A 56,248-nucleotide genomic window follows, 5' to 3' on the forward strand; every position below is an offset into this window, starting at 1 on the left:
TGCAGACATTCGTTCCAAACAAGAGCGGATTCACGGTTACAGGCAAAGAGGCGATTCACATCGGATAGGGAGGCAACAAAATGTACTTTCTTCGCTCGAAGCATATTTCACCTCATAGCGTGATATTGTATTTGGATGCGATGTACTCAAAGATTTCCTTTGCACGACGAGAGATAGGATCATCCAGTACTTTCTTTCGATATTTGATCACGAGGACTAAGTGGTAGTACATCAAGAATACTGAATGGTTGTTGCTATCCAATTTCCTATTTATATCAACCATTTCATCACCTAATACTGATGATAGATCCGGTGAATCATAAAGGCAACCATGATTCTACTAAGTGGTCAAACTAGCGAGAGGGGTAAAAAGCACCCCTCCCTCGTCTGACGCGCCATTCATCTCACCGCTTGTAGAAGTGGGAGACTTCTGGCGCAGGTTTGTTAAATCCAATCGAGTGAAAAACGAGGGAAGCTCCTTCAGAAGCGCGTTTGGCAAACTGCGGATCCCTCGCATCGCCAGTAAAAATCTCCACATCGATATCTTGTAGCCGTTTTTTGATTTTCTCCTCGCTTCTAGCAACCACTCGTGCCCGATACCCGTTCTTATGCAATTCGCGTACCACGTACTGGCCCATTCCTCCAGACCCTCCGAAAACCGTCGCTATCGGTTGGCTCATCCACTCGTTTCCCCCTTAAAAAATCTCCACGGTCGGAACCGTATATTATGGAATAGTTAAACCAACAATGATCAAAAGACCTGTACGCAAAGGATGATGTGTGTGAGACATTTACTCGCTTTGCTGATCAAGTTTGCAGCGACGACTGTGGTATTGTTTATCATCTTGAGTGGTTTTTACGATGTGTCGTTTACCGATGTCTTCTTGACAAGCGTCGTGTTGACAGCCATCGGTTATTTGGGGGATCTCTTGATCTTACCTCGAACCGGGAATTTCATCGCATCCATGGGCGATTTTGGGCTTGCCCTCATAGTAGTCTGGTTCATGGGTACATACCGATTCGATGAAGAGGTTCCTCTGTTTGGTCCCGCATTCCTGAGTGCCGTCGTTATAGCCTTCAGTGAATGGTTTTTCCATAAGTATATGAAGAATGCTTTCATGGAAAAGGAAGCGATTGGGTAAGGTCATTGACCATTTTCCGGGTTTAAAAAAAGCCGGTGATATACCGGCGGTGATCCCCCATACTCGGTGCGTTCCACCCCTTCGGCCCGATTGGCGGGCAAAGGGACAAATGGTCCGCGAAGCCTTCTTTATCCAGCACCCTTTGTCAGCATTCTTGGGAGTCCGATCATACGGGCTCCTTTTGACTTTCGAGCTTGAAGGCATAGCGTCCATGACTCACCTTCTGTATGGCTGGCGCAATCTTCATGATCGATTTCATGGTAATCGTCGGATTGGAACCGAAATCACCGCCTCGCTGTTCCACTTCATGCGCGATCTCGGATAGACGCATACTGCCCCGTTCCTGAAGAATTTGCGAAACTAATTCCGCAGCTCGGATCGTCTTCCTATGGATCCCTTTAGTGTTCACCAATTGGATGGGCTCTGGTTTCACTTCCTCGGCGATAGCAGGGGAAGCAACCCTTTCACCTTCTCTCCTTACCATCTTATTTAAAGCCTGACCCAACCCATCACTCAATGCCAAGATAAACCGCGTGTTTTCTTCCCGCATAGCCCGCAAAGCCACAAGAAGCTTTTGATTCTCTCCCTGTACCAAAGCGCGTACCTCTTCTTCCAGTTGATTATCCAATTTCTTATCCACCAAATCATCTCCTTTTTAACAAATATGCTTCGCTATATACTATCATCTTAACCGATTTCAGGTTGTTTATAAACCACCTGGGAGCTGAAAGACAGTTTTATTATGAATTGCGTAAAACAAATGTACTACGCGATTCAAGTATATGGATTATTCCCAGTAGCCCAAATGCTATTTACGTCATTGATTTGCTTGCTTCCCTTTCCTTATCAAATGAAAAATCATCTAATCTTCTGTGATGGAATTTTGTATGTAAAATCCATCCAGGATCACCCCTATACCAGATAAGGTATAAAATGGAACCCAACCGGAAACATTCACCCTATGACGGAAAATCGATCAACAGCCACACGAAAAAGGACAGGTTTACAAAGGAAACCTGTCCGGCTGGGTGGAGACGAAATCGATATTCAAAAAATATTGAGATCCCAATGTTCAGCCATGTCTTTTAATACCATCAGTCCCGAAACGCTGTTGCCAACTTGATCGATGGCCGGACCGTAAATTCCGATACCGCCTCCCTCTTGAAAAGGTGCCCCTCGTCGGCCTCTCGGAGGAATCGCCGCCATGATACCGCCAGATACACCGCTCTTCGCAGGGACCCCCACAAATGCCGCCAATTTCCCCGAGGCATTATACATACCACAGGTAAGCATCAAAGCTTTGGTAACTTTCGTGATCCTCCGGGGAATCATCTGTTTCCCTTGGAAAGGATCAAACCCGTCATCGGCGATCACCAGACTGATCTTTGCCAGATCTTCGGCAGTTACTTGAATTGAACACTGTCTGGAATACACTTCAAGGGCTTCTTCCACACCGGCAGCCAAAAATCCGTTTTGCTTTAAATAATAAGCCAAAGACCGGTTCAGATAAGCGGTTTCCCATTCGGATTTGAATACGTTTTCATTCACGAGCGGTCGTTTACCCAGGATTTTTTCCAATAGGGACAGGATAGGTTCCAATTTGTCCGCAGGTTCTTTTCCCGGAAGAAGGGAAGAAACGGTGATGGCACCTGCGTTGATCATGGGATTAAAGGGCTTTCCCGGCTTGTGAGCCTCTAGACGAATAATGGAATTAAAGGCATCCCCAGTAGGCTCAACATCCACACGATTTAGCACTTCTTCCATTCCACAGACGGAACAAGCAGCCATGAAACCAATTACTTTCGAGATGCTTTGCATGGTAAAGGGAATATCCCATTCTCCAGCCTTCATCACTTGTCCATTCGGATGAGCAATACACACCCCCAGATGCTCGGGGTTTGCCTCAGCAAGGGCCGGAATATAAGCTGCACACTTTCCCTGAGCGGAATAAGGCCGAAATTGTTCGGTCCATTGGTGCAATTGTTGGGTAAAGGAGCACTCGATCTCCCCTAAAGTCCGTTCCATCGTTCATACCCTCAATCTTTTATTAAAATAAGTGCATCAGTCCATACCGCCTGTCCCTATTATAGAGGGAAAGATGAACACGCTTCTACGGTGTTTTTCGCTTTTTCCATGAGGAAATTACTTACAGAAATCAACACCGTAAAGGTTTATCTTGAGCGAAAAGAAAAAGCGGCTCCGTGGCCACAGCGCTCTTCTGATGGAAAGATGATCACCTAGAATGGGGTAGCTCTTTCCAGATAAACAAATAACAGCCTGCCGTGTGGCGGGCTGTTATTTATAAAGTTATAAAAATCGAATGAGCAACCCGACACCAGTAATGACTAAGCCAACCCCAGTCAGGATCACTCGCCATGTCTGAGACTTCACATATTCTTTGGTGGCCAATTCCCCCATGCGCTTCTCGTCGTGCTCTCTATGGGTCTTCAGCTCTGTCACCGAGGTATGAACTTTACCCATGGTTTCACGCATTTTCTGCAATTCATTCCTATGCGCCCGAATCTCCTCCAAGACAGTGTCTATTTTCGACTCGATATGGATCACCCTCTTTGTTTAGGAGAGGTTTCTCTTGAAATACATTATAGATAGAAGGTAAGCACTGCGTGTTTCAATTGGGTCGTGACCCAAGCCCACTTCGGCAACCCACTCTTGATGGGAGGTATGTCTGTGAACCGGCGAAACGGAACAACATACGAAAAACCCCCTGTTCTGTATAGCAACACGCCCTTTGTCTTTATCCCTATAGTAATTATAAATTACCAATATACCATTACACTATCATTACAAAAAGATTCGATTTATTCATTGTAAATAATTTCAACTTGATTATAAACAAACTACATGATATATTTCTGCTACAATCACAACCTATTTTAGGAGGCGTCCGCCCTTTTAAACATAATCATTGGACCTATCTGTAATAAAAGTGTAATGGTTTTAAAAACGCTTTTACCATCACTCTTATGAGATAAGCGAGGAGAAAATGAAGATGATAAAAACCCTTAAAAGAAAGATATTAATACCTGTGGTTGCTGCTACGATGTTATCAAGTTCTTTTTTGCCTGCTACACCAGCCTCTGCGAAGGTTGATTCAAATGATATAACAAATGCTTTAAAAGGAACCTATCAAAATGTGCCCACTGTTAACGATTTACCATCCACTTTTAATTTTGGTCCAAACGATCCACAGCATCAAACAGGCCATGCACACGGAAAATTTGAGAATTTCGGGCTAAACTCCTATATCACACTAACCTATACAGGCAGAAGTCCGAGGTCGATTTATCTGGCCATGGATCAACAGGGTAACACACATGTTCCTCACTTTTTACGTCACAATTACGCAATTAATAGAAATGGAGGTCCTCACTCACTATTTCTAAATTTAGAGAATGAAGATTTCATAGGTTTGATAGCCGATGCTCTTGATTATGTTGATATTGATCGATATGCGCAAAATCCTTCGGGTTTCACCCCGCCAAGTGGTGTGAGATTTCAAAATACTGGACGGGGACGAAATGGAGCTCAAAGGAGTGAATTTGTAATCGAAAATGCACATAATGTAAGTGTATTCAATCGAGTCAATCAATCTGCTCATATGTTGAGTATGACTTATAATGGTCCGAGTGATAGATATTTAGGAAATTTTGATTTGACTATCGTGGTTGATAGGTATATGACTGGGCGTGTCGAGTTATTAACTGTCTATCCCACTCGACAAAATCTATCTAACACTGGAACTAACGCTGGAAAACGTCCTGCCCCCTCGTCTAACAATCAAGGAGCAAAACGCTTTTGCTACCAAGTACCAGGCCCTTCTGGCCCTTCCGGTCCAGTCGGTCGGAAGAAACGAAGCGAAGAACCGAGCGTAGAACCGTGCGTAATTGGTAATAGCGAAGGAGAACCTTTGCAGTATAACAAAACATACCTGTTTTCTACTTCCGAAACTAAACCAATAGCAGTAGAAGAGAAGGTAACCAAGGAAAGTAGTTTTTGGCGAACATTATTCTTACATGGACCTCTTGGGTTTATTATACCAGAAGAGTATAATCCCATTGGATGGGGTGGTAGTAAAATTTGGCCTGAAAGCAAAAAAGTTAGCGACAAAGTTGAAGAGGTATCCAAGGATTTAGCATCAGTGAAAATCGAATCTACTACCGACAAGAATGGAAATGTTGAATTAGGAGATAAAGTTCGTATTCGATTTGAAGCTCCTAAGTACAAAGACAAGCCCTATTTGAATACAGATGACGTAGCTAAAGAGGGCTCCGAAATTAGAAGGGTTGGAGAAGACCAAAAGGACAAACCTGGTAGTCTATGGACGTTGGAACAGGGGGAGGATGGGACAAGTCTAGTTCATCAAGAGAATGGGAAAAAACCCCTGTATTTTTCCATGAATGGATTGAGTAAAGATAAATATTTCATCTCACTTGTGCCAAACGGAGATGACAAGAAAAAGAAGGAAGAGCTGAAATAAGATGCGGGCATTCCAGCTACGAGTGAAAAACATATAGGGTTTATTAAAGGACCTGTAATACATTGGTATTATCCCCTTTAGGTAAACAGTGTAAAGAAGTTACACTCTCCTTGAAGGGGATTTCTTATGCCCTTTGAATTGGAGCTATCCTTGTTTTTCCTTCCATCTAAAGCTGCCTTCAACCCGCATTTTCAATTCAAACGCCTTCATTATGATTCCCATGCAGAACCAGACAACGCCTCCCGACTTGGTACAGCATGTCCTTGATTGCGATTGGGGGGGCGTTGCCTTCGGGGTGATCGGCCCATGGGTATTAGTGCTCGGCTTTACTGAAGTATGATCACCTACGCTGCTACCCCTGGTTCGTGGATCTTTTTCATTCGAGGACAGCACTGCGCGTTAACCTGTTACCCCCGACGTAAAACCGTCCCGATACGTTAAAACCCCGTTCAGAGAACGGGGTAGGAGAAGAGCATGGGAAGCAAAATCATTTAGTGAGAATTCGCTTCCCGGTAGGCGGGTATGCCCAGCATTTCATCCACGGTAACCAAGCGGTATCCTTTCTTTTTCAAATACCGGATTTCCTTTTTCACCGCCTTCACTGTAGCGGAACGATCCCCGCCACCGGAATGGTGAAGGATAATGGCTCCAGGGCGAACGGCATTCGTCACGTGCTGCTCGATCACGGTGGCTCCGCGCCCCTTACGCCAATCAAGGGAATCAACGCTCCAATTGATAATCCGATAGGACCGGGACAGAATCGCCTTCTCCACTCCTTGATAGGCCCCGTAGGGTGGACGCATCAGGGTCATCCGTCGACCGGTGAGGCGAGCCACTTCCCGATCCGTCTTATCTAATTCCTCCTGCACCTTTGTATCGGTTAGTTTCGGGAGGAATGGATGGCTCCAGGTATGATTGCCAATCTTGTGCCCTTCCCGATCGATTCTGCGTAAAACGTCGGGATGCTGGCGTACTTCTTGACCCACAACAAAAAAGGTCGCCTTCACACCCTCTTCTCGCAATAGATCTAGCACCTCTCCCGTATAGCGGGCATCGGGTCCGTCATCGAAGGTGAGAGCCGCGGTTTTTGATCCGCCCTGACCCTGAAGAACAATTTGATCAGCGGGGATCGACTTGGGTTTTTTTTCTTCCCTCCTCGCATCGACGGAAGAATCGCCCTGCTTCCTGGTCTTTATATCAGACGAGACAGTAGAATCCTTATCTTTCCCCTCTCTATCGGAAGGGACGGAACGAGGCTTTTTCTGGGAAGGTTCTTCAAGGGAAGCATTCGGAGAATCCGGACTGGATTTGGGATTGGCGTCCTCTCGAAGGGATGACACCTGTTGAGCCGACTTCTCAGCCTCCGTGGGCTTCTCATTTCCCGGGGAAATCGCCAGCAACCCCTCCTCCTTTTCTTGCCAAAAAGGGAGCGTTAGAGTAGTTGCAGCTAAAATCACCGATAACCAAATGTGTTTCAAGGTCTCTCCTCTTTCTCTTTTTTCTCTCCCCTTTTCTTTCGACATGAAAGCCTAATATTCTTGCCGTGACTCGACATTTTTTAACGAAAAAAATAGCCCCTTCCGGAGCATGGGTTTCCATGGACGATCTAACGCGGTGACGCCTTTCGTCCCTCCAAATTCTTCACTGTCGTGCTTCGTTCCGCTTCTTTTTCATCGAGATAGGTCCCCAACGCTTTATCCAGCAGGGGGTTGGTTACGCCGTACCAATAGTTTTCATTTTTGTAGTGATGCCAAAGGTGAACCCGTTTCATATACCGCCCCCAAGGAGTGATCGGCTTGACGGGTCGATGGGCAACCAAGTGCATCCATTCATAACCTAATAGATAGATGATCACACCTACGGTGAAAGCGAGCGTCAACACCCATTGGCCGGTCACTCCGAAGGCGATGCCTCCCACGACTGCAATGAGGGGCAAACTGTACCAAACCGGGAGGAACAAAAGCTCTCCGTTGTCCGGCTCTGCATGGTGATCATAATGAAGGCGCTTTAGTAAGCGATGAAAATGCGGGTTGGAAGGCGGCTTCAGATGGAAGAAAAAACGATGAATCATGTATTCACTAACGGCATAACCCAGCATTCCCCCTCCAATCGCCACCCAGACGGCCCAACTCGCCAAATGAGGCGATATCGCTGCCAGACCTGCGATCAAGAGGAACAGCATCACGATAACATCACGCTGCTTAAAAAACTCTTTCAAAACCTGCCGGTTCATCCCCGTCCCCTCCTGTCTATCCGTCTATTCAGAAAGTTTACATCCCTTACTCTTTCGATATTCCGGACAAATCTCCCTTTTATTCGTCACCCTCTGACCATCGGAACTTCCTATCCGAGAATGACAACCGGTGATCCAAGCAAAAGAGGAGAATCCCATTTGCGTGATTGGACGCCGGATTCTCCTCTTCTAAGTTTATAGCTAAAAGGCGACTACTAGGACGGAGACCGTTGTTGGAACTTCCGCACTTCCTCTTCTTGATGGTTCTTATCGAGAATAACGAGTTTGCTAGGTGCATGGGTTTTCGCTAGATCGATCCCGGCCTCAATCGCCGCATCCTTTTGGGTATACAGCTCGGCGGGTGCCGTATTCTCGATTTTTACAAACCAACCAGTAGCATCTTTGTTAGGTGTAATCGTATAGCAATTCATCCCAGACCCTCCTCCACGTTTTCTCTATAAAAAGATTTTCCCTCTTGCCACTGAAGGGTAAACACCTTTCCCTCTGCCTGCACCTGCCGACCACCATTAAAAATCGACACTTTCAACTCGTATCTGGGTTTGAGAGAGGATCTTTCCGGGAAACCTTCTTTTTCAGATGCCCTTGTTCAAGTATAATTATGGATAGAAGGAGAAGGCCTTTAAGGGGGAAGTTCGGATGTGGTCAAAAATCAAACGCTTTTTCGATGCAACGACAGAACCCATGGATCCGGATGATGCGGAAAGTTTACATAAAGAAATCGACCGGCTGAAGAGGGAAAACAACGAGCTTCGCCTGAAACAAAAAATCCAGAACACTCATGCAGAGTCGGCACCATGCAAAATACATATTGAATTTTTCCTTTATGATGCTGGTAACCAGGGGAAAACCTCTTATACCGAAGCAGACATCCACCGTTATCCGATGATGGGTTTTACGATTCACTTTCTAGACGAAAAAGCGAAACGACCGGAATGGCTCTCCTATATTCTCAATGGATTAGAAGAGACCTTCGACACAATGAAAGTGAATTCCCACCAGGTTGTCAAGCCCAATCTCTACAGCCTGTTCGTCGATCTAAAACTGTATCCCCATATTGAGGTGAAAAAAAGCATCTACCTCGTCTTTCAGCAATTACACCAATGGCAGATCAAGGGCACAGAACAGGTTTCCTTCCGGGTTCATATCGGCGGGGAGGAGCTTTATCAGGAGTTATTGAATACCCATCTAGAAGCTGTGTGATAAAAAAAGGACGTTCCGTAGAACGTCCTTTTTTCTTTTCTCCCGCAAAAAAACACGCCTGACGGCGTGTCGACTCAAAATGCACCTTCCAGATGATCGAGGCGCTCCACCTCTCCGGAAGGGGCAAGTAGGACGGAAATGACATCGATCCGGAGGGGACGATTCTCCAGGCGGTGGCTCTTTACATATTGCAACGCCAGGCGGCGCACCTTTTGCTGCTTCTTCCCATCGACGGACTGAAAGCCATAACCAAAGCGGGTCCCCCGGGTGGTTCGCACCTCGACGATCACGATACTCCCCTTCTGGTCGGCGATAATGTCCAGCTCGCCAAGACGGGTCCGCCAGTTGGTCTCTCGGATCAGCCAGCCCTTCTCCTCCAGATAGCGCCGAGCCGCAGCCTCCCCGAGAGTGCCCGTTTTCCTCCGCCCATCCATTCCGCACCTCCCCCTTTATCCGATCATTCCACGCCGGTGCGCCCGTTCCTCAACAGGCGCGAAGCTCCTCCGATGCAGTGGACAAAGCCCCCATTTGTCCAGGGCTTCCAGGTGTTCTGGCGTTCCGTAGCCCAAGTGGCGGTCAAACCCGTATTGCGGATATTCCTCCGCTGCCTGGCGCATCCACTCATCCCGAACCGTTTTGGCGATAATGGAAGCCGCCGCGATGGAATGACTGAGGGCATCTCCCTTCACGATACCGTGTTGGGGCAGTTTTACTCCTGGTAGTTTCACCGCATCCAGGAGAAGCATATCCGGCTTTGGCACCAGTTCATCAAGGGCTCGACGCATCGCTTCGAAGGTTGCCTGGAGGATATTAATCTCATCGATGGTTTGGTTATCCACGATCCCGATGCCAACGGCCAAGGCTCCTCCCTCAATCCGGGTTCGAAGTGCCTGTCGTTCCTCACGGGTCAGTTTTTTTGAGTCGTTAAGGCCGATTGCGTCAAAATCTTCAGGAAGGATGACCGCCGCAGCTGTAACCGGACCGGCCAGAGGGCCTCTACCCGCTTCATCCAGCCCGGCGATCAGCCGGTATCCCTGTTGTCGATATGTATGTTCAAACTGCCACATCCGCTCGACCCGTTCCTGTTCAGAGCGAATTTTTTCCTGTCTGCGTAAAAAAGAGCGGGCCAGCTTCTGTACGCCGGCCCGCGGATCAGCGAGCAACTGATCGATCCAACCCGGATCGATTTCGCTATCGCTGTTGAGGCGGGCCTCAATTTCGCGGACCGTCCCCTGTACTTTCATTCGCTTCTTCTCCCTTCTCCCAATCAGACGGGAATTCGAGGGAAATCCGTCCCAAGCGTCCGGAACGAAGATCCTTCACCACGATGTCCGCCGCCTTCTCGTAATCGACTTCGCCGCCCTTGCGCATACAACCGCGCCGCCTTCCCACCTCTTCCAACAGAGTGAGACCATCTGCTCCATCCGATAGCTCCATGTTATAACGGTCGATGAGGGAGGCAGGGTAGCGATCCCCCAGATAGCCGAGCAGATATAAACCGATTTCGTCTACGGGGAGGATCTCCTCCCGGATGGCCCCGCTGGCTGCAAGACGCAAGCCGACAGTCTTATCTTCAAATTTCGGCCATAGAATACCGGGAGTATCCAATAACTCGGTGCCGTCGCCTACCTTGATCCACTGCTGAGCACGGGTCACGCCCGGGCGATCTCCCGTCTTGGCGATGCTGCGACCGGCGAGCCGATTGATAAGGGCCGATTTGCCTACGTTAGGCACCCCAAGCACCATCGCACGGATTCGTTGGCGCTTGATCCCCTTTTTCTCCAGGGCAGCCAATTTATCTTTCATCAGATCCCGGCTGATCGAGGAAATCTTTTGGATGCCAGTCCCCGACAGGGTGTCAATCGGCAGCACCTTTACCTGGGCCGAACGGAAATAGTCGCTCCAAAGACGCGTCGCCTCGGGATCTGCGAGGTCGCTCTTGGTAAGCAAAATCACCCGGGCCTTCTCCCCGACTAGTTCATCGATCATCGGGTTACGGCTGGACAACGGAAGCCGGGCATCCAGCAATTCATAGACCAGATCCACTTGCTTGATTTTCTCTTCCACCTGACGGCGGGCTTTGGCCATATGGCCGGGAAACCACTGGATTGTCATGTCATCACCTTTTCACCACAAAAAAGAAAAATCGTTCATAGGCCAGAAGATCACATCCGCACGTCCCACCAACCGGTCGAGGGGAATCGGCCCCAGTTCACGGCTGTCGCTGGAGTTCATACGGTTGTCGCCCAGGACGAAGACATGGTCTTTGGGTACTTTTACCGGGCCAAAATCGGCTGTCCGGTTTCTTTCGTCTATGTAAGGCTCCTCGATACTACGACCGTCTACCCGCACCACATTGTTTTGTGCAGATACCGTTTGACCCGGCAACGCGATGACCCGCTTGATGTAGTCCTTATCTTCCGAGGCATGAAAAACAATGACTTCACCAGGCTCAGGATCACGGATCAAGTAAATCATTTTATTGACGATTACCTTGTCTCCGTTGTGCAAGGTAGATAACATCGACGGGCCCGCGACGCTGAAAGGCGACAAGACGAAATAGCGGATGATCAAAGCGAGCACTACAGCAATGGCAAGCGCCTGTACCCATTCCCACGCTTCATCGTTTCCCCGGCTCTGTCTTCCGTGCCTGGCGGAACGGGGGGTGAACTCACTCATGAAGCTCCTCCTGACTGTCGCGATCGCACCAAGAATACGGGGAATTCGGTGTACGGCCCCAGCGGCCGCCCATTCCTCCAGACCACCCTAACCGGCGGCACAGAGCCCGTCCGGGTCGGGACCATGAGGCATACAGCCCTGGTACATCCAGTATACATGCTTCCGTCTATCGATACCAGATACGGGGAAAAGTTCTGACCTCATCCTCCCAACGCTACCGATCAGGTCAAAACTCCCTCCTACCTACCCGATACGGAAGATCTCCAAAAACTCATAAAAGGGCTTGAGAATTCAAGCCCTTTTAGGAAGTTAATGGATTTCTTTGATCCGGGCTGCCTTACCGCGGCGGTTGCGGAGGTAGAACAGCTTCGCGCGGCGAACTTTACCGCGGCGAGCCACCTCGATTTTTTCGAGCCGAGGAGAATGCAGCGGGAAAGTCCGTTCCACGCCCACTCCATAGGAGATCTTCCGTACCGTGAAGGTTTCGGAGATTCCGCCTCCGCGACGTTGGATAACCACACCTTCAAAGACCTGGATCCGTTCGCGGGTGCCTTCCACAACCTTTACGTGTACCTTCACCGTATCACCGGCGCGGAAGCGCGGGATATCCTTGCGCTGCTGTTGTTCGCCCAATTCACGTACTACCGGGTTCATAGCAATTTCCCTCCTTTCCGGATAGGATTGTATTGTTCATTTCAGGATCCGTTAGCTCATGAAGCACAAGATCCATTTTAACATACGGCGGAAAGCAAAACAATTGACTGCTATACTTGCCGTCCCTTTCGCCGTCAGTCCTCAGAGGAATCCTCCGCTTTCAGCTCGGCGAGGTAGGCACGATCTTCTTCGGTTAAGTCAGCGGACTCTAAGAGATCCCGTCTACGGAGGAATGTCCGACGCAAGGCCTGTTTGCGACGCCAATCCTCGATCATCCGATGGTGGCCGGAGAGCAAGATGTCCGGAACCTTCCAGCCCCGGAAGTCGGCGGGACGGGTATATTGGGGATATTCCAAAAGGCCTGTCGAAAAGGAATCCGCCTCCGCCGATGATTCGTTTCCGAGTACCCCAGGAACCAGGCGGCTCAAGCTATCCATCACCACCATCGCAGGCAGCTCGCCCCCCGTGAGCACATAGTCACCGATGGAAATCTCCTCGTCCACCAAATGCTCACGGACCCGCTCATCAAAGCCTTCATAATGGCCGCAGAGAAGGACGATATGGGAGTGACGGGCCAGTTCTTCCGCTTTCCGCTGGGTGAAAGGGATTCCCTGGGGGCTCATCATCAGTACCGGGGGTTTAGTGGTCTCTCCATGTGTCAGTTCCTCCACCGCCCGGAACAAGGGCTCCGGTTTTAGAACCATCCCCCCACCGCCGCCGTACGGCGTATCGTCGACCGTTCGGTGTTTATCGGTACTGTATTCCCGGAAATTGATAAATGATGGTGCGATCAATCCCTGGTCAACAGCCCGCTTCATGATACTGGAGGAGAGAAACCCCTCAAACATCTCCGGGAAGAGTGTCAAGACATCAAAACGCAATCCGGTCTCACCTCGATCAATCGAGCCCTTCCATCCACTGGATCACCACGCGCTTCCCTTCTACATCCACATCTTTCACGACATCATCGATGTAGGGGAGCAGGAGATCCTTGCCTCCCGGTCGGCGAACCACCCAGACATCATTCGCCCCGGGTTGCAGGATGTCAACAATGGCACCCAGTTTCTCACCCTCCGTCGTCACGGCTTCACAGCCGATGATTTCAAAGAGATAGTAGGCTTCGTCCTCGTCCACTGCTTTGGATCGTTCCACCATTAACGTACCGCTCTTGTACCCCTCTGCTTCGTTGATATCCGCCCATTCCCGGAATTTGACCAGGAATCCTTGCTTATGGGGACGGAAGCTTTCCACCGTCAGAGGGACCATCCCCTCCAAACGGGGATGGCTGAGCATGAGTTCAGTTCCGGGAGCGAAGCGGACTTCAGGAAAATCGGTACGGGATACGACCCGGACCTCGCCTCGGATCCCGTGAGTGCCGGCGATGTGGCCGACGGTCAACCAGTCCGGTTCAGCCATGGACCGGCCTCCTTTCGTCCAGCGTCGCGGCTCAGACGATCTCCACCATGACGCGCTTATCTTCCCGAACTGCGGCAGCTCCGACCACCGTTCGTAACGCTTTAGCGATGCGTCCCTGCTTCCCGATCACTTTTCCCATATCCTCCGGCGCGACAGAGAGGACGAATACAATCCGTCCTTCCTCTTCCCGCTCCCGGATACGGACCTGATCGGGATGTTCAACCAGGGATTTCGCGATACACTCAATCAGTTCCTTCAAAGGGATTCCCCCCCAAGCCCGCCAGGCGGGCAGGGAACTTATTTCTGATGCTTGGCTTCATGGATCTTCTTCAGAATGCCTTCTTTACGGAACAGGTTCTTTACCGTATCGGAAGGCTGGGCGCCGTCGGAGAGCCATTTCATCGCTTTCTCCTCATCGATTTTCACCTGGGCCGGTTGGGTCAGCGGGTTGTAATACCCGATTTCCTCGATAAAACGACCGTCCCGGGGTGCGCGAGCGTCTGCTACCACCACGCGGTAGAAGGGAGCTTTCTTGGCACCCATGCGCTTCAGGCGGATTTTCACTGCCATCGTAAACTTCACCTCCTCTACAGGATAAACCGAATCCTCAGGGCATAAACGGGAATTTAAACCGTCCCATGCCCTTTTTCTTCTTGCCCTTGGTCATGGACGAGAACTGTTTCATCATCTTCTTCATGTCCATAAACTGCTTGATCAACCGGTTGACGTCCTGAACCGTGGTGCCGCTTCCCGCAGCCAGTCGTCTGCGTCGACTGGCATTAATGATATCGGGATGCTGTTTTTCCTCTGGGGTCATCGAGCGGATGATGGCCTCTACTTTGGTCAGTTGCTTCTCATCCACCTGCAGATTTTTCAGGCCCTTCATCTGCCCCGCCCCCGGCATCATGCCGAGGATTTCATCCAGCGGACCCATGTTTCGGACCTGGTCCATCTGGTCGAGGAAATCGTCGAAGGTGAACTGCTGGGTACGCATCTTACGCTCCAGGTCCTTCGCCTTCTCCTGGTCGACATTGGCTTGCGCCTTCTCGATCAGGGTGAGTACATCCCCCATCCCAAGGATTCGAGAAGCCATCCGTTCAGGGTGGAAAGGTTCCAGGGCGTCCACTTTTTCGCCCATCCCAGCAAATTTTACGGGACAGTCCGTTACCGCTCTGACAGAGAGGGCCGCACCGCCGCGGGTATCCCCATCCAACTTAGTGAGGACGACCCCGGTCAGAGCCATCTCCCGGTTGAAGTTTTCCGCTACGTTGACAGCGTCCTGACCCGTCATCGCATCGACGACGAGGAGCACTTCGTCTGGGGAAACTTCCTGTCGGATCGCCTTTAGCTCATCCATCATCGTCTCATCGATGTGAAGGCGGCCAGCGGTATCGACAATCACCACATCATGGCCCTCTTCTTTGCCGTGGGCGATCCCTTTTTCCGCGATGGTAACAGGGTTTTCTTGATCCCCCATAGAGAAGACAGGGATGTCGATCTGTTCCCCCAGCACCTCCAGTTGTCGGATGGCTGCCGGTCGATAGACATCGCCAGCAACGAGGAGTGGCTGCTTGTTCTGCTTCCTCAGGTAGTGGGCCAATTTGCCGGCAGTGGTCGTCTTCCCCGCCCCCTGCAAACCTACCATCATGATGACAGAGGGTTTGGAGGTCAGAGAAAGTTTTGCCTGGGAACCACCCATCAGCTGGGTAAGCTCCTCATTAACCACCTTGATCACCTGCTGACCGGGAGTGAGGCTCTTTAGAACTTCTTGGCCGACGGCTCGTTCGCTCACTTTGGAAACGAACTCCTTGACCACCTTGAAGTTGACATCTGCTTCCAGGAGAGCGAGACGTACCTCCCGCATCGCGGCTTTCACGTCGGCCTCGTTCACTTTCCCTTTGCCGCGCAGTTTCTGCAGCGCGGATTGCAGGCGTTCGGACAATCCTTCAAATGCCATGGTGCCAGCCTCCCCGCATCCCAGGATCAAATCACAAGCACATCACGTCTCATGTTCATCGTCAATCCAGCTCCAACAACTCCTGAACCAGCGCTTTCACCGTGTCTCCTTGCGGGCCGCCTTCCGTTTCAGCGATGATCTTCTCTGCAATCTTCCGCCGCCTCAGGTGGCGGTCGAGAAGCCCGAGCTCTCCCTCTCGTTCTTCCAAGGCCGACTGCGCCCGTTTCAGGCCTTCAAAAACAGCCTGGCGTGAAATCCCGATATGCTCGGCAATTTCCCCCAGAGACCAGTCATCATGGAAATAGAATTCCAGGAGCGCTCGTTGTTTATCGGTCAACAGTGGTGCATAGAAATCATATAGAAGGTTGACACGAGTCGTTTTATCCAACAACCGGGGTCACCTCGAATCACCTGTCAGGGTGGTGCCCTTTACACGAGGATCATCATATCAATCCCAGAGTTTCGTGTCAAGGTTTTTGCGTTGTCATTCACCCTTTGAATAACTCCACACCGACAACAGCCCGTCTTTCACAAAGAAAGACGGGCTGTTGGGCTGTTTTTCCGTATCTACTCTGCCGCCTCTTCCCTTTCGATCATTTCGGCAAAGAGGGCGTGAACGTATTGGTCCCCGTTGAAGGGTTGGAGGTCATCCATCTTCTCTCCAAGGCCGATCCACTTGACCGGGGTAGCCAACTCCCGGCGAATCGCAATGGCGATGCCTCCTTTGGCGGTCCCGTCCATCTTGGTCAGGACAATACCGGTGAGACGGGTGGCATCGTTGAAAATCTTAGCCTGCTGCAGAGCATTCTGACCGGTGGTGGCATCCAAAACCAGCAGGGTGTCGTGGGGAGCGTCCGGGATTTCCCGTTGGATTACCCGGTGCACCTTTTTCAGTTCCTGCATCAGATTCACTTTGTTCTGCAAGCGACCAGCCGTATCACAAAAAAGGACATCGGCCCCCCGTGCTCTGGCGGCCTGAATGCCGTCAAAGATAACGGCAGCGGGGTCGGAACCTGCCTGATGCCGAATCACATCGGCCCCGACCCGGTCCCCCCATACCTGGAGTTGCTCGATAGCCCCGGCACGGAAGGTATCTCCGGCAGCCAGGATCACCTTTTTACCTTGTTCCTTATAATGGTGAGCTAGCTTGCCGATGGTGGTCGTTTTACCCACCCCGTTCACTCCGACGATAAGAACGACGGTCAATTCATTTTCCTGCAGATTCATCGCTGCATCGGAACTGTCTCCCTCCCCTTTCAGGATGTCGGCAAGGATCTCCGACATCAGGGGCTGTAGCTCCGCCGGATCCTTGATGCGGCGTTCCTTCACTTCCCCCCGCAGGCGGTCCACAATCTCCAGCGTCGTATTGACTCCGACATCAGCTCCGATCAGGACATCCTCCAATTCCTCATACATCTCTTCGTCGATCTTGCTGCGAGAAAAGACGCTGTCCATCGCCCCAGCCAGGGAACTGCTGGTCTTCTCCAGCCCCGATTTGAACTTCTGCGTGACGGATTCCGTCGTTTTGGATACACTCTCTTTCAACCGTTTGAAAAAATTCATCCGCTCTCCTCCTTATTCCATGGCAGCCGCTACTTCTTTATCCCCGTCGAACTCTTCCAACTTGACGGAAACGATCTTGGAGACACCGGCTTCTTCCATCGTCACCCCGTACATCACATCCGCCCCTTCCATCGTTCGTTTGCGGTGGGTGATAATGATGAATTGCGTTTTTTGGGAGAACTCCCGGAGATACCGGGTAAACCGGGAGAGGTTGGCCTCGTCCAGGGCAGCATCCACTTCATCCAACACGCAGAAGGGAACCGGCTTGTACCGAAGAACGGCAAATAGGAGCGCAATAGCGGCCAATGCCCGTTCTCCTCCTGAGAGAAGGCCGAGACTTTGGGGTTTTTTCCCTGGCGGCTGGGCGATGATTTCAATCCCTGTTTCCAGTAGGTTCTCCGGTTCGGTCAGACGAAGATCCGCTCGTCCGCCGCCGAACATTTTGGCGAACACATCGGTAAATTCCACCCGGATTGCCTCAAAGGTCTGGGAAAAACGGGTGGACATCTCCCCTTCGATATCCCGGATCACTTGAAATAGCGTCTCCTTTGCCTCCAGAAGATCATCCCGTTGTCCCGCCAGAAAATTAAACCGGGTGGAAAGCCGACCATGCTCCTCGATCGCTCCCAGGTTAACCTCGCCGAGAGCTGCGATCTTGCCACGCAAAGAACGGACTTCTCTCTCCGCCTGCTTGGGATCCTCCGGCTGGGGGTAACGATCTTTCGCCAGTTCGTAAGAAATCTCGTATTCCTCGGCCAACTTTTCCAGTTGGTGATTGAGTTCCACATCCAACCGGTTCGCCCGAACCTCTTGCTGATGAAGTTCCTCTTCATGTTTGCGCATTCCCTGTTGGGATTTTTTCAGTTCGGATTCCTTTTCTCCCCGGTCACTGTGGAGGCGATCCCGTTCCTCTTTGGCGGCAGTGAGGGCTTCAAAGGTCGATTCTTTCTGCTCCCGGAGGTCCTCCGCCTTTCCTTCCAGCGTTCGCGCTTCCTCGGATTGATCCTCTTCACCGGCCTCTAGGCGGGCAAGACGGTCTCTGGATTCTTCGGCTTCCTTTTCCGCCTTCTCCTTTTCCCGGCCCAGGCGTTCACAATCGGCGGCCAGATACTCTCGTTCCTGATGAAGACGGGCAGCGCTGATCCGCCAGTCGGTGATCTCCTTATTAGCGGCATCTTTCTCCGAAGCGTGCTGGGCCACCCGTTCCTGGGAAGCGTGGATCGCTTTTTTAAGACGGGCCTCTTCTTCCTCCGACGCCGTGATTTTACGTTCCAATTCTTCCCTTTGGATGCGGATCCGATCCACTTCCTTGTCAAGTCGGGCTCGCTCTGCGGCAGTCTTTTTCTTTTGACCGTCGTGGTTGCGGCTCTCTACGGTCCACTCCCGTTCGCTTCCTTTCAACTCCTGCTGGGTAAGACGCAATTCCTCTCCTTCCTCACGCAGATCTTCCAGGCTCTCTTCCAGTTCTTTTCGCCGGGTGAGAAGTTCATCGTGCTCTTCCTTCGCAGCCTGCCATTCCGCTTTTGCGGCTTCGATCTGCTTCTCCAGTTCCTCCACCTGGCGAGACCGACCGAGAAGGTTAGCCTTCGATTTCTGCTGACTTCCCCCGGACATGGAACCGCCGGGGTTCACCACATCCCCGTCCAGGGTTACAATTCGGTATCGGTACCCGATCCGGCGGGCGATGAGATTGGCGTCTTCCAAGGTACGGGCGACCACTACCTGTCCGAGGAGATTCAGCACTACCTTGCGGTAAGGTTGTTCACATTTGACCAGATCGGCAGCCATACCGACAAACCCGGGGACCTCCTCCAGGTTGCCCTTCTCATGGGAGGGGAAGAAGCGTCCCTGAATCACATTCAGAGGAAGGAAGGTAGCCCGTCCGGCCCGGCGTTCTTTGAGGAAACGGATGCCAGCGCGGCCCGTCTCCTCATCCTCCACCACCAAATGTTGCATGGCACCTCCCAGGGCGGTCTCAATCGCCGCTTCATATTCAGCGGGGACCTGGATCAACTGGGCAACAGCGCCAAAGATGCCGGAAAGCTCCTTGGCCCCGCGGTCCCGAGCTTTTAGAATTTCCTTCACTCCCTGGAAAAAGCCAGCGTGTTCGGCCTCCATATCTTTGACGATCTCCCGGCGAGAGTGGAAACCATCCAGCTTTTGCTCCGCCTGCCGTAAGATCTTGGCGGCCTCCTGGATGGCTGGATCCAGCTGTTGCCGTTCCTTGCCCAACTCCCGAAACTGCTCGGCGCAAGACTCCAGGGCAGCATCTACCTCGGCCAGCTCCCTGTCCAGCCATTCTTTCCGATCTGCGAGTTCCTTGTCCGCCTGCTTTTCCAACGCTTCCTGGGCGACAACCTTTTCCCTGGCTTCTTTTGTCTGAGCTCCCTGCTCTTCTAGGTAACCCTGCTCACTTTCCAGCCGGGTACGTTCTTGGAGCAAGGCGGAGAGACGCTGTTTTAACTCATCCAGATCGAGGACGGCGGTATTCCCAGAAGCGGCCAGCTTCTCCTGGGCCTCTTTTAGCTTGGCCTCTACCTCAACCAGCTGTGCTTCCTTTTTCGCCAGGCGCTCTTTCTGGTGTAGCCATTCGGCTTCCCGCTCCTCGATTTCCCCGGTTAAGGCCTGGATACGCTCTTTCAGCTCTTCAATGGAGACGGCCCGGTTGCGTGAGCGCTCCAGAAGCACTTCCCGCTGCCCCTCGACCTTCTCCAATTCTTCACTCACCTGAAGGAGTTCTCCCTGCAGGGTTTCCACCTGTTTTTCTTTCTGGCCGATCTCCCAGCGCAGTTTTTCCAATTCTGCTTCCCGACCGGAGACGTCAGCCGTCCATTCCGCTTGCTTTTCGTTCAAAGAACCTAGCTTTTGATTGGCTTCTTGCCAATTTTGGTGCAGGGTTTCAATCTTATGTACGTACAAGCCAATCTCCGCCTGGGTAAGCTCCGCCTTTAGCTCTTTGTACCGTTTGGCTTTCTCCGCCTGTTCGGCGAGAGGTTCCACTTGGCTTTCCAGCTCGCTCACCAGGTCCTGAATACGGGAGAGATTCTGCTCGGTGGTCTCCAACTTTTTCTCCGCTTCCCGTTTGCGGGATTTATACTTGACGATCCCAGCCGCTTCCTCGAAAATAGCCCGTCGGTCCTCCGATTTCGTAGAGAGGATCTCATCGATGCGTCCCTGTCCGATCATCGAGTAGGCTTCCTTGCCGATCCCGGTGTCCATGAACAGTTCGGTGATGTCCCGTAGACGGCAGCCCTGCTTGTTGATGAAGTATTCACTGTCACCGGAACGGTAGACCCTGCGGGTGACGGTCACTTCAGAATAATCCAAGTTCAGTTTTTGGTCGGTATTATCGAAGGTGATGGCGACTTCGCAATACCCGACAGGTTTCCGGGTGTCACTTCCGGAGAAAATCACATCCTGCATGGACGCCCCCCGCAAGGACTTGGCACTTTGTTCCCCCAGTACCCAGCGCATTCCATCGGTAACGTTGGACTTGCCGCTCCCGTTGGGGCCGACCACTGCTGTCACTCCGGGGACAAACTCCAGTTCCGTCCGGTTGGCAAAGGATTTAAACCCGATCATATCCAGTCTTTTCAGATGCAATGCGTCCCCCTCCTTTCCTATAAAATTCATCTTGTTTTCGGCTCATAGCCGTTTTTCATTGTCTGACAAGCTCCTGAAGCCGGTTCCTGCGGCTTCAGGTACTTATTCTACCATGAGAAACGGCACCGGATTAAGGCTTTCTCCGGTGCCGGGATGATAAATTTCGTCACCATACCCGGGTGCCCAAAGGCACCTCGTGATCCGGGCGAAGCAGGGAAACGGAACCGTCTTCCAGCACATTCCCCAGGACCAAGACCTCCGACATAAAATCGGCCACTTGACGCGGCGGAAAGTTGGTCACCGCTAACACCTGACGGCCTTCTAATTCTTCCGGCGTATAGCGGTCGGTGATCTGGGCGCTGGACTTTTTCATGCCCCCTTCCTTCCCGAAATCGATCCACAGCTTGTAGGCGGGCTTTCGTGCTTTGGGAAAGGGCTCCACCCTTACCACCTTTCCGGTACGAATCTCGATTTTTGCAAAATCGTCAAAGGTGACGGTAACCATGGGTTCACTCTCCTCCATGAGCTGGATACCGGGTTCGATGCTGGGGGCTCTATTGTTTTTCCTCTTTCTTCACGGACTCCCTGTTTCCCTCCCCACTGCCAGCTCTTTGACCTGCCAACACCTCCATGGACCGAGACAACTTTTCATGGGCTTTCATCAGCCGCCAAAAAACCACCCCGACAAAAATAGCGGCTGTCAAGGGCACTAGAAATGTGACAAATTGGAAAATCATCGTAAGCCAATTGAACTGTACCATATAAAATAGCCAACCTCCCTCACATGTCTTTTTTCTGCTCCAACCCCAAGCGCTCGGACAAATCGCTTACCGACTGGGCCAGCTTTTCGTGAGCCTTCATCAATCGCCAGCTAACGATCACACCGAAGAGAAACAGGCCACCATAAAAGAGGCCCATCACCATAAGCGGTAGAAATTGCAAGGCATTCATGGACATCCCCCTTTCCATCAACTGTCCTTCCCAACCCTTCTTTTACCTTTTACGTTTCAAGACCCTTCCAGTTTCACTCTCCGCACAAAAAAACAACGAACCACCGGTCATCGTAGCCGGTGGTTCGTTGTCAACCTTTGATCCGGAACCGCTTCAAGCCTTCCGCAGCCGCCCGCTGTTCCGCTTCTTTTTTGGAGCGCCCCATCCCCGAACCGAGCCTTTTGCCCGCCAGCCAGACCTCGGCGACGAACTGCCGGTCGTGTGCCGGGCCCTGGACATCGACGATTTGGTATTCCAGGGAGCCGAGATGTTCTTGTTGAACCGCTTCCTGCAACTGACTCTTCGCATCGGTTGCCTGTGTAAGCCATTGATCATCAATGCGGGGAAAGATAGCGGACTTCATAAAGGCCTTGACGCCGTTCAGGCCTTTCTCCAGGTAAAGGGCACCGATAAAGGCCTCGAAGACATCCGCGAGAAGGGCTGGTCGATTGCGGCCCCCGGTCATCTCCTCTCCCTTGCCCAACCGGACATGGTTGCCGAAACCCAGATCTCGGGCAAAGGAAGCCAGGGAAGGCTCGCAGACAACCCGAGCGCGCATCCGGGTCAAATCCCCCTCATGTAAAGCGGGAAACCGGTGGTACAGGTGTTCCGACACTGTCAATTCCAGCACCGCATCACCCAGGAACTCCAGCCGTTCATTATCTTGTTGGAGTTTTTCCCCTTTCCGCTCATGGGCAAAAGAGGTATGGGTGAACGCCTGCAAAAACAGCTCTTCGTCCTGGAGAGACAGGCCGATGGTCTGTCCCAGTTCGGCCAGGTTCATCTCCTGATCACCACCTGCAATAATTACGCTTCGTCGTAGGCTTTCAGTACGATCGTCGCGTTGTGCCCCCCGAAGCCGAGGGAGTTGGACAGCGCTGCCCGCACGTTGGCTTTCCGTGCCTCATTAGGAACGTAGTCCAAGTCACACTCGGGATCCGGGTGCTCATAATTGATCGTCGGGGGCAGGATGCCTTCTTTCAGAGCGAGGGCGGTGACGATCGCTTCCACCCCGCCAGCGGCACCCAACATGTGGCCAAACATCGACTTACTGGAACTGACCGCCAGCTTGTATGCATGGTCACCAAAGGTTGCCTTGATAGCCATCGTTTCAAACTTGTCGTTCAGATCCGTGGAGGTTCCATGGGCATTAATATACCCGATATCTTCCGGCTGCAAGCCCGCGCTCGCTAGGGCTCGTTTCATCGAACGGGCGGCACCTTCTCCTTCAGGGGCCGGAGCCGTCAGATGGTGAGCATCGCCAGTCATACCGTACCCTACCACTTCGGCGATGATGTTAGCCCCTCGCTCCAGAGCATGGTCCAGAGTTTCCAAGACGAGGATGCCGGATCCCTCTCCCATGACGAACCCGTCCCGTTCCTTGTCAAAGGGACGGCTCGCCTTCTCTGGCTCTTCGTTGCGGGTGGACATCGCTTTCGCTGAACAGAAACCGGCAAAAGCCATCGGTGTAATCGTCGCCTCGGTACCCCCGGCGATCATCACATCAGCTTCGCCCCGCTCGAGAATTTTGGTCGCATCCCCGATCGAGTGAGTACCGGTAGCGCATGCGGAGATAGCTGCACTGCTGGGCCCTTTGGCCCCAAGGGAGATGGAGACTTGGCCCGCCGCCATGTTGGCGATCATCATCGGGATGAAGAAGGGGCTGACACGCCGCGGACCCTTCTCAATCAGTTTCCGGTGTTCTTCTTCCCAGGTGGTTAAGCCACCAATACCGGAACCGATATAGACGCCGATTCGATCCGGATCCATACCGTTAAGGTCAATACCAGCATGATCGATGGCTTTTTTCGATGCAGCTACGGCAAATTGGACAAAGCGGTCCATGCGCCGAGCTTCTTTTTTATCCATATAATCCTGCGGGTCGAAATCATTCACTTCCGCAGCGATCTTTGTCGGGTAGTCGCTGGTGTCGAACCGGGTGACAGGGCCAATCCCGGATTGACCGGAGACCAGGTTGTCCCAAAACGTGGGGATATCGCTGCCGATAGGAGAAATCAACCCCATACCGGTAATCACAACCCGTTTCGCCATTTGCTTCACCGCCTTTATTCAAAACAAGATGGGAGGAATATTCCTTGAAAGAGAAGACAAGTCCCGTTCATCAAACGGGACTTCGCTTCCTCTCTCAGGAGCGGGAATCGATATAAGAAACGATATCCCCTACCGTATTAATTTTTTCGGCTTGTTCATCGGAGATCTCCAGGTTAAACTCGTCTTCCAGCTCGAGGATGAGATCCATCACGTCCAGGGAATCCGCTCCCAGGTCGTCTTTAATTGCGGCTTCAGGAGTCACCTCGGCGGCATCCACACCCAGACGATCCACGACAATGCGTTGCACGCGGTTTAGCGTATCGGCCATTTCCTTCACCTCCCTTTCGTATTATACGGGATGTATGTTGAAAAATCGAGCAAGCATATCCCATCAAATCAGGTAGTTATGCGGTTACCATGCCGCCGTCTACGTTGAGGGTTTGACCCGTGATGTAACCCGCCTGATCGGAAGCGAGGAAGACAACCACATGAGCGATATCTTCGGGCTTTCCAAGCCGGGCGAGGGGGATTTGGCTCGTCATACCTTCCCTTACGTCCTCACCCAACTCTGCCGTCATATCCGTTTCGATAAAGCCAGGGGCCACGGCATTGACGGTAATTCCGCGGCTGGCCAATTCCTTAGCCGTCGTTTTGGTAAGACCCAGCACCCCGGCTTTCGCCGCCGTATAGTTGGCTTGTCCCGGATTGCCGACGAGGCCGACCACAGAACTGACGTTAATGATGCGACCGCCCCGTTGCTTCATCATCGGGCGGGTGACCGCCTTCGTACAGAAGAAGACGCCTTTCAAGTTGGTATTTAGGACCTGGTCCCAATCCTCTTCCTTCATTCGGAGTATCAGATTGTCCCGGGTAATACCGGCATTGTTGACCAGGATGTCGACCCGACCGAACTCGGATACCACTTCTTTAACCGCAGCATCGACATCCGCCGCCTGAGAGATGTCCGCCCGGATCACCAAGGCCTTCTGCCCTTCATCCCGGACGGCAGAGGCGGTATCCTCGGCTGCCTCCTTGTTACCCGCATAAATAATCGCTACATCCGCTCCCGCTTTCGCAAGGGCAAGGGAGACCGCCCGTCCGATGCCACGGGAACCGCCGGTTACGATCGCGACCTTTCCGTTCAGCATGAAAGATCCTCCTCTGTTAGGCCAGTTTATCCAACACTTTTTGGAACGAGTCCTTATCTTGGACAGAAAGAGCCGTCACTCTCCGCTCGACTTTGCGGACCAGGCCGGTCAGAACATTGCCGGAGCCGATTTCGATGAAGGTGTCGACCCCCTCGTTCACCATCCAGCGCATGCTGTCTTCCCATAGAACTGGGGAAGACACCTGCTCCACCAGGGAACGACGGATTTTTTCCGCTTCCTGCTGAGGCGTAGCCGAGACATTTGCCACCACCGGAATTTGGGCATCACTCACCTCAAACTCCTTCAAAACCTCTTCCATACGGTCTGCCGCCGGTTTCATCAGGCTGGAGTGGAAGGGACCACTCACCGGCAGGGAAACCACACGCCGGGCACCTGCTTCCTTACATTTCTCACCGGCAGCTTCCACTGCTCTTTTCTCCCCGGATATGACCAATTGGCCCGGGCAATTGTAGTTGGCCGGTTCCACGGCACCCCCGCCAGCGCCGGAAACCTCCCGGCAGGCCGTCTCGACGGCTTCCCTGCCCAACCCGAGGACGGCAGACATCGCCCCTTGGCCTGCGGGCACCGCCTCTTCCATCAGTAACCCACGCTGACGCACGGTGCGAAGGGCGTCGGAAAAGCTCATCGCCCCTGCCGCCACCAAAGCTGAGTATTCACCCAGGCTGTGACCAGCGACAAAATCCGGCCGGATACCCGCTTCTTCAAAGAGAGGCAGCAGCGCAACACTAGCCGTCAGCAAAGCAGGTTGGGCATTGGCTGTCAGGCGCAGTTCATCTTCGGGTCCTTCGAAGCACAGCTTCGATAGGGAGTAGCCGAGAATCCTATCCGCTTCTGCAAAGCATTCCCGGGAACGTGAGTCAGCATCGCACAGGGAACTCCCCATCCCAACCGCTTGCGACCCCTGTCCTGGAAATAGAAACGCAATCTTGCCCAAGTCTCTTCCCCCCTCTATGTAACCCGGTCAAGCGACCGGAACCTTACGTGTCCATCGTCCACTTGAGGACGGTTGCTCCCCAGGTCATCCCTCCACCGAAACCGACGAGAACCAGCGTATCTCCTTTGTGGATCCGGCCTTCCCGAACAGCTTCATCTAGGGCGACCGGGACCGAAGCCGAGGACATATTGCCATAGCGGTCCAGATTCACCACTACTTTATCCTGGGAAATGCCCAATCGTTCCACCGCCGCTTCGATAATGCGAACGTTGGCCTGATGGGGGATGAGGTAGTCGATATCCTCCTTGGAAAGCCCCGCTTTGCGGAGTGCTTCCTCCGCCGAAACCCCTAGGACACGGACAGCGAACTTAAACACTTCCCGGCCATTCATCGTCATAGTGTGAAGTTTTTGCTCCACGGTCTCTTTTGTCGCCGGCAGCCGAGAGCCTCCGGCAGGCTGTTTTAACAGATGTCCACCGGACCCATCCCCACCCAGTTCAAAAGAGAGGAATCCTTCTCCCTCATCCACCGGCCCGAGGACCGCTGCCCCCGCTCCGTCCCCGAAGAGTACGCAGGTGTTACGGTCCGTGAAATCAGTGATCCGGGATAGACAGTCTACCCCGACTACAAGGGCGTGCCGATAGATTCCGTTCTGGATGAACTGGGAGGCAACACTCACCCCGTAAATGAAGCCGGTGCAGGCGGCTGAAAGATCGAACGTAGCTGCCTTTTTTGCCCCCAGCGCGTCCTGCACCAGGCAGGCCGTCGCAGGAAAGGACATGTCCGGCGTAACGGTTGCCACAATGATTAAATCCAACTGATCGGCTGATAGATTCGCAGCCTCCAACGCCCTGCGGGCGGATTCCACAGCCAGGTCCGAGGAGGCCTGCTCCTCGGAGGCGATTCTCCGTTCCCGAATCCCTGTGCGGGTGACGATCCATTCATCATTGGTATCTACTATTTTCTCCAAATCCGCGTTGGTTAGAACTTTCTCAGGCAGGTAGGCGCCCGTTCCGATGATGCCAACCGATCCCATCGGTCCTCATCCCCTCTCTAATTCCTCGGAAATCCGTTTGATAACGCCCCGATCCACGAAGAGGCGCGCCTGCCGGACGGCATTGAAAACCGCTCGTGCATCGGAGGACCCATGGGCTTTGATCACCGGTCTGACCAAGCCTAAAAGCGGAGCGCCTCCGTGTTCCTTATAATCCATGCTGGAAGCGAAACGTTTCAAGCCGGGCTTCAAGACCGCCGCGGCCAATTTATTGATGAACGTCCGGGTAAACTCTTGTTTCAAACGGTCAAAGAAGGTTTTGGCCACGCCTTCGGTGTTCTTTAGCAAGATATTGCCGGAGAAACCGTCGCAAACGAGCACGTCGCATACCCCGTTTAGAACATCCCGCGCTTCCACGTTTCCGGAAAAATGGACGGGTAGTTCTTGGATCATCCTATAAGCTTCTTTTGTTAAAGAAGTCCCTTTTCCCTCTTCTGTCCCGATATTGAGAAGACCTACCCGTGGTGTGTCGTATTCCAAGACCTTCTCTGCGAAAATACTGCCCATCAGGGCGTACTGTTTCAGGTGTTCGGCCTTGGCGTCGGGATTGGCCCCTACATCTAAGACCAACATCCCTTTCCCTGTCACGGTTGGAAAAACCGGGGCAAGAGCAGGACGATCAATCCCCTGAATGCGCCCGGTGATCAAGAGACCAGCCGCCATGAGAGCGCCTGTGTTCCCAGCACTGATAAAGGCATCCGCTGCCCCTTCTTTCACCATCTGGCATCCGACCACGAGGGAAGAATCCTTTTTCCGCCGGACAGCCCGAACGGGCTCTTCCGCGGCCTCGATCCATTCCGTCACCGGATGGATGGACACGTTATCCATCCCCGTTGCTTCCAGAACCGGACGGACAGACTCTTCGGTCCCGAGGAGGACAAATTCCGTGTCCGGCCATGTTTTGGCTGCCTGAAGGACCCCGTCGATCACGGCCTGGGGGGCATGATCGCCCCCCATGGCATCAAAAGCGATACGCATTATTGGTCCTCCTTTGTGCGGTGAACATCGAAAACTCCTTGAAATACAACCTCATCCCCGACACTCGTTCGAACATCCAACTGGGTGCGATTACCTTTTTTTTGCGTGACACGGGCTCGTGCCACACATTTTTCTCCCAACCGCACCGGGCGGACGAAGCGGAGGCCTGCTGTGGCGGTCAGTGCTGTTTCGGCGTCAACGACGGCGATCGCTAGGGAATTCGCTTGTGCAAACAGATGGTGTCCCCGGGCGATTCCGTTTCGGGCGAATACGTGCTCTTCCCTGATCTTTAAGACGGACACGCCGCTGTCGTCCAGTGTCAGCTCCGTCACTTCCCCGATCACTTCTTCAGGGTGAAGGGATCGGACCCGATCGAAATTGTTTTCGGCCATATCCTTGATTCGATCTCTTAGTTCCGGGATGCCCAGTTCCATCCGGTCGAGACGAATGGTTTGGATACTGACATGTAAGCGGCGTGCCATCTCTTCGTCCGTCAAAAAGGGCTCCGCTTCCCATGCAAGGCTCAATTTTTTCTGCCGTTCTTTTTTTGACAGACGCACAACCGGGGCTCACCACCTTTTATAACCACATGCTAATACCAAGTACTAAATCAGTATAGCGGAAACCCCATCCTGATGACAACCTCTTATTGAATATCAAGTTTCTACCGACGCCAAAAGCCCGCTATTCGTAACCTCACTCATTATGTGGAAAAATATTCCCTATCTAGCGACGAAAAAAGGACCTGCTATCGAGGTCCTTTCGCTCCCTAACGGGAAAATCAGTCGTTAACCACTTCGGATCCCTTGTAGTAGCCGCATTCCTTGCAAATGCGATGGGACAGTTTTTGTTCACCACATTGCGGGCATTTCACCATACCCGGAACAGACAATTTAAAGTGGGTCCGACGTTTGCGCTTACGGGTTTTGGATGTCCGTCGAAAAGGCACTGCCATGTTCTCACCCCCCTTATCTGGCAACCATTCCATGGATAGAGGATTAATCATCCCGCTTCAAGAGTTCTTCCAGTTTGGCCAAACGCGGGTCGACAACCCGATTGTCACACTGGCAAGTCTCATAGTTCCAATTGGTTCCGCATGTTGGACACAGCCCCTTGCAATCTTCCTGACAGACCGGAGCAAAGGGCAGATTCAGGAGCAAGGACTCCCTGATGTACGGGGTCAAATCCGTCGGCCGATCCACAGCGGCCAAACGGATCTCCTGATCTTCCTCTTCACTCTCGCGAGCACGATCTTCATCCGTGGTGAAGAGTTCGAACCAGTCCATCGTCAGAGGCCGTTCAAAAGAAGTTAGGCAGCGAGAACAACGAAACTGCCCCTTCGACTCCTGCCTGCCTTGCACCTGATAAAGCCCCTGGTCTTTCCAGGCCGTCACATGAACCCTCAGAGGGTCCAGGTGGAGGAGATCCGGGTGTTCCTTCTCCAGCCCCTCCAGTGTGACAAGCCCTTCTTCTTCCATGGGACCGGGTTTTTTGTTCAATTCCCGGAAGGATATCAGCATCGTACCGACTCCCTTACCAAACAGGGTAATTATATGTGATACAAACGGGCTCTGTCAACGTTTCTCCCTTTTCAGGCTGCATTTTTCTCCGAATGATCCCGAGGGAGCTTCTTTAGATAGGTGATGGCATCTCCCAATGTCTTGACCGGTACCACCTTCATATCCGTCCCGATCTGACGTGCTGTCTTGACTGCTCGTTTTTCATTGCTGTCGCCCGGCCGACGGTCGGCAGGGACGAAAAAAATGTCGGCCCCTTTCTCATCCGCCGCAGCCACTTTATGCTGGACACCTCCGATTTGGCCCACTTCCCCTTCAGGAGTGATCGTACCCGTTCCGGCCACCCGGTAACCCCGGGTCAGGTCTTCTCCTCCGATCTGGTTGATAATTTCCAGGGAAAACATCAGACCAGCTGAGGGGCCACCGATGGAATCAGCATGAATGTTGACTTCGGGTTTGGTGGTCACCTTCCGCAACGTCACAGGCTGAATTCCGATCCCGGCCCGTTTTACTCCGCTGCTGGCGTCCAGCGTTCCCAGACGAAGCTCCTTCTCCGTCAGCTTCCCATTTCGTTTCACCGTTAACTGGACCTTTTCACCGGGCTTTTTACCAGAGAGGTACCCCACCAACTCCTCCGAACGACGAATTCGTTTCCCGTCCGCCTTTTTGATCAAGTCCCCCTCCTTTAATACTTTTTCCGCAGGCATGTCCTCAATTAGTCTAAAAACCTGAACACCGAGAAGCTTTTCACTCACCGGCCGCTTCGCCTGATGGAAAGCAGCCAAAACGGCATCCTGCTGGGATGCATGCATGATTTCCGCCTGACGCTTTTCGTATTCCTTGGGGTTCTCCCCTTCGCCCAGCACCTTCTGCTTTGGAACCAACTGATAGGTGGAATCAATCTTAGCAGCCACCCATCCCAAAAGGTTTCCTTCCCGCATCGCAACCGTGGTCATATAAAAGCTGCCTTTTTCCTTACTACGGGTATCCTTCACTTGAATCATGGGCCTTACTTCCAATGCCGATCCGGGCTGCATGATATAGTAGGGAACCGGTATCAGAAATAAGACGCCAATCATCACGATGAGGGCGATCACCGGGATAGCCCAGGGCCTCCGGTACCACGTGGTTCTTTTATCCTCCATGTTTGTTCTTGCCTCCCCAGTCACCAATCATACTCTTGATCCGTTTCACTTGGATGATTGCAGCCTCCTCTCCCCGTCGGATACATTCTTCTACGCGAGTGAAGGCTGTCGGGCTGATCTCCGTCAGATCCGGGTGAATGAGAACATCTGCCCCCAAGAGCCTTTGATTTAATATTTCCCTTTCCATGACGCTTAAAGTCTGTGTAATGACATCAAAGATATGATCAATTTTGGCCGTCGTCGTCCGGGGAACCACATCCACTGCGATAATGACGTCCGCTCCCATTTCTTTCACGACCGTAATTGGAATCCGATCAATAACCCCTCCGTCCACCAGCGTACGTCCCTCATGAATCACCGGTTCAAAGATGCCAGGGATGGAGATGCTGGCCCGGACAGCGATGTCAATCGGACCTGAACGGAAAACCACCCGTTCCCCTTTGACCAGATCTGTCGCGACCACCGCTGTCGGCAGCGGCAATTCCTCCAGGTTCTTTCCGTGAGTGAGGAGACGAACCATTTCTTTCACCTTGGCTCCGGTGACAAACCCCCGCCGGGGGACAGTCAAATCCAGCCAGTGTTTCCGTTTGAGGTGGATGGCTAGCTTCTCCATCATTTCCAAGTCTACTCCGTTGGCAAACATGACCCCCACTAGGCTGCCAATACTGCTCCCCGCTACTAAATCCACCGGAATTCCCTCAGCCCGCAGAACCTTCAACACCCCGATGTGCGCCAACCCTCTTGCTCCCCCCGAGCCCAGTGCCAGGCCCACCCTCGGCCGCTCTCCCAACTCGTCCTCCTCCTTTATCCCAGGCGACACCTGGTGTTTCCTCTACCCTTTAGAGATATGCCTTCGTCACCGAAGGAGCGATGAGACGAGCGGTCTATTTCCCGATGATGGTGCGTAGACATGTTATCAAATCCCTGATGAACGGGAGGGTCTCGATGCGGCCGATGAACACCGTTCTCCGTAACCGAATCCGCTCCGTCACCCTTGGAGCCGTGGCCCTCTTCCTTGTCTTGTCTCTGATTTTATATCCAGAACAAGCCTTCCAATCGTCCCTGAAAGGGCTGAAGATTTGGTGGGATGTCGTCTTCCCCGCTCTTCTGCCATTCTTTATCGCTTCCGAGATCCTGATGGGATTCGGTGTGGTCCATTTTCTTGGGGTGCTTCTAGAGCCGATGATGAGACCTCTTTTCCGGGTCCCGGGGGTAGGTGCTTTCGTGATGGCAATGGGACTGGCTTCCGGATATCCGATAGGCGCCAAGCTTACCGCACGTCTGCGGGAACAGAAACTGATCTCCCGTACGGAAGGAGAGCGGCTCGTTTCCTTCACCAACACTGCTGACCCCCTGTTTATGTTCGGAGCCGTGGCTGTCGGTTTTTTTCATGATGTTTCTCTGGGTGTCTCCCTCGCTGTCGCCCATTACAGCTCCAGTCTCTTACTAGGCTTTCTCATGCGCTTCCATGAGCCGAAGGGAGCCGCCACCCCTTCACCGAAAGAAGATTCCACTTTTTTTCTGTGGCGGGCATTACAAGCTATGCATCGGGCCCGCCTTTCCGATGGACGAAGCTTGGGGCAACTCATGGGGGACGCAATTAGTTCTTCCGTCAATACGTTGATGGGAATCGGTGGTTTTATCATCATGTTCTCCGTTATTATCGACGTTCTGACCCAGGTAGGAATCACCGGGATATTTGCCGCCGCTGTCGGATTCCTGTTCAAAGGAATCGGACTCCCTGAGGAATTGGCTCCGTCGGTAATTGCCGGTCTGTTTGAAATCACCCTGGGAGCCCAAGTGGCTTCCCAAGTCCCTATTACGGTACACATGGCTTACAAAATGGCCGTCACCGGAGCCATTATCGCCTGGAGCGGTTTTTCTGTCCACGCCCAAGTGGCCAGTATCCTTAGCCGAACGGACATCCGCTATACCCCTTACTGTGTCGCTCGTTTCATCCATGCTCTTTTTGCCGGTTCGATCACCCTCCTGATCTGGGAGCCTGTTGGGCGCTACCTGCTCACCTCCGATGCTGCCGTGCCCGCTTTTTTGCGCCAGATCCCGGAGGCAGGTTGGGCTGGTTTTCCGGAGCGGGTGCAATACCTCGGCTGGCGCGCACTCCTTCTACTTGGCACCCTGATGTTAGCCGCCCTTGGAATCCGGGCGATCCGTCGTCTTCTCCTCCGCTAATCCTCCTGATTCTTTATTCTATTCTCTTCTTTATTACAAAAAACCCGATGGCTTCATCGGGTTCACCGGTCTGCATATTTTTCCTTTAGAGCTCGTTCCACCACGGGCGGGACAAGATCTTTTATATTTCCCCCATATTGAGCCACTTCTTTCACAATGCCGGAGCTAAGAAAAGAATACTGGTTGTTGGTCATCATAAACAAGGTTTCCACATCCGGATCCAGCTTTTTCATCATTGAGGCAAATTGCAGTTCGTATTCAAAATCCGTAATCGCCCGCAGGCCCCGAATGACCGTACTGGCGTTCCGGCCGTGAACGTAATCGATTAGGAGACCTTCGAAACTGTCCACGTCCACATTATGGATCTCAGCCGTCACTTCACGGATCATGCTTGTCCGTTCTTTTACCGAGAAGAGCGGATGTTTCTTGGAATTATGTAGAACAGCCACGACCACCTTATCAAACACTCGGGCACCTCGACGGATAATATCGAGATGTCCAACGGTGATCGGATCAAAACTACCTGGATAGACGGCTAACCTCATCGGTTGCCACCTCCTTCTTCCGAATCCGCCTCCCGGGTGTACAGATCGATCTGAGTATCCCCATACACCAGGGAGCGCGATTGAACCAGCCGACCGTATGCCGGACCCAAGGGCCGATCCCCACCATGTTCCGCGATAACCCACCCGCCTTCTTCGAGCAGCTTTCTTTCGTCGATGGCGGTCAGGATGTCAGGCAGGATATCCTCCTTGTAAGGAGGGTCCAAAAAAATCAACCGAAAGGCCGTTTCCCGTTTGGCGAGAATACGAAGAGCCGCCCGGGCGTCCCGTTGATAAACCTCGGCACGCCTACCCATTCGGGCCGCCTCCAGGTTACGGCGGATCACGTCAACGCTAGCCCTGTCTCGATCAACAAAAACTGCCCGATCTGCGCCCCGGCTGAGCGCCTCCAACCCGAGAGAGCCGGAGCCAGCGAAAAGATCCAACACCCATCCTCCATCAAAAAAGGGACCGATCACCTGAAACAAGGACTCCTTCACCCGATCCGTTGTCGGCCGGACGTGGAAACTCTGAACCGTCTTCAGGCGGGTTCCCTTGGAACTGCCGGCGATAATTCGCATATCCACACCTTCTTCAGCCGAATTGAACATGTTTAATCCTATCATAAAGCTTATCCCGTTGGAAACGAGACCAACCTCCCCCGGAAAAAATTTGTGAAGGGATGTATATTTTCTCAACCCTTGGCAAAGATAGGAGTGACGGCGTCGGGAGATGCTGTCGAACCGCGGAGAAGACTTACGTTTCCCCATAAGCTCTTCCTCCGGTTTCTCCTCTCCCATTCAGTATCCGCCCATAACGGCGGGTACCATTGGCCCGCTAATCGGCGGGCTGTTTTTTTGCAAAAAAACAACCTGCAGAATCCGCAGGTTGCGTGGTGGGGAATCAACGCCGACGGCGGCGGCGATTGTTTCCACGTCGATATCCGGCGTTTTCACGGCGCTGCCGCACCTTGGCTTTTCCTACCGTCTCCGTCTCATCAAAGAGAGCGGGCAGCTCCTCCCATTCTCCCTCACTCTTATGGCGGGACGGTAACGCTTCAGTCTGTGGCTTGGTGTTCTTCGGTTGCTCGTGCAAGGGGTCGGTCCAATCTTCCCGGGAGCGAGGGGCGTTCTCATTTGCCTGTTTTTCGTTTTCCGGCGTATGGCGGGGTCTTTCGTGGTTCCAGGAAGAAGGTTCTCGGGGAGGAGGGGGACCGTCCCACCCCAACATTTCTTCCGGCCAAGGATGCTGCTCTCGTGCTTGAGTCTCCTCTTCCCGTGTATTCCTTGTGCCTTTGGAAGGCCCAGGGCGGCGATCCTGTATAGGACCCTGCATAGGACCCTCATCCAAGCCGAGGAAACCAAAGGGAACATCCCATCCGGGTTCCCCCTCCGGAGCTTCGGAGGAATATCCGCGAGGTGGCTCGGGAGGCAGATCATTCGTCCGACCTGGGGGGCGCTGTTCGGAAAACTGCTCCATCTTGTTCCTTAGCCATTCCAATCGATTGGCCTTCTGTGAAACACGGCGCGGTTGATTTTTCACAGAGCAAATCCTCCTTTCAGAGGCGAGGCTGCCTAAAATTCAGTACACTAATACCATATGAAGGAGGGTCTTTGCCTGTCCCCGGCAAATGCCTACTCCCTCACCCAAAAATCAGGAAAGATGCCCTACTGGTTCCATCAGGGAACCATCCGCTTCAGCATCATAGATTCGGTATACGTGATAATCCCTTCTCGGACCAAATGGGCAAGCATCCGGTTGGTTAACTCCCGCCTCCTGGGATGAGCTTTCAGTATTTCTAATTCCTCTTCCGTAAAATAACGATTTGGTAATTGGTTAACATACTGTAACAAGGCGAAAACCCCGCGCCTCTGCCGTAATCCGTGGGCTTCCTCCACGGTTCGGGCGATCCGTTCCGGGGTGATCGCCTTGCGTCCTAAAGCCTGGTTAACCGTCTGGGCTACTTCCCGGTAGAGTGTTTTTTTACCGGCATTCATGTTTTATCGCCTCCCCGATCCTCTCTCTCCTATACCTATGCAACACCCTTAGCCCGGGGTAACCTAGAGGATTTTATTTTCAAGAGGAGATGAGTCTAAGCCCAAAAAAGTGTTTTTCTATGTATTTACAACATTACACTTATTTGGTATATTAGAATTAGGCCAATTCCCCGTTTTTCTCCGAGCCTTCCCCTTTCGCATTATTTTCGAAAAATTGGGCAGGATAAGAACGCGCCACTCATTTTTGCAACACGATGAATCTTTAACACCACTCTCCTACTTACCTGCGTCAACCCTATGGAATTCTGGAGTTGGCCCCAGCAACCTCGACCGTCGGACCACATGCCGGAAAGGAGGGTACGAACGTGGAGAGATGGATCTTGCTTTTCTCTGCGGTCGTCAGAATGGTCGAGACTTTGACGCAGCTGTCACAGCGCTACGGACAGAGAGCCAAGCGAAAATGCCGAAAAAAAAGCCCTTACCATTAAAAGGCAGGGCACATACCTTCCCATCCAAAACCCGGAGGACTCCAACCTCCGGGTTTTGCGGTCACAATCCAATATATGAATTCATCCCGGAATTAAAACTTGTTTAATCTAAATTTGTTTGTTCCTTTTCAAATCGGGTAAGGGTTTCCCGCAACCCCGCATACTCCGCCCGTTCATGGAACGCATCGCTTTCAACCAGGCGGGCAGCATCAGCCCGTGCCACTTCCAGCACGCGGGAATCTTCCATTAAGTCGGCCACTTTGAACGCAGGCACCCCGCTTTGTTTCACCCCCAAAAAATCCCCCGGACCGCGCAGTTCCAGGTCACGGCGAGCGACCTCGAAACCGTCGGTTGTTTCCGTCATCACCCGCATCCTCTCGATCCCGGTTTCCGACTTGGGTTCTGCTACCAGAATACAAGTGGAGGTGCCGCCTCCCCTGCCCACCCGTCCCCTGAGCTGGTGAAGCTGGGCAAGGCCGAAACGGTCTGCGTCGTAGACAACCATCACGGTGGCGTTGGGTACGTTGACGCCCACCTCCACCACTGTTGTGGAAACGAGTACTTGTACCTCATTACCAGCGAAGCTCTTCATCACCTCATCTTTTTCTCCGGGGGCCATTTTACCGTGAAGGAGACCCACCCGGATCGGAGCCAGTTCTTGGGTGATTGATTCAAAAACGGATTGTGCATTTTGCAGATCGATCTTTTCCGATTCTTCGATCAAGGGACAGATGACATAGGCCTGCTGCCCTGCTTCACATTGTTTACGAATAAAGCCCACCACCCGTGACCAGACATCCGATTTTACCCAATAGGTCTCCACCGGTAGCCGGCCAGCGGGGAGTTCGTCGATGGTAGAGACATCCATATCTCCATAGGCGGAAATCGCCAGTGTTCGGGGGATGGGCGTGGCTGTCATCATGAGGACATCCGGTAATTCACCCTTCTCCCGCAAAAGGGATCGTTGCTTGACGCCGAACCGATGCTGTTCATCGGTGATGACAAGCCCAAGTCTTCGGAACTCCACCGTCTCCTGGATTAAAGCATGTGTACCGACAAGAATATCGGCCAACCCCATCTGCACCTGGCCGAGGGCTTCCCGCCGTTCCCGGACAGTCATTCCACCCGTCAAAGCCATCACCGTCAATCCCATCGGTTCCAGCAGTTCTTTGATGGACTTCAAGTGTTGTTCCGCTAAAATCTCCGTCGGGACCATCATTGCACCCTGATAACCGGCGAGATAGTTGGCATAGAGGGCAATTGCCGCTACCACCGTCTTCCCGGAACCGACATCCCCCTGAAGTAGACGGTTCATCCGTTCTTCGCTTTCTAAGTCTGCCAAGATCTCCCCAACCACCCGCTCTTGGGCACTGGTCAAAGGAAACGGTAATGTATGAATAAATGCAGAGAGTTTCTCATGATCGAAGGGCCGGGGTGTCCCCCCCATCTCCTTCTTTAAGCGGCGTCGGTGCCACATAAGCTTTAGCTCATAAAGGAAGAGCTCCTCGTATACCATACGTCGGCGGGCTAGCCTCCCTTCCTCCTTTCCCCTCGGGAAATGGAGCAGGTACATGGCCTTAGCCCGTTCCATCAGCTTGTATTCCGTAAGAAGCTCTGCTGGGAGGACTTCCTCGATGTGACGACCGTACTGGGCAAAGGCGCGGCTAATCGTTTTACGCAACCAAGAGACAGACAGGGAGCCGGCAACCGAATAAACCGGCTCCAACCGCCCTGCCTGTTTTTCCTGGTCCGCTGTACGCAGGAATGTACGGTCGGCAGTCAATTGCAAGCGGTGGGCATCCCACTTGCCGGAGACCGTTACCGTCTGTCCAGGAATCAGCTTTTTCTTCAGAAAAGCCTGGTTGAACCAGACGACCTGAATATGGACTCCCTCCACCTCCATACGGGCGAAAAGGCGGGACTTTTTCTTTCCGTACCAACGGACACTCGGCTCTCCGAAAAGCCTGCCACGAAAGGTAGCCTTCTCTTCATGCACCGCATCTGCCGGGGTGACCAACCGATAGTCTTCATATCGATAAGGAAAGTGATGGAAGAGATCCTGGATACTGTGAATGCCGAGTTGAGCCAACTCTTCAGCCCGTTTCTCCCCCACTCCTTCCACGTTGGTCACCGCTTGTTGACTTAGGTCCATATTATTCTGCGGTCGAGCCGAAAATCCGGCGTTCCAACGTTCGGCCGGTCGGTGTCGCCGCCAACCCTCCCAGCGCGGTCTCCTTCAGGCTGGTCGGCATATCCCGGCCAATCCGGTACATCGCTTCAATCACCTCGTCAGGAGGAATGACGCTTTCCACCCCCGCCATCGCCATGTCTGCCGCTACCATAGCAATCGCTCCGCCCATCGCGTTTCGCTTAACACAGGGGGCCTCTACCAGACCGGCCACCGGATCGCACACGAGACCTAGCATATTCTTCAAAGCAATAGCCACTGCTTGAGCTGACTGGGAGGGGGTTCCACCAGCCATTTCCACCACGGCAGCCGCTGTCATCCCTGTTGCAGCTCCCACTTCCGCTTGGCATCCCCCGGCTGCTCCGGAAATGCAGGCATTGTTGGCAATACAGTATCCGATGGCCCCGCTGACGAAGAGTGCCCGAACCATCGCCTCCCGGCTGGAGCCCAACCGGTCCGCCGCCGAAAACACGCAACCCGGCAGAATCCCGCAAGCCCCTGCGGTTGGTGTAGCGACGATTGTCCCCATCGCCGCGTTGATCTCAGAGACACTCATCGAGCGTGAAACCGCATCCAAAACCTGTGCCCCTGAAAGGAGAGTATCCGCCTTATGCACATAGTCGCGGATTTTCTGTGCATCCCCGCCGGAAAGGCCGCTGGGGGATTTCAGATCCGGCTCTTCCAAGCCCCGTTTGATCGCTTTTTCCATCACCTCCAGGTTGGCAGCCATCTGGTCAAAGACCGCCCCCCTCGACTTGTCAAAGGTTTCCATCTCCTTTCGGATCATCACCTCGGAGATAGGCATCCCCTCTGACTCAGCCAGCTCGATCAGTTCGGCAATGGTACGAAAATTCATCATGATCGGCTCCTTTTTTCCGTAATATCAAATCAAGGATGATGCCAGGCTGGTCCCATCTTATCCGCGATAGGATCGGAATACCCCAGTATCCTCCATTCTCTGTAAGGGTCCGCACGCCCATTGTATCATATGCACGGACAAAGGCAGGGCAGGAAAAAACAGATGAAAAACCGCCAACCGGCCCCTATGGGGGGAGTTGGCGGCATCATTTCTTTTTCAATAAGGGCTATTTTCGTCAGGAGAGAACAGTCACACCTGTAACCTCACCAAGTTCTTCAATCTCCTGCTGTACATTCCCGCCGACGGCCTGATCCGTTTCGATGATCATCAAGGCCTGGGAACCCTTTTCCTTCCGTGAAACCTGCATATATCCCACATTAATGTGATGGTCAGCCAGCACCGTCGCCACTTTGGCGATAGCCCCGTAGCGGTCATGATGCTTAATCAGGAGGGCGGGTGAGCTGCCTGACAGCCGGAGTTCAAAACCGTCCAGCTCGACGACTTCCATCTTTCCTCCCCCGATGGAGATACCGACCATTTCCGTCGACCCTTCGCCGTCCTCCAAAAGGAGGCGGGCGGTATTTGGATGGTCCGGAACCTCTTCCGATTCAACGAAGGTTACCACAGTTCCTTCCCTTTCGGCAATCTCTAGGGAACGTACGATCCGCTCATCAGAGGTGTCAAAGCCGAGGACCCCTCCGATAATGGCGATATCCGTTCCATGCCCTCGGTAAGTCTTGGCGAAAGAACCGTAGAAAGTAACCGTCACCCGATCCGGCTTCCGACCGAACAAGGAACGGGCGGCTCTCCCGATCCGTGCCGCCCCTGCCGTATGAGAACTAGAAGGGCCAATCATAACAGGACCTATGATATCAAAAACGGAACGATACTTCACGGGTTACCCTCCTTTAATCTGTTCGGATAAACGGTTGGCTTCTGTTACATCAACCTTTTGCAGGGTGGAAAACGAGAGCCAGGGTACCAGGGCCGACGTGGGAACCAATACCGGGTCCGATTTCCGCCCGGAATGTTTCCTTTACATCGAACACTTCTTTTAATTGCTCTTCCCAATGATCCCCTTCTTCCGGGTTATCTGTGGTAAGAACGGATACTTTCACCGGTCCCTCACCGAATTCTTCCTTCAAGAGCTCCTGGATACGAGCTGCGGCTTTATTTTTACCCCGTACTTTGTCCGCTGGGAAGATAACTCCTTCCGGATTGAGGGAGAGAATCGGCTTAATGTTGAGAAGGGAGCCGACAACAGCGGAGGCTTTACCAATGCGACCACCTTTCTGGAGGTATTCCAGTGTATCCACGAGGAAGTATATCCGCTGGCTTCCGATCAATTGATTGGCGAGGGCAACACACTCATCCAGGGTTTTTCCTTCCCGGGCCGCCCGGGCGACCTCTACCACGATCATGCCAATGGCAAAAGCGGCTGCCTTGGAATCGATCACGGTCACCTTCAATTCATCTTCCACCATGGACTGAGCCAGGACAGCGGACTGATATGTACCGCTTAAGGATGAAGAGAGATGGATGGAGATCACGTCGGTCTCTCCATCCTTGGCCGCCTCGCGAAACGCCTCCACGAAATCGATCGGAGAGGGTTGGGAAGTAGTGGGGATCTCTTCCGTTTCCTTCAATCGGGTGTAGAATTCCTCCGTGTTAAGATTCACCCCATCCAAATAAGAGTGCCCACCGAGGTGAACCTTGATCGGAACGACGCTGATTCCTAATTCTTCCCGGAGGGACTCGGGGATATCTGCCGTACTGTCGGTAACTACGTGCACTTTTGCCATTTCAGACCACCCCCGTTTAAATTTTTCTATTCGACGGCAAACAAGAAGAAATAAAGCGGTTGTCCGCCGTAATGGACATCATATTCGACCTCGGGATAGTTGCGGCTCAGATAGTCAGTCAACTCTTTCACCTGGGCATCCGTCACATCTTTTCCATAGAGGATGGTCACCACGTCGGCTCCTTCGGCCAGCATCTTGGAAAGGAGATCCCGTGAAGTAGCCAGTAAGCTTCCTCCAACCGTGAGGATCTTCCCTTCTTTAATCCCAAGAAAGTCGCCCTCTTCGATTTTTCCGCCCTCGTATTGGGAGTCCCTCACCGCATAAGTGACCTCCCCGGACTGAACCGCATCGACACTCTCCAGCATCCGACCCTGGTTCTCCCCGACTTCCTCTTCGGGATTAAAGGCAAGAAGAGCGGCCAGACCTTGGGGAATGGTTCGTGTAGGCAGAACCGTCACTGGCATTTCGACCAGTTCTACTACTTGCTCCGCCGTCAGGATGATGTTTTTATTGTTAGGGAGAATGAAGATGTGTTCCGCATGAACCCCATCGATTGCTCGCACGATTTCCTCGGTGCTGGGATTCATTGTTTGTCCGCCTTGAATAACCACATCAACACCAAGACTGCGGTAGATATCGGCGATCCCGTCACCAGCGGCAACTGCCACAAATCCGAAGGGTTTCTTCTCCGGCTTCTCATCCGGAGTTGCCACTGCCGTATGACCTTCCCGCTCTAGAATGCCGCTGTGCTGTTCCCTCATGTTCTCGATCTTGATCCGCGTCAAGTCCCCAAAACGCTGAGCATAGCTCAGGGTCTCCCCAGGATGTTCGGCATGGATATGCACTTTAACCAGATCATCGTCGGCCACCACCAGAAGGGAGTCGCCGAAACGACCCATATCGGAACGGAACTGCTCCTCATCGAACCCGGCCAGCCGGCTTTTTTCGGCGTCAAGCCGTACGATGAACTCCGTGCAGTACCCATGTTCAATCTGATCCGTATTGAAGTGGGACTGGGCACTCCGTTGATGGGCGATCTCAGCGATCGTTTCCATAGCTGGAGAGGACACTGCTTTTTCAGCCACCGAATAAGATACCTCTTCCCCGGTTAGGGCAGCCAAAAAACCTTCATATATCGTGACCAGGCCCTGGCCACCGGCATCCACAACGCCCGCCTGCGCCAAGACCGGCAGGAGATTCGGCGTTTTCTCCAAGGAAAGCCTCGCCTCTTCTAAGACGGTCTCCATCACGGCAACCGCATCATCCGTTTTACGGGCTTTGGCCACCCCCTTCTCCGCTGCCTCCCGAGCAACCGTGAGGACCGTGCCTTCCACGGGCTTGATAACCGCTTTGTAGGCGGTCGCCACCCCCTGTTTCAGCCCTTCGGCGAATGTGCGGGCATTCAAGGTCTCCTTGTCCGCCACTCCTTTGCCGAAACCTCGGAAGAGCTGGGACAAAATCACCCCGGAGTTCCCGCGAGCCCCCATCAAAAGCCCCTTCGAAAGCGCTTCCGCCAACTGGCCCACATGACTGCTGGAAGCGGATTTTCTATCCAATTCTTTCGCTCCCGAAGTCAAGGTCAGGTTCATATTGGTCCCGGTATCCCCGTCAGGAACGGGGAAAACATTGAGGGCGTTCACCTTGTCCACGTGGGAATCCAACCGCTCGGCCCCCGCCCGGATCATATTTGTAAATAGCTTCGCGTCTATCTGCTTTACCAACAGGGGTCCCCCTTACTCTTCGTTGACCAACCGCACACCCTGTACAAAAATGTTCACCCGTTGAACCGTGATACCAACCATCTGGTCAAGCGTATACTTCACTTTCGACTGCACATTGTGCGCCACCTCGGAAATTTTTGTGCCGTAACCGACAATGATGTGCATGTCGATCTCCATCTCGTTGTCTTGGCTTTTCACTTCAATGCCTTTGCTCCAATTTTCCCGGCCCAAGAGTTCAGCGATCCCATCTTTCAACTGACTGCGGGAAGCCATCCCCACCAATCCATAACAATCCATGGCTGCAACGCCTGCAATGATGGCGATCACATCGTTGGAGACTTCGATCTGGCCGAAGTTTGTACTTACATCCAAGGTCATCCAACATTCCTCCCAATAAGGGGTATCCTTACACAGTTAGACTCATTGTACAATATCAGTATAAGGAAGAAAAGCAACCAGTCTTATCATACTTGAGGCCCCCTGTTCTTGCAAGGGAGAAACACGTGTGCTAAAATGGTTTAGTATTTTTGTTGCCAGATTGTCCCCGGAAGGACAGGGGGTTGGGGAGCAAAAAACCGGTTAGGAACACCCTTTCGGGAGAATGGTGGAGCCATTCGGAAACCCTCATTCTTCCGACCGATGTCAGGAGGTGGGGAACATGGCACGTCGTTGCTACATCACCGGCAAAGAGGGCCGCACCGGCAACAAGGTGAGCCACTCCAACCGGAAAAGCCGTCGTAAATGGGGAGCGAACGTCCAAAAGGTACGCATCCTCGTGGACGGAAAACCGAAACGCGTATACGTGAGTACGAAAGCCCTCAAATCGGGCAAAGTGACCCGCGTCTAAGTCTGAAAAGCACCGCTTCCGGGTGCTTTTTTGCTGTCCATCACATCGAAACCCGGCCTAAGAGGGACCGGGTTTTCTTTATCCCGCACACCGGATTGGGTTGGGAAAGCGGAAATCGCCCAGGTTTCCGGGCGATCGATGATTGGCAGATGGAATCAGTTCGGTTGCCTGCATGAGGTTCCGGCGGATGAAAACTCAACTTTGTTTGTTAAAAACGCCCAGCAGGGCCTTGACCATCCCGCCAAGGATCTTTGGGAGTTTGATGGTGTAGAATTTCACCCCTACCCCTCCTTCGTCTTGATCGAAGCGCGCTCTCCCCGCCACACACTTATTTATATTCTATAGGGGGTGGCACGTACCTAGAACCGGAATCACAGCACGCCCAAATCCGGTTCCATCCGGCGGGGACAAGTTGTCGACCTCCCTTTGGACAGCTCCTTCCCACTATAAAAAAAACGCCGACTTCGCACAGCGTCAGCGATCCCTGCTCTCCATCACCAATAACTGCCCCTCTCGGATTCGGACATGAGCCGTCTTCCCCGTCAGCTCATTGCTGATTCCGACCGGATTTTCCCGCGTCAGGCATGCATGGGTCAGGGGGTAGAGGAACCCTTCCAAGGTCACGCCCTCCACTCGATCCGTCAGGGCAAGGAGGGAAACATAGCGGAATTCCCCTCCTGTCATAACCAGTGCCCCGCGTTCCCCCGTCAACAAACGAATTCGATTGTACTGGTTGCGAATCACCCCATGAACGCCACATGCTTCAATACGTTCCAGCAACAACAAGTTAGCGAAGGCATGATCCATCCGTGGTCCTCCCAGACCGCCCAGTATGAGGATCTCCTCCGGGTCTTCCTCCAATCCCCTCTCCACGGCATATCGGGTGTCGGTCATATCCTTCGCTGCTGGAAGTTCTTCTACCGGGATCCCTCTTTCCAACAGACGTTGGACTACCTCCGTCGCCACCGTATCAAAGTCTCCCACCGCTCGGTGAAAAGGGACGCTGTTTTCCAACAAAGGCAAAATTCCTCCATCTACGCCGATGACCGTATCCTCTGCCTGAATCTGTTTTAAATCCGAAAGATCCGTCTCTCCTCCGGCCACGATCACAACACGTCGACAGCCCATCTCGTCCCCCCTTCCCATGAACACTCAGACTAAACTACCGTCGCCTAGACTCCCACCACGGCGGATGGCTGCGATCGCAGCTTCCCGATCCTCCTCGCCAAAAACCGCCGACCCTGCCACCAGGACCGTCGCTCCTACAGCAGCACATTGCCGGGCCGTCTCGGGATTGATGCCTCCATCCACCTCGATTTCCCTTCCAGTGAGATTCCGTTCCCTCAGCATCCGGTTCACTTCGGCGATTTTATCCACCACCCCGGGTATGAAGGTTTGTCCTCCGAAACCCGGATTGACTGTCATCAATAGGATCAAATCCAGATCAGGCAGGATGGGTTTCAGGGTAGACGCCGGAGTAGCTGGGTTGAGAACCACACCTGCTTTTGCTCCCGTTTCCTTGATCAAATGGACGGTTCGATGCAAATGGGCACAAGCCTCCGCATGAACGGAGATCCAGTCTGCTCCCGCCTTGGCGAAAGCCGGTATGTAACGATCCGGGTCTTCAATCATCAGATGAACATCCAGAGGCAACTCCGTACGGGGCCGAATAGCTTCGACGATCAGCGGCCCAATGGTGATATTGGGGACGAACCGACCGTCCATGACATCCACATGGATCCAGTCCGCCCCTCCTCGTTCCACGTCCGCTACCTCCTCACCCAGACGAGAAAAATCGGCAGATAAGATGGAAGGTGCAAGCTTGACCATGATTCAATACCTCCGTTGTTCGTGGATTTCTTCGAGGAATTGCCGGTAGTTCCGGTAGCGTCCCCTGTCGATCTCTCCCCGCTCCACCGCTTGTTGGACAGCACAGCCGGGTTCGTTTTTGTGAAGACAGCCCCGGAATTTACAGTCTGGCGCCCGAAGAGCCATCTCCGGGAAACAGGCGGAGAGTTCTATCTCCTCCATTCCAGTGAAACCAAGTTGGCTAAACCCAGGAGTGTCAGCTACCTGACCTCCTTCCGGAAGTTCCAGGATTTCCACTTGACGCGTGGTATGCCGTCCTCGGCCCAACTTGCGGCTCACTTCACCGGTGGCCAGTTCCAGTGAAGGAAGGACCGCATTCAAAAGAGAGGATTTGCCCACCCCAGACTGACCTGCGAACACGGACAGCCTTCCGGCCAATTCCTTTTTCAGGACATCAATACCGATCCCTTCCCGAACGCTGGTGATGAGGACCGGATAGCCTGCCGGATTGTAAATGGCCCGTACCCGGTCTACCTCTGCTTCTTCACCGGCAAGATCCCGTTTTGTCAGGCAAATAAGGATCTCTAGTCCCTCCCGCTCAGCATGAACGAGAAAACGATCAAGAAGGTCGAGGGAGAGATCCGGTTCCCGGAAAGAGCCCACCACTACTGCCTGGTCGACATTGGCAATGGGCGGACGGATGAGTTCCGTCTCCCGGGAGTAAATATCCGTCACGACCCCTTCCCCGTTCTCCGTATAGTTAAATTGGACCCGATCCCCCACGAGGGGAGACCACTTCCTCTTCTTAAAAACGCCCCGGGCACGGCACTGCACATCCCCCTCCGGCGTACGAACATAGTAGAAGCCACTGATGGCCTTTACGATCTGCCCTTCCGGCATACCGTCCCTCCTCGATTCATGTTGGTAAATTGGTAAAAATGAAAGGGAACGAGGCTGCCGCCTCGTTCTCATTATGTTCCAAGATACCTGTGGTGATCAATAATCAGTTGTGCGGAGGCGGTTCAGCGTTACGCCCTTTTTGGGAGCTGGCTATCCAGACCTTGATCGTTCCACCACGTTCCACCCGTTTTCCCGGGGCAGGATCGGTCGCAAAAGCTTTCCCTGTCTGAACCCCCCCGTGGGGCCAATAGATAATTTCAATCCGATAATCGGAGGTGCTGCCAATACTGCTCTCATATTCCCCGACTAAATTTGGTACCTTTACGGTTCCCTCTTTACCGTTGACGTACAACTTAATTGGCGTATTCACCTTCACCTTTTGGTCGGGCTTCGGTTTCTGGTCGTGAATCTGGCCATTATCGTACTTGGAGTCGTATCCTTCCTTCACCGCTTCAACGTCAGTGAAGCCCATTTCCCGGAGCTTCTCCTTCGCCTCTTTTGGATTGGAGCCCAGCACGTTCACCATCTTCACCTGATCCGATCCCGAACTGACGAAGAGGTCCACGGTGGACCCCTCCTTCACTGGCGAACCGGCTTTCTCTGACTGACGAACGACGATCCCTTTTTTCTTATTGCTGGGCACCTCTTGGAAGTTTACCTTCAATCCTTCCTCATCTAGGACTTCCTGTGCCTCAACCTGGGTTTTCTGGAGCACATCGGGCATCTTTGCAGAATCCTTGCCCAGCCAACCCATCAGGGTATCGAAGGCGAAAAGGGCCAGAGAAACAATCACGATAAAGGTAAATAGACCAAACAGCGCTTTCTGCCACCAAGGCATGTTGGCCTGGACGTTTTCCAGCCAGACGACAGTTCGCTCCAGCACTGTCTTATCCTTGTCGGCGGGAACCCGGCGCAGCCGCTCCAGGTTAGCTAAAGTCTGTTGTCCCACCTGGGAGCGCTGGGTTTCACCTCGAGGATCCCCGCTTTCCTCCCCAGGACGACTACCGATGGTTGCCATCGGCTTCGTGGCTGCGTTATCTCCGCCGGTTCGCCATCGGGGCTCGTCAGCAGGAGCACCCGTATGGAATACCGCATCGATTTCCTGTTTCATCGCCCGAGCCGACTCATAACGGTCATCCGGGTTTTTCTCAAGCGCCCGCAAAATGATGTTATGAATTGAACGCGGGACATTGGGATTCAGCTTGGCAGGATCTACTGCGGGTTCCTGCAAGTGCTTCATAGCGATCGAAATCGCGGAATCACCGTCAAAAGGCAGCTCCCCAGTCACCATTTCATACAAGACCACACCAAGGGAGTAAATGTCCGATTTTTCCCCGATGACGCCCCCGCGAGCTTGTTCCGGTGAAAAATAGTGAACCGAACCCATTACCGAACCGGCTTGGGTGATCGTTGAAGAGCTGGTGGCCCGAGCGATCCCAAAGTCGGTCACTTTAGCCCGCCCGTTGTATCCGAGCAAGATATTGTGGGGCTTCACATCCCGGTGGATAATCTGGTTTTCGTGGGAATAGGCCAGAGCATCACAGATTTGAGACGCAATGGAGATGATCTCCTCAGGGGTGAGAGGGCTGTACTGCTGAATGTATTCCTTCAGGGTCGGCCCTTCGATGTATTCCATCACGATGTAGTGCGTATGATTCTCCTGTCCCACGTCGAAAACCCCGACAATGTTAGGATGGGACAAACTGGCGGCAGCCTGGGCTTCCCGGCTGAACCGCCGCACGAACTCGGAGTCATTGCTCAGACTTTCATTAAGGACTTTGATAGCGACATAACGGTTCAACAGCACGTCCCGCGCCTTGTACACCACGGCCATCCCGCCGCCACCCACGCGGCTGATCACCTCGTAGCGGCCGCCTAACTTTCTGCCTTCCACTGACATCTCACCTCGCTCTCCACTTATTTCTGTTTAGTCGATGTGATGGAGCCGGTATGTTTGATCAGAATGATCGATATGTTGTCCGTACCCCCTGCTTCCAGGGCCTGTTCAAGAAGCTGGTCTGCCTGTTTCTGCAGAGGGAGACCAGAGGTGAGGATCGTTCCGATCTCATCCACGCCTACCATGTTGTACAGACCATCGGAACATAATAGAAGAGTATCCCCCTTGTACCAGGGGGTGACGATCAGGTCAGCCTCCACTTCTTCGTTGGTACCGACCGCACGGACAATCACATTCCGCTGGGGGTGAACTTTCGCTTCCTCTTCGGTGATTTCGCCGTGTTTTTTAAGCACGTTGACGAGGGAATGGTCCTCGGTCAGCTGGTACAAACCATCATCATGGAGAAGATAGGCCCGGCTGTCACCGATATGAGCGAGAACAATCTCCTCTTCTCCCATCACAGCAGCGATCACCGTCGTGCCCATCCCTTTGTACCCCTTGTTTTCCGCCGCCATGTGAAAAACTTCCCGGTTGGCGGAAGCGACTGCGTCTAATGTTCGTTTCTGCCGCTCGTCGGACCCCGTTTCCCTCGTCAGGGAGCGAAGTTTCCGCTTAATGACGCGTACCACCGACTGGCTCGCCACATCCCCCGCCTGGTGCCCGCCCATGCCGTCGGCAACGACAGCGATAGGCACCCCTTCGTCCGACTGAAAAAGGCCGACGCTGTCCTCGTTATAATCTCGTACGCGCCCCTTATGGGTATGCCATGCCTTCTCCATTCCGGTGACCCCTTTCCCTGTTCAATGGAAAATGGAACTGATGGTTTCAAGGGAGGAGGAAGCAGTCAATCGGTTCTCTCTTCCTGCTTCATTTTGTGTCCTCGCGATCGCCCCACTACATTACGAACTCCTTTTTTCTGCATCCATGTGCTTCGCCCTGAGCTGGCCACAAGCGGCATCGATATCGCTACCGTGCTCCCGGCGGATCGTTGCCTTCACTTTGTAGGACTCAACGATTTTCTGGAATCGGAAGACCTGGTTGCGCGGTGTTCGAATGTAGTTCCGCTCGGGAACGTAGTTGACCGGGATCAGGTTGACCAGAGCACCGCTCCCCGCAAGGAGTTGTCCCAATTCATGGGCATGTTCCGGCTGATCATTTTTCCCTCCGATCAGAGCGTACTCATAGGTAATCCGCCGCCCGGTCTGGTCTGAATAGTATTGGCAAGCCTCTAAGAGTTCCTCCAACGGATACCGGCGGCTAACCGGCATCAGCTTCTTCCTGACCTCCTGGTTTGGTGCGTGCAAGGAGATGGCTAGCACTGCCTGTAACTTCTCATCAGCAAATTTGTAAATGGAGGGGACAATCCCGCTTGTGGAGACCGTGATGTGTCTCTGGCCGATGCCGAGGCCCCGAGGATCGTTGATCACTCGCATGAACCCGACAGTAGCCTCATAGTTTTCAAAGGGTTCACCGATTCCCATGATCACAACGGAATGGACCCGGCCACCTTCTCGGTCAAGGTATTTCTGCGCTGCCATCACCTGGGCCACCACTTCTCCCGTTGTGAGGTCGCGCTTTAGACCACCGAGGGTGGAGGCACAGAATGTACACCCGATCCGGCATCCAACCTGGGTGGTTACACAAACACTGTTTCCATAGTTGTGCCGCATAATGACCGTTTCGATCGCGTGTCCGTCATGAAGGCGAAACAGGAATTTGACCGTCCCGTCATCGGATTGCTGCACCGTAAGCGTCTCCAGGGGTTCCAGTTGGAACTCCTCGGACAGACGCTCCCGGAGGCCCCGGGACAGGTTGGTCATGTCATGGAAAGAATGGACCCGCTTTTTGTAGAGCCAATCCATCATCTGGTTAGCCCGGAATGCAGGTTCCCCCTGTTTGGTCATCCACTCGGACCAACCGGCGTGTGTCCGGTCGTACGCGAAAGGTTTCATAAAACGAAAACTCCCTGCAAGTATAAAGTCAAATGATTCCTCAAAACTTTCCTCATTATATCAGTCTCAAGCCGGAAAAGAAAGGGCGTTAGAACGGGGTTAAGAAGGGTTTTTGACTATCCAGCCCCCTCTGTTCCCGCCCTCCCTTGATTATAGCCGAAGGAACCGGAATAGGGGGCAATTTTTCAACAACATGGCCTCTTTCTGCAGGACAATCTTTACAATCTTATGGCCGACCCGAAGTCTCCATGACTTTTTTAGCCTAAAGTCCTATACCAAAGAGGCAAAGAATAAAGAGAGCTGACAGGGATATCTGGCAGCTCTCTTTTCGATTAAGCAGCGATTCGCGTCCTAGTCGTATTCCACACCGGTCCGTAGGATTTTGATCTTGTAAGAGACCCGTATCGGGATATCGGGAAAGGTACGATCCCACTCTGCCGTTCTCCACAGCTTCGGACGGTAGGCTCGGACGATATTGCCTAGTTGAAATGCGTCGGTTTTTATATCCTTTTGCACTTTTTTCATCACGAAACGGGCTCTTTTTTCACTCGTTCTCCGGATCTGGGTAGTCATTCGGCGCAGGGATTGTTCCTTGCTTAAATCGAAGCCACAAGTTTTTTCGATGACCTCGCCTCTGACCGTAATGTACACGTCAATTTCGGGTTTTCCATTGCGGTTTTTGATACGGACGCTCCGTTTGATGCCTTTTGGAGTAAACACCACGTATCCCGGCTTTTCCACACAAGGGACATCCAGCGTTTCTCCCTCTTCTCTCATTCCAATCTGAAGAAGAGGGCGAGTCTCCCTCCGGTCCAGGATACCGACCATCTGATCTTTTCTGAACAGGGCTGTACCCAGCCAACGAACTTCTTTTCCTTTCACTTCCATATAATTGAGAACTGGTTGTTTCCCCGGGTTAGCCAAGTCCACGTAAAAATCATTCATCCCTTTCCGGGGAAACCGACCTTCCCGCATCCCGTTTTCCAACATGCTAACGATATAATCGACTGGGATCTGTTCCAGTTTCAAGTCAGCATAAAGGGCCTCCTTCGCTTTTCCCTTCACCACGACAGGCCATTGACGGCGCCGGACCTGGGGATTGCGCCGAAAAGCATCCAGCATCTCTCCAACGCCGGATCGGGCCTGATCTTCCCCGATCAATAGGAGACGGCTGTTTCCGAGAAATACCCGTTGGTTTGTCTCGTACTGGATACTATCGAGGGCATCGGTCAAGGTTTTTCCTGTTGCGGTGAAGACCTGTACCGCTTCCGGACCCCCTCCTCCGCCTTCCCCCCCAGAACCGACCACTTTGGTAGGAATGGGAACCTGAACAGATACTTCAAAGCCTTTCGGATGCTTATCCACGGCTAGTGCGATTACAGAAGTCCTTTGCTCAATTTCCCTGGCGTCCCAGCACCCGTTCAAGAGAAAGAGGCAGAGGAAGAGGACCATCAGCTTACGATACCTCCGCATCCTGCTCCCCCCTTCCCCGACTTCCTTGAACAGCCAGCCCCCAGAAAAAGAGGGCGACAAATACAGACGCCGCCGGTTCGTACCATCCGGAAAGCTCTAACCAGCGAGCCAGAACGAACATGTTCGGTGGATACAGGGCCAACATATAAAGTATGGGCGCCAAACCCCAGGCCACCCACTTCCGATGCCGTTCTTTGATCCCGAATAGATGGATTGCCGTATCGACGAGGGCACCGAAAAAAGTGGAGACAGTAGTAAACACCGCTATCATCCAGAGGGCAAGAAAACCGGATTCCAACCTTTCAAAAATCATCCCTGGAAAAGCGGTCACCTCAACCAAGTCAAGTGTCGGCCACATGAGCTGCACCAACTCTTCTGGCCCAAACACGGCCAATGAAGAAGAGACGACGACCAGATAGATGATCGTCACCAAACCGACAGCCGTGATATGGGCACGGCCCGCTTTTTTCGGCTGTTGATAATAAGCCATGAATATAAAGATGACGCTGAAACCACTGTAAGCGAAAGAAGATCCAAGTACCGCAGGGATGAGGGATTTCCAATCCAGTTGAAACATTGGAAGAAGATTTTCCCAGTCTCCTTCCTGGATCCAGCTGAGCAAAATCAGGAACAGCGGAAACAACAGAAAGGGGAAAAAAAACTCGTTAAGTCGGGCCACAACTTCCAGACGGCTGGCGGCGACTAGGGCCCCTCCCCCAATAAACACCAATAGGATGACCCCCATAGGAGTGAAAGGAAGGACCGCGCTCACCAAAACCTCACCAAACGTCCGGGAGACGACAGCGGCGGTCAGCAACCAGTAAAACCCGAGAATCAGGACAAAGGGTACGGTTAACAAAACCCCTTGCCAAGTCCTTTTTTTACTGCCTAAGAGTTTTGCGGAGATGGTGACCAAACCCTGATGGGGAAAACGCTGCATCAATTTGGTGACCAACCAGACTTCCAGCATAACCAACAAACCGCCAACCACCACAACCCATACGGCATCCGTCCTCGCTTCCTCCACAATATTCCGCTGAAGGGTCAGCACTCCTACTCCCACCAGGGCAGCGTACACCGTGGTCATCCCTTGATAGGAGGAGATTGGCTGCTCTTGTTCCCCGCTTAACTTATTGCTGTCCATTTCGCTCATGGCGCCCACCCTCCTCTGATCCGCCGTTCTTATTTTCGCTATCCGGCTTTTCGCCGTCGCTATCCGCCCCTTGTTTAGACTCGCGCTTTTCGTCCTTCCCATCCTTCGCTTTATAGTAATTTTGCTTCGGATCCCGGGTGTCGTCTTGCGGCTTATAGATCACCGGCCGTCGCCTCATCCAGGGCCAGGGCACCCGAATAAGTCCGTCCTTTAGATCTGCTAGACGAAGGGGAGAGAAGGGGGCCATGTAGGGAACATTAAAGGATCGCAATTTGAGCAGGTGGAGAGTCAGCAGCATAACAACTAACATAATCCCGTATAACCCCAGAATGGAAGCGGCGATCATCATGGGAAACCGGAGGAGTCGAATGGAGATCGCTGCATTATAGTTGGGGTTCGCATAGGAACTGATCGTAGTCAATCCCACCACAATGACCATCAGGGGAGAGACGAGGCCGGCAGATACTGCCGCATCCCCGATCACCAGAGCGCCCACGATTCCGATCGTAGGGCCGATGGGCCCTGGCAGGCGAATGCTCGCCTCTCGTAATATCTCTACACTAATCTCCATCAGCAAGGCTTCCACAATGGAAGGAAAGGGCACCGTGCCCCGCCCTGCCGCCATCGCCAGAGCCAGTTTAGAAGGGATCATTTCCGGGTGAAAGGCGATGAAAGCGATATAGAGGGCAGGTAGAAGCAGAGCGATTCCAAAGCTAAGGAGGCGGATAAACCGGAGGAAAGAGGCAATCAGATACCGCTCATAATAATCCTCGGGGCTGTAATAAAACTGGGAAAAAACCGCAGGAGCAATCAGAGCGTGGGGGGTGCCGTCCACTATGACAGCCACCTTCCCTTCCAGGAGGTGCGCAACCACGGAGTCCGGCCTCTCTGTGTTCTGGATCCCCGGAAAAGGCGTCCAGATATTGTCCTGGACCATCTCTTCGATATACCCGCTCTCTAGGACTCCGTCTATTTCAATCGCTTTGATCCGCTCTTCCATCATCTTTACAGTCTCGGAATCCGCTACCCCATCAATGAAAAAAAGGGCGACATCGGTTTGGCTCCGCTCCCCCACTTTCATGGACTTCAACCGCAAATCGGGATCCTTCAACCGCCGACGCACCATAGCGGTATTGGCCCGGAGCGTTTCCGTAAACCCTTCCCGAGACCCGCGAACCACCGCCTCAGCTCTCGGCTCGTCAACTCCCCGCTGGGGCCATCCTCGGGCATTGATCACCATCCCCTCGGCATAGCCGTCGATAAACAGCAGAAGATCCCCGGCCAACATCGAATCGATCAGGTCTCGCATCTTGTCATTGCATTTCGCCTCTCCCACTTGGACTAGGCTTTGGTGCGCTAATTCCCATAGGTCCGTTTTGGTATGAACTTGTTCCCCTCCGAGCATTAACGCTTTCAGGACATATTCATCGAGAATCTGGCCTTTGACCAGCCCATCGATATAGAGAAGAGCCGCCCGCCGGTCCGGTGTGTATTGGATGGTAAATTTTCGTGTGACGACATCCGCACTATCCCCCAGCAGCTTTGCGATGAATTTCACATTTTGCTCCAGATCGGCACTGACAACCAAGTCGCCGATCCTTTTCTCCAGCTTTTCTTGCGAATGCTTTTTGAGCATCTCTTGTTTTCTACTTTTCCGTTTCCGTTCCATTCTTTTCCTCATATACCATCACCACTTGTTAATCTCCCCAGAGCATGGGGAAACATACTTCGTTGCGAAGCATGGATTTTCGCTCTCTGCAACAGGCGAAACAAGAAAAAGCCACTTTCCCGGCATGTGGGAAAGCGGCCTTTTTTAATGATGGGGAACTGAGTGGTTTAATTCTCTGTACAGGAGAGGAGATAGGACACTCGCAAATGCGGAAAGATAACTCTTCTCGTCGTCTGTGTAGGATCGCTCTTCATCCCCTGTCACACTAAGAACACCGAGCACCTGGTCTCCGGCCTTGATCGGTACGCAGATCAGGGAATGATAGGTGGATTGGGCCTTCGGATGAGCCCGGAACCGATTTCCCGGCGTATGAATTTCTCCGGAGAAAAAAGCTTCCCCGGTATGAAACGTATACCCAGCTGCCGAATCACTGATAGGCAGACGAAGCTTTCTCATTCCGTTGGGGCTGTGGGCTGCCGCCTCGTGAACTTTAAGCGTTCCGTCTCCCGCATCCACAAAGATACACACTTTGGGGTTGTTGGCCTTTTTTCCGGCCATGACTGCGACTACACAAGAGAGAAGGTAGTTATAAATATACCGGCGCTGATCCTCGAACAGCCCGTCTTTCGAATCCTCGGCGAATTGGGAAATCGCCAAGCCGATTTCCGAGGCGAGGGTGTTGAGAGATTGGATGACATACGTCTTCTGTTTGCTGTCCTCATCCACCTGTCGGTACTTCTCCTCCAGTTCTTTCAATTCGGTATCCGATTGGAGATTGAGACCCAAAAACGAAACGGCATCACCCTTTTTTACCCTCCACAAGATAATCACAGCCAGAATACTTCCAAATGCAACCAGGGTGTAGGCAAACCACGGCTTATCAATGATGATCTTAAGAATAAATTCCATATCCATGGAGAAACCACCATCTTCAGTTTTTAATTCACGACCAATGGAATTGACGTTACATGCTGGCTTCGGCATCAAAAAAGGGAGAATCTGATGGCTTTTTAAGCGCACGGGAATAAGCCTGAAAATGTTTCAGAAGATTAGCCTTCCTGTCTGAGCAAGCGGGCGATGAAAAAACCGTCACTGTTAAACTGGTGGGGAAGGATCTGAAGGCTGCCGTCTCCGAGAATCGCCTGTTCTCTCACGGTCCCCGGAAGTTTGTTCAGATAAGCCGGATCAGGACAGAACTCAGGATACCGAGCCAAAAAGTCGGCCACCTGCTCTTCATTTTCCCGCGGCTCCATGGTACAGGTGCTGTAGACTAACGTGCCGCCGGGAAGGACCAGTTTTGCCGCCGCCTCGAGTAATTCCCTCTGCAAGCGGACCAGGGAATCCACTTCTTGTGGTGTTTTGGACCACTTGATATCCGGTTTTCTCCGGATCACCCCCAACCCAGAACAGGGGGCATCCAGCAATACGAAATCAAAGGACCCAGCCGCTTCATCCGGTAGTTCTCGCAGATCCGCTCGGCAGACCTTAATGATTGACAGGCCTAGACGAGCCGCATTGGTCTCGATCAAGCCCACTTTATGTTCATGGATATCGGAGGCGAGCAAGCTTCCTTGGTTCTTCATCCTTTCCGCCAAGTGAGCGGTTTTACCGCCGGGGGCGGCACATCCGTCCAATCCCCGGTTACCTGGTTGCGGATCGAGCACTTCAGCGACCAACATGGAGCTTTCATCCTGAACCGAATACCAACCCTCCCGGTAGAGGGGGTGAAAAGCCAGGTTGCCGCCGCCGGAAAAGACGATACCTTGTTCTGAAATACTGGAGGGAGCCACTTCAGCTTGAGGATAAGCTTCTTTCAACCGGTCGATCAGTGTCTCCCGATCCGTTTTCATCGGATTAGTCCGGAGGGTGATGGCGGGTGGGCGGTTGTTGGCTGCCATCACCTGCACCGCGGTCTCCTGTCCGTAAGCTTCCATCATCCTACGGACCATCCACTCC

62 protein-coding genes and 1 pseudogene (1 of these 63 cut by a window edge) are annotated in these 56,248 nt (G+C 52.9%); 5 read left to right on the plus strand and 58 right to left on the minus strand.

The window, feature by feature from the left end; all coding sequences use genetic code 11:
* Positions 1 to 115: 115 nt before the first annotated feature.
* Both ACFOUO_RS06165 and ACFOUO_RS06170 read right to left on the minus strand, forming a co-directional pair.
* Positions 116 to 283: pseudogene (locus ACFOUO_RS06165) on the minus strand (transposase); the annotation flags it as partial.
* 121 nt (positions 284 to 404) lie between these two features.
* Positions 405 to 680 carry an SDR family NAD(P)-dependent oxidoreductase gene (locus ACFOUO_RS06170; RefSeq protein ID WP_380703304.1) on the minus strand — a complete coding sequence of 92 codons (276 nt, stop codon included), beginning with the start codon at positions 678 to 680 and terminating at the stop codon, positions 405 to 407.
* A 102-nt stretch (positions 681 to 782) separates the two neighbouring features.
* Here ACFOUO_RS06170 and ACFOUO_RS06175 point away from each other — a divergent pair, with 102 nt between their 5' ends.
* Positions 783 to 1,142 (plus strand): YndM family protein, encoded by a 360-nt coding sequence (locus tag ACFOUO_RS06175; protein WP_380703306.1) that lies wholly within the window; start codon positions 783 to 785, stop codon positions 1,140 to 1,142.
* 166 nt (positions 1,143 to 1,308) lie between these two features.
* Here ACFOUO_RS06175 and ACFOUO_RS06180 read toward each other — a convergent pair whose 3' ends face one another.
* From ACFOUO_RS06180 to ACFOUO_RS06190, 3 genes are all read right to left on the minus strand, one after another.
* The gene (locus ACFOUO_RS06180) at positions 1,309 to 1,782 is read right to left on the minus strand and encodes a Rok-like winged helix domain-containing protein (RefSeq protein ID WP_380703308.1); all 474 of its coding nucleotides are present in this window, start codon (positions 1,780 to 1,782) and stop codon (positions 1,309 to 1,311) included.
* A 407-nt stretch (positions 1,783 to 2,189) separates the two neighbouring features.
* The gene (locus tag ACFOUO_RS06185) at positions 2,190 to 3,167 is read right to left on the minus strand and encodes a glutaminase (protein ID WP_380703310.1); all 978 of its coding nucleotides are present in this window, start codon (positions 3,165 to 3,167) and stop codon (positions 2,190 to 2,192) included.
* A gap of 282 nt (positions 3,168 to 3,449) precedes the next feature.
* Positions 3,450 to 3,707 (minus strand): hypothetical protein, encoded by a 258-nt coding sequence (locus ACFOUO_RS06190; protein ID WP_380703312.1) that lies wholly within the window; start codon positions 3,705 to 3,707, stop codon positions 3,450 to 3,452.
* 445 nt (positions 3,708 to 4,152) lie between these two features.
* Between ACFOUO_RS06190 and ACFOUO_RS06195 the strand changes: the two genes are divergently transcribed.
* Positions 4,153 to 5,640 (plus strand): hypothetical protein, encoded by a 1,488-nt coding sequence (locus ACFOUO_RS06195; protein ID WP_380703314.1) that lies wholly within the window; start codon positions 4,153 to 4,155, stop codon positions 5,638 to 5,640.
* 491 nt (positions 5,641 to 6,131) lie between these two features.
* On the opposite strand, the gene ACFOUO_RS06200 is transcribed toward ACFOUO_RS06195, so the two are convergent.
* The 3 genes from ACFOUO_RS06200 to ACFOUO_RS06210 form a co-directional block, all read right to left on the minus strand.
* Positions 6,132 to 7,118, minus strand: a complete 987-nt coding sequence (locus ACFOUO_RS06200; RefSeq protein WP_380703316.1) for a polysaccharide deacetylase family protein — start codon at positions 7,116 to 7,118, stop codon at positions 6,132 to 6,134.
* 128 nt (positions 7,119 to 7,246) lie between these two features.
* Positions 7,247 to 7,873, minus strand: a complete 627-nt coding sequence (locus ACFOUO_RS06205; protein ID WP_380703318.1) for a sterol desaturase family protein — start codon at positions 7,871 to 7,873, stop codon at positions 7,247 to 7,249.
* 215 nt (positions 7,874 to 8,088) lie between these two features.
* Positions 8,089 to 8,304 carry a DUF2188 domain-containing protein gene (locus tag ACFOUO_RS06210; RefSeq protein ID WP_380703320.1) on the minus strand — a complete coding sequence of 72 codons (216 nt, stop codon included), beginning with the start codon at positions 8,302 to 8,304 and terminating at the stop codon, positions 8,089 to 8,091.
* Positions 8,305 to 8,530: 226 nt separating this feature from the next.
* Here ACFOUO_RS06210 and ACFOUO_RS06215 point away from each other — a divergent pair, with 226 nt between their 5' ends.
* Positions 8,531 to 9,094 (plus strand): hypothetical protein, encoded by a 564-nt coding sequence (locus ACFOUO_RS06215; RefSeq protein ID WP_380703322.1) that lies wholly within the window; start codon positions 8,531 to 8,533, stop codon positions 9,092 to 9,094.
* A 74-nt stretch (positions 9,095 to 9,168) separates the two neighbouring features.
* Here the strand turns inward: ACFOUO_RS06215 and ACFOUO_RS06220 are convergent, their stop codons facing one another.
* From ACFOUO_RS06220 to ACFOUO_RS06355, 28 genes are all read right to left on the minus strand, one after another.
* Positions 9,169 to 9,528 (minus strand): YraN family protein, encoded by a 360-nt coding sequence (locus ACFOUO_RS06220; protein ID WP_380703323.1) that lies wholly within the window; start codon positions 9,526 to 9,528, stop codon positions 9,169 to 9,171.
* 15 nt (positions 9,529 to 9,543) lie between these two features.
* A complete protein-coding gene (locus ACFOUO_RS06225) occupies positions 9,544 to 10,338 on the minus strand; it encodes a ribonuclease HII (RefSeq protein WP_380703325.1) in 795 nt (264 codons plus the stop codon).
* Positions 10,307 to 11,209: a ribosome biogenesis GTPase YlqF gene (gene ylqF / locus ACFOUO_RS06230; RefSeq protein WP_380703327.1), complete on the minus strand. Its 903-nt coding sequence runs from the start codon at positions 11,207 to 11,209 to the stop codon at positions 10,307 to 10,309. Before ylqF ends, ACFOUO_RS06225 begins: the two co-directional genes overlap by 32 nt.
* Positions 11,210 to 11,221: 12 nt before the next feature.
* On the minus strand, positions 11,222 to 11,773 hold the full coding sequence (lepB, locus tag ACFOUO_RS06235) for a signal peptidase I (RefSeq protein ID WP_380703329.1): 552 nt from the start codon (positions 11,771 to 11,773) through the stop codon (positions 11,222 to 11,224).
* A 309-nt stretch (positions 11,774 to 12,082) separates the two neighbouring features.
* A complete protein-coding gene (gene rplS, locus ACFOUO_RS06240) occupies positions 12,083 to 12,427 on the minus strand; it encodes a 50S ribosomal protein L19 (protein ID WP_380703331.1) in 345 nt (114 codons plus the stop codon).
* 134 nt (positions 12,428 to 12,561) lie between these two features.
* Complete coding sequence (gene trmD, locus ACFOUO_RS06245) at positions 12,562 to 13,308, minus strand: tRNA (guanosine(37)-N1)-methyltransferase TrmD (protein ID WP_380703333.1); 747 nt, start codon at positions 13,306 to 13,308, stop codon at positions 12,562 to 12,564.
* Positions 13,309 to 13,324: 16 nt separating this feature from the next.
* Entirely contained in the window at positions 13,325 to 13,843 is a 519-nt protein-coding gene (rimM, locus tag ACFOUO_RS06250) for a ribosome maturation factor RimM (RefSeq protein WP_380703335.1), read from the minus strand.
* Positions 13,844 to 13,874: 31 nt separating this feature from the next.
* Complete coding sequence (locus ACFOUO_RS06255) at positions 13,875 to 14,102, minus strand: KH domain-containing protein (RefSeq protein ID WP_380703337.1); 228 nt, start codon at positions 14,100 to 14,102, stop codon at positions 13,875 to 13,877.
* Between the two features lie 38 nt (positions 14,103 to 14,140).
* Positions 14,141 to 14,413: a 30S ribosomal protein S16 gene (gene rpsP / locus ACFOUO_RS06260; RefSeq protein ID WP_380703339.1), complete on the minus strand. Its 273-nt coding sequence runs from the start codon at positions 14,411 to 14,413 to the stop codon at positions 14,141 to 14,143.
* Between the two features lie 37 nt (positions 14,414 to 14,450).
* The gene (gene ffh, locus ACFOUO_RS06265; RefSeq protein WP_380703341.1) at positions 14,451 to 15,800 is read right to left on the minus strand and encodes a signal recognition particle protein; all 1,350 of its coding nucleotides are present in this window, start codon (positions 15,798 to 15,800) and stop codon (positions 14,451 to 14,453) included.
* Positions 15,801 to 15,861: 61 nt separating this feature from the next.
* Complete coding sequence (gene ylxM / locus ACFOUO_RS06270; RefSeq protein ID WP_380703343.1) at positions 15,862 to 16,188, minus strand: YlxM family DNA-binding protein; 327 nt, start codon at positions 16,186 to 16,188, stop codon at positions 15,862 to 15,864.
* A gap of 179 nt (positions 16,189 to 16,367) precedes the next feature.
* Positions 16,368 to 17,363 (minus strand): signal recognition particle-docking protein FtsY, encoded by a 996-nt coding sequence (ftsY, locus tag ACFOUO_RS06275; RefSeq protein ID WP_380703345.1) that lies wholly within the window; start codon positions 17,361 to 17,363, stop codon positions 16,368 to 16,370.
* A 12-nt stretch (positions 17,364 to 17,375) separates the two neighbouring features.
* Positions 17,376 to 20,966, minus strand: a complete 3,591-nt coding sequence (smc, locus tag ACFOUO_RS06280; protein ID WP_380703347.1) for a chromosome segregation protein SMC — start codon at positions 20,964 to 20,966, stop codon at positions 17,376 to 17,378.
* A gap of 166 nt (positions 20,967 to 21,132) precedes the next feature.
* Positions 21,133 to 21,471 carry a tRNA-binding protein gene (locus tag ACFOUO_RS06285; protein WP_380703349.1) on the minus strand — a complete coding sequence of 113 codons (339 nt, stop codon included), beginning with the start codon at positions 21,469 to 21,471 and terminating at the stop codon, positions 21,133 to 21,135.
* Positions 21,472 to 21,520: 49 nt separating this feature from the next.
* Complete coding sequence (locus tag ACFOUO_RS06290; RefSeq protein ID WP_380703351.1) at positions 21,521 to 21,727, minus strand: hypothetical protein; 207 nt, start codon at positions 21,725 to 21,727, stop codon at positions 21,521 to 21,523.
* A 19-nt stretch (positions 21,728 to 21,746) separates the two neighbouring features.
* Entirely contained in the window at positions 21,747 to 21,917 is a 171-nt protein-coding gene (locus ACFOUO_RS06295) for a hypothetical protein (RefSeq protein ID WP_380703353.1), read from the minus strand.
* A gap of 130 nt (positions 21,918 to 22,047) precedes the next feature.
* Positions 22,048 to 22,740 carry a ribonuclease III gene (gene rnc / locus ACFOUO_RS06300; RefSeq protein WP_380703355.1) on the minus strand — a complete coding sequence of 231 codons (693 nt, stop codon included), beginning with the start codon at positions 22,738 to 22,740 and terminating at the stop codon, positions 22,048 to 22,050.
* A 23-nt stretch (positions 22,741 to 22,763) separates the two neighbouring features.
* The gene (fabF, locus tag ACFOUO_RS06305) at positions 22,764 to 24,008 is read right to left on the minus strand and encodes a beta-ketoacyl-ACP synthase II (protein WP_380703357.1); all 1,245 of its coding nucleotides are present in this window, start codon (positions 24,006 to 24,008) and stop codon (positions 22,764 to 22,766) included.
* Positions 24,009 to 24,102: 94 nt separating this feature from the next.
* A complete protein-coding gene (locus tag ACFOUO_RS06310; RefSeq protein WP_380703359.1) occupies positions 24,103 to 24,336 on the minus strand; it encodes an acyl carrier protein in 234 nt (77 codons plus the stop codon).
* Between the two features lie 76 nt (positions 24,337 to 24,412).
* On the minus strand, positions 24,413 to 25,156 hold the full coding sequence (fabG, locus tag ACFOUO_RS06315) for a 3-oxoacyl-[acyl-carrier-protein] reductase (RefSeq protein ID WP_380703361.1): 744 nt from the start codon (positions 25,154 to 25,156) through the stop codon (positions 24,413 to 24,415).
* Between the two features lie 16 nt (positions 25,157 to 25,172).
* Positions 25,173 to 26,111 carry an ACP S-malonyltransferase gene (fabD, locus tag ACFOUO_RS06320; RefSeq protein WP_380703363.1) on the minus strand — a complete coding sequence of 313 codons (939 nt, stop codon included), beginning with the start codon at positions 26,109 to 26,111 and terminating at the stop codon, positions 25,173 to 25,175.
* A gap of 43 nt (positions 26,112 to 26,154) precedes the next feature.
* Positions 26,155 to 27,147, minus strand: coding sequence for a beta-ketoacyl-ACP synthase III (locus tag ACFOUO_RS06325; protein WP_380703365.1), 993 nt, complete (start codon positions 27,145 to 27,147; stop codon positions 26,155 to 26,157).
* Between the two features lie 6 nt (positions 27,148 to 27,153).
* On the minus strand, positions 27,154 to 28,143 hold the full coding sequence (gene plsX, locus ACFOUO_RS06330; RefSeq protein ID WP_380703367.1) for a phosphate acyltransferase PlsX: 990 nt from the start codon (positions 28,141 to 28,143) through the stop codon (positions 27,154 to 27,156).
* The gene (gene fapR, locus ACFOUO_RS06335; protein WP_380703369.1) at positions 28,143 to 28,703 is read right to left on the minus strand and encodes a transcription factor FapR; all 561 of its coding nucleotides are present in this window, start codon (positions 28,701 to 28,703) and stop codon (positions 28,143 to 28,145) included. Before fapR ends, plsX begins: the two co-directional genes overlap by 1 nt.
* Before the next feature lie 221 nt (positions 28,704 to 28,924).
* The gene (gene rpmF / locus ACFOUO_RS06340; RefSeq protein WP_380703371.1) at positions 28,925 to 29,098 is read right to left on the minus strand and encodes a 50S ribosomal protein L32; all 174 of its coding nucleotides are present in this window, start codon (positions 29,096 to 29,098) and stop codon (positions 28,925 to 28,927) included.
* 43 nt (positions 29,099 to 29,141) lie between these two features.
* Positions 29,142 to 29,663, minus strand: a complete 522-nt coding sequence (locus ACFOUO_RS06345) for a YceD family protein (RefSeq protein WP_380703373.1) — start codon at positions 29,661 to 29,663, stop codon at positions 29,142 to 29,144.
* Between the two features lie 71 nt (positions 29,664 to 29,734).
* Positions 29,735 to 30,805, minus strand: a complete 1,071-nt coding sequence (locus tag ACFOUO_RS06350; protein ID WP_380703375.1) for a SepM family pheromone-processing serine protease — start codon at positions 30,803 to 30,805, stop codon at positions 29,735 to 29,737.
* Positions 30,795 to 31,595: a patatin-like phospholipase family protein gene (locus tag ACFOUO_RS06355; protein WP_380703377.1), complete on the minus strand. Its 801-nt coding sequence runs from the start codon at positions 31,593 to 31,595 to the stop codon at positions 30,795 to 30,797. Before ACFOUO_RS06355 ends, ACFOUO_RS06350 begins: the two co-directional genes overlap by 11 nt.
* Positions 31,596 to 31,750: 155 nt before the next feature.
* On the opposite strand from ACFOUO_RS06355, the gene ylbJ reads away from it, so the two are divergent.
* Positions 31,751 to 32,995, plus strand: a complete 1,245-nt coding sequence (ylbJ, locus tag ACFOUO_RS06360) for a sporulation integral membrane protein YlbJ (protein WP_380703379.1) — start codon at positions 31,751 to 31,753, stop codon at positions 32,993 to 32,995.
* A gap of 62 nt (positions 32,996 to 33,057) precedes the next feature.
* Here the strand turns inward: ylbJ and coaD are convergent, their stop codons facing one another.
* The 10 genes from coaD to ACFOUO_RS06410 all read right to left on the minus strand — a co-directional run bounded on the left by coaD (position 33,058) and on the right by ACFOUO_RS06410 (position 42,970).
* Positions 33,058 to 33,540: a pantetheine-phosphate adenylyltransferase gene (gene coaD / locus ACFOUO_RS06365; protein WP_380703381.1), complete on the minus strand. Its 483-nt coding sequence runs from the start codon at positions 33,538 to 33,540 to the stop codon at positions 33,058 to 33,060.
* A complete protein-coding gene (gene rsmD, locus ACFOUO_RS06370) occupies positions 33,537 to 34,118 on the minus strand; it encodes a 16S rRNA (guanine(966)-N(2))-methyltransferase RsmD (protein WP_380703383.1) in 582 nt (193 codons plus the stop codon). Before rsmD ends, coaD begins: the two co-directional genes overlap by 4 nt.
* A 322-nt stretch (positions 34,119 to 34,440) precedes the next feature.
* Positions 34,441 to 35,079, minus strand: coding sequence for a hypothetical protein (locus ACFOUO_RS06375; RefSeq protein ID WP_380703385.1), 639 nt, complete (start codon positions 35,077 to 35,079; stop codon positions 34,441 to 34,443).
* A 137-nt stretch (positions 35,080 to 35,216) separates the two neighbouring features.
* Positions 35,217 to 35,534 carry a hypothetical protein gene (locus ACFOUO_RS06380; RefSeq protein ID WP_380703387.1) on the minus strand — a complete coding sequence of 106 codons (318 nt, stop codon included), beginning with the start codon at positions 35,532 to 35,534 and terminating at the stop codon, positions 35,217 to 35,219.
* Positions 35,535 to 36,125: 591 nt separating this feature from the next.
* A complete protein-coding gene (gene recG, locus ACFOUO_RS06385) occupies positions 36,126 to 38,174 on the minus strand; it encodes an ATP-dependent DNA helicase RecG (protein WP_380703389.1) in 2,049 nt (682 codons plus the stop codon).
* Between the two features lies 1 nt (position 38,175).
* Positions 38,176 to 39,066 carry an L-serine ammonia-lyase, iron-sulfur-dependent, subunit alpha gene (gene sdaAA / locus ACFOUO_RS06390; RefSeq protein WP_380703391.1) on the minus strand — a complete coding sequence of 297 codons (891 nt, stop codon included), beginning with the start codon at positions 39,064 to 39,066 and terminating at the stop codon, positions 38,176 to 38,178.
* 238 nt (positions 39,067 to 39,304) lie between these two features.
* Positions 39,305 to 39,964, minus strand: a complete 660-nt coding sequence (sdaAB, locus tag ACFOUO_RS06395; RefSeq protein ID WP_380703393.1) for an L-serine ammonia-lyase, iron-sulfur-dependent subunit beta — start codon at positions 39,962 to 39,964, stop codon at positions 39,305 to 39,307.
* 49 nt (positions 39,965 to 40,013) lie between these two features.
* The gene (locus tag ACFOUO_RS06400; protein WP_380703395.1) at positions 40,014 to 40,871 is read right to left on the minus strand and encodes a DegV family protein; all 858 of its coding nucleotides are present in this window, start codon (positions 40,869 to 40,871) and stop codon (positions 40,014 to 40,016) included.
* Positions 40,872 to 40,897: 26 nt separating this feature from the next.
* On the minus strand, positions 40,898 to 42,595 hold the full coding sequence (locus ACFOUO_RS06405; RefSeq protein WP_380704764.1) for a DAK2 domain-containing protein: 1,698 nt from the start codon (positions 42,593 to 42,595) through the stop codon (positions 40,898 to 40,900).
* Between the two features lie 9 nt (positions 42,596 to 42,604).
* Positions 42,605 to 42,970, minus strand: a complete 366-nt coding sequence (locus ACFOUO_RS06410) for an Asp23/Gls24 family envelope stress response protein (protein ID WP_380703397.1) — start codon at positions 42,968 to 42,970, stop codon at positions 42,605 to 42,607.
* A 280-nt stretch (positions 42,971 to 43,250) separates the two neighbouring features.
* Here ACFOUO_RS06410 and rpmB point away from each other — a divergent pair, with 280 nt between their 5' ends.
* Positions 43,251 to 43,439: a 50S ribosomal protein L28 gene (gene rpmB / locus ACFOUO_RS06415; RefSeq protein ID WP_380703399.1), complete on the plus strand. Its 189-nt coding sequence runs from the start codon at positions 43,251 to 43,253 to the stop codon at positions 43,437 to 43,439.
* A 195-nt stretch (positions 43,440 to 43,634) separates the two neighbouring features.
* On the opposite strand, the gene spoVM is transcribed toward rpmB, so the two are convergent.
* The 12 genes from spoVM to rsmB form a co-directional block, all read right to left on the minus strand.
* Positions 43,635 to 43,763, minus strand: a complete 129-nt coding sequence (gene spoVM / locus ACFOUO_RS06420; protein WP_380703402.1) for a stage V sporulation protein SpoVM — start codon at positions 43,761 to 43,763, stop codon at positions 43,635 to 43,637.
* A 150-nt stretch (positions 43,764 to 43,913) separates the two neighbouring features.
* A complete protein-coding gene (locus ACFOUO_RS06425) occupies positions 43,914 to 44,567 on the minus strand; it encodes a thiamine diphosphokinase (RefSeq protein ID WP_380703404.1) in 654 nt (217 codons plus the stop codon).
* Positions 44,568 to 44,591: 24 nt separating this feature from the next.
* Positions 44,592 to 45,269 carry a ribulose-phosphate 3-epimerase gene (gene rpe, locus ACFOUO_RS06430; RefSeq protein WP_380703406.1) on the minus strand — a complete coding sequence of 226 codons (678 nt, stop codon included), beginning with the start codon at positions 45,267 to 45,269 and terminating at the stop codon, positions 44,592 to 44,594.
* Positions 45,270 to 45,272: 3 nt separating this feature from the next.
* Entirely contained in the window at positions 45,273 to 46,148 is an 876-nt protein-coding gene (rsgA, locus tag ACFOUO_RS06435) for a ribosome small subunit-dependent GTPase A (RefSeq protein WP_380703408.1), read from the minus strand.
* Between the two features lie 103 nt (positions 46,149 to 46,251).
* On the minus strand, positions 46,252 to 48,048 hold the full coding sequence (pknB, locus tag ACFOUO_RS06440) for a Stk1 family PASTA domain-containing Ser/Thr kinase (RefSeq protein ID WP_380703410.1): 1,797 nt from the start codon (positions 48,046 to 48,048) through the stop codon (positions 46,252 to 46,254).
* A 17-nt stretch (positions 48,049 to 48,065) separates the two neighbouring features.
* Positions 48,066 to 48,824, minus strand: a complete 759-nt coding sequence (locus ACFOUO_RS06445) for a Stp1/IreP family PP2C-type Ser/Thr phosphatase (protein ID WP_380703412.1) — start codon at positions 48,822 to 48,824, stop codon at positions 48,066 to 48,068.
* A 120-nt stretch (positions 48,825 to 48,944) separates the two neighbouring features.
* Complete coding sequence (rlmN, locus tag ACFOUO_RS06450) at positions 48,945 to 49,997, minus strand: 23S rRNA (adenine(2503)-C(2))-methyltransferase RlmN (protein ID WP_380703414.1); 1,053 nt, start codon at positions 49,995 to 49,997, stop codon at positions 48,945 to 48,947.
* 351 nt (positions 49,998 to 50,348) lie between these two features.
* Entirely contained in the window at positions 50,349 to 51,470 is a 1,122-nt protein-coding gene (locus ACFOUO_RS06455; protein ID WP_380703416.1) for a Ger(x)C family spore germination protein, read from the minus strand.
* A complete protein-coding gene (locus ACFOUO_RS06460) occupies positions 51,454 to 52,623 on the minus strand; it encodes a GerAB/ArcD/ProY family transporter (RefSeq protein WP_380703418.1) in 1,170 nt (389 codons plus the stop codon). The genes ACFOUO_RS06455 and ACFOUO_RS06460 overlap by 17 nt, the downstream gene beginning before the upstream one ends.
* The gene (locus tag ACFOUO_RS06465; protein WP_380703420.1) at positions 52,601 to 54,292 is read right to left on the minus strand and encodes a spore germination protein; all 1,692 of its coding nucleotides are present in this window, start codon (positions 54,290 to 54,292) and stop codon (positions 52,601 to 52,603) included. The genes ACFOUO_RS06460 and ACFOUO_RS06465 overlap by 23 nt, the downstream gene beginning before the upstream one ends.
* A 144-nt stretch (positions 54,293 to 54,436) precedes the next feature.
* Positions 54,437 to 55,207, minus strand: coding sequence for a GAF domain-containing protein (locus tag ACFOUO_RS06470; protein WP_380703422.1), 771 nt, complete (start codon positions 55,205 to 55,207; stop codon positions 54,437 to 54,439).
* A 134-nt stretch (positions 55,208 to 55,341) separates the two neighbouring features.
* Positions 55,342 to 56,248, minus strand: partial view of a 16S rRNA (cytosine(967)-C(5))-methyltransferase RsmB gene (gene rsmB / locus ACFOUO_RS06475; RefSeq protein WP_380703424.1) — the 3' portion only. It continues 464 nt past the right edge of the window; only the last 907 of its 1,371 coding nucleotides appear in the window; the start codon falls outside the window, past its right edge; its stop codon occupies positions 55,342 to 55,344.

Origin of the sequence: Salinithrix halophila, assembly GCF_042650125.1 — a bacterium.
GTDB classification, from domain to species: Bacteria; Bacillota; Bacilli; order Thermoactinomycetales; family DSM-45169; genus Salinithrix; species Salinithrix halophila.

Bases quoted from the DNA above. Each gene is read 5' to 3' on its own strand.
- ACFOUO_RS06170 (WP_380703304.1), bottom strand. From the start codon at position 680: ATGAGCCAACCGATAGCGACGGTTTTCGGAGGGTCTGGAGGAATGGGC.
- ACFOUO_RS06185 (WP_380703310.1), bottom strand. From the start codon at position 3,167: ATGGAACGGACTTTAGGGGAGATCGAGTGCTCCTTTACCCAACAATTG.
- ACFOUO_RS06195 (WP_380703314.1), top strand. From the start codon at position 4,153: ATGATAAAAACCCTTAAAAGAAAGATATTAATACCTGTGGTTGCTGCT.
- ACFOUO_RS06205 (WP_380703318.1), bottom strand. From the start codon at position 7,873: ATGAACCGGCAGGTTTTGAAAGAGTTTTTTAAGCAGCGTGATGTTATC.
- ACFOUO_RS06210 (WP_380703320.1), bottom strand. From the start codon at position 8,304: ATGAATTGCTATACGATTACACCTAACAAAGATGCTACTGGTTGGTTT.
- ACFOUO_RS06215 (WP_380703322.1), top strand. From the start codon at position 8,531: ATGTGGTCAAAAATCAAACGCTTTTTCGATGCAACGACAGAACCCATG.
- ACFOUO_RS06220 (WP_380703323.1), bottom strand. From the start codon at position 9,528: ATGGATGGGCGGAGGAAAACGGGCACTCTCGGGGAGGCTGCGGCTCGG.
- ACFOUO_RS06225 (WP_380703325.1), bottom strand. From the start codon at position 10,338: ATGAAAGTACAGGGGACGGTCCGCGAAATTGAGGCCCGCCTCAACAGC.
- ylqF (WP_380703327.1), bottom strand. From the start codon at position 11,209: ATGACAATCCAGTGGTTTCCCGGCCATATGGCCAAAGCCCGCCGTCAG.
- lepB (WP_380703329.1), bottom strand. From the start codon at position 11,773: ATGAGTGAGTTCACCCCCCGTTCCGCCAGGCACGGAAGACAGAGCCGG.
- rplS (WP_380703331.1), bottom strand. From the start codon at position 12,427: ATGAACCCGGTAGTACGTGAATTGGGCGAACAACAGCAGCGCAAGGAT.
- rimM (WP_380703335.1), bottom strand. From the start codon at position 13,843: ATGGCTGAACCGGACTGGTTGACCGTCGGCCACATCGCCGGCACTCAC.
- rpsP (WP_380703339.1), bottom strand. From the start codon at position 14,413: ATGGCAGTGAAAATCCGCCTGAAGCGCATGGGTGCCAAGAAAGCTCCC.
- ffh (WP_380703341.1), bottom strand. From the start codon at position 15,800: ATGGCATTTGAAGGATTGTCCGAACGCCTGCAATCCGCGCTGCAGAAA.
- ftsY (WP_380703345.1), bottom strand. From the start codon at position 17,363: ATGAATTTTTTCAAACGGTTGAAAGAGAGTGTATCCAAAACGACGGAA.
- ACFOUO_RS06285 (WP_380703349.1), bottom strand. From the start codon at position 21,471: ATGGTTACCGTCACCTTTGACGATTTTGCAAAAATCGAGATTCGTACC.
- ACFOUO_RS06290 (WP_380703351.1), bottom strand. From the start codon at position 21,727: ATGGTACAGTTCAATTGGCTTACGATGATTTTCCAATTTGTCACATTT.
- ACFOUO_RS06295 (WP_380703353.1), bottom strand. From the start codon at position 21,917: ATGAATGCCTTGCAATTTCTACCGCTTATGGTGATGGGCCTCTTTTAT.
- rnc (WP_380703355.1), bottom strand. From the start codon at position 22,740: ATGAACCTGGCCGAACTGGGACAGACCATCGGCCTGTCTCTCCAGGAC.
- fabF (WP_380703357.1), bottom strand. From the start codon at position 24,008: ATGGCGAAACGGGTTGTGATTACCGGTATGGGGTTGATTTCTCCTATC.
- ACFOUO_RS06310 (WP_380703359.1), bottom strand. From the start codon at position 24,336: ATGGCCGATACGCTAAACCGCGTGCAACGCATTGTCGTGGATCGTCTG.
- fabG (WP_380703361.1), bottom strand. From the start codon at position 25,156: ATGCTGAACGGAAAGGTCGCGATCGTAACCGGCGGTTCCCGTGGCATC.
- ACFOUO_RS06325 (WP_380703365.1), bottom strand. From the start codon at position 27,147: ATGGGATCGGTTGGCATCATCGGAACGGGCGCCTACCTGCCTGAGAAA.
- plsX (WP_380703367.1), bottom strand. From the start codon at position 28,143: ATGCGTATCGCTTTTGATGCCATGGGGGGCGATCATGCCCCCCAGGCC.
- rpmF (WP_380703371.1), bottom strand. From the start codon at position 29,098: ATGGCAGTGCCTTTTCGACGGACATCCAAAACCCGTAAGCGCAAACGT.
- ACFOUO_RS06345 (WP_380703373.1), bottom strand. From the start codon at position 29,663: ATGCTGATATCCTTCCGGGAATTGAACAAAAAACCCGGTCCCATGGAA.
- ACFOUO_RS06350 (WP_380703375.1), bottom strand. From the start codon at position 30,805: ATGGAGGATAAAAGAACCACGTGGTACCGGAGGCCCTGGGCTATCCCG.
- ylbJ (WP_380703379.1), top strand. From the start codon at position 31,751: ATGCGGCCGATGAACACCGTTCTCCGTAACCGAATCCGCTCCGTCACC.
- coaD (WP_380703381.1), bottom strand. From the start codon at position 33,540: ATGAGGTTAGCCGTCTATCCAGGTAGTTTTGATCCGATCACCGTTGGA.
- rsmD (WP_380703383.1), bottom strand. From the start codon at position 34,118: ATGCGAATTATCGCCGGCAGTTCCAAGGGAACCCGCCTGAAGACGGTT.
- ACFOUO_RS06380 (WP_380703387.1), bottom strand. From the start codon at position 35,534: ATGAATGCCGGTAAAAAAACACTCTACCGGGAAGTAGCCCAGACGGTT.
- recG (WP_380703389.1), bottom strand. From the start codon at position 38,174: ATGGACCTAAGTCAACAAGCGGTGACCAACGTGGAAGGAGTGGGGGAG.
- sdaAA (WP_380703391.1), bottom strand. From the start codon at position 39,066: ATGAATTTTCGTACCATTGCCGAACTGATCGAGCTGGCTGAGTCAGAG.
- ACFOUO_RS06400 (WP_380703395.1), bottom strand. From the start codon at position 40,871: ATGGCAAAAGTGCACGTAGTTACCGACAGTACGGCAGATATCCCCGAG.
- ACFOUO_RS06410 (WP_380703397.1), bottom strand. From the start codon at position 42,970: ATGACCTTGGATGTAAGTACAAACTTCGGCCAGATCGAAGTCTCCAAC.
- rpmB (WP_380703399.1), top strand. From the start codon at position 43,251: ATGGCACGTCGTTGCTACATCACCGGCAAAGAGGGCCGCACCGGCAAC.
- ACFOUO_RS06425 (WP_380703404.1), bottom strand. From the start codon at position 44,567: ATGGGCTGTCGACGTGTTGTGATCGTGGCCGGAGGAGAGACGGATCTT.
- rpe (WP_380703406.1), bottom strand. From the start codon at position 45,269: ATGGTCAAGCTTGCACCTTCCATCTTATCTGCCGATTTTTCTCGTCTG.
- rsgA (WP_380703408.1), bottom strand. From the start codon at position 46,148: ATGCCGGAAGGGCAGATCGTAAAGGCCATCAGTGGCTTCTACTATGTT.
- pknB (WP_380703410.1), bottom strand. From the start codon at position 48,048: ATGTCAGTGGAAGGCAGAAAGTTAGGCGGCCGCTACGAGGTGATCAGC.
- ACFOUO_RS06445 (WP_380703412.1), bottom strand. From the start codon at position 48,824: ATGGAGAAGGCATGGCATACCCATAAGGGGCGCGTACGAGATTATAAC.
- rlmN (WP_380703414.1), bottom strand. From the start codon at position 49,997: ATGAAACCTTTCGCGTACGACCGGACACACGCCGGTTGGTCCGAGTGG.
- ACFOUO_RS06455 (WP_380703416.1), bottom strand. From the start codon at position 51,470: ATGCGGAGGTATCGTAAGCTGATGGTCCTCTTCCTCTGCCTCTTTCTC.
- ACFOUO_RS06460 (WP_380703418.1), bottom strand. From the start codon at position 52,623: ATGAGCGAAATGGACAGCAATAAGTTAAGCGGGGAACAAGAGCAGCCA.
- ACFOUO_RS06465 (WP_380703420.1), bottom strand. From the start codon at position 54,292: ATGGAACGGAAACGGAAAAGTAGAAAACAAGAGATGCTCAAAAAGCAT.
- ACFOUO_RS06470 (WP_380703422.1), bottom strand. From the start codon at position 55,207: ATGGATATGGAATTTATTCTTAAGATCATCATTGATAAGCCGTGGTTT.